Here is a 57540-nt window from a genome sequence, read left to right on the forward strand (position 1 = left end):
GGGCGCCCCTGGTGGCGGAGTTCGCGGTCACCGAGTTCGCCCTCGCGGTGGGGATGTCTACCGACGCCGGGCGTCGGTACGTCGGTCAGGCTCTGGAGTTGCGCCACCGGTTGCCGAAGGTCTGGGCGCGGGTGGTGACCGGGGATCTCGTGTCGTGGAAGGCACGACGGATCACGGACGCGACGATGAGCCTGGTCCCGGCCGGTGCGGGGTTCGTGGACACCCGCGTCGCTGCGGTGGCGCACAAGATCGGTCTCGCCGCCCTGGACCGGCTCATCGAAGAGGCACGGATCCGGTTCCAGCCCGAGGAGGCCGAGCAACGGCGCCGCGCCGCTGCGGACGGGCGGTGCTTCGACATCGACACCGACCAGGTCTCCTACGACGGCACCATGACCGTGCGCGGGGAGCTGGACCTCGCCGACGCGTTGGACCTCGACGCTGCGGTGGCTGCGGGTGCGGCCCAGCAGCAGGCGCTCGGATCGGTCGACTCGCTCGGGGTGCGGCGGGCGAAGGCCGCCGGGGAGCTCGCCCGACGCCAGCTCGCCCTCGACCTGGGCGCCGGCACGTCAGCCGGACGGACGGAGCTGACCGCCGGCGCGGACACCGATCAGTGCGGTGGATCCAACGCGCCAGGTGCTCCCGATCAACCGCACAACCCGCATAACGCGGGTTCTCCCGCCCACCGGTCGAGTGCAGCGGCCCGGCGACCGCGGCAGGTGGTGCTCTACGTCCACCTCTCCCACGACGCGCTACGCGCCCGGGGCCTCGACGACACCGGCGTACACGTGGCTCGCGTGGAGAACACCGCCTCCTTCGTCTCGCTCGACCAGGTCCGCGACTGGTGTTCCACCCCCGATGCCCAGGTGATCGTGAAGCCGGTCATCGATCTGGAGGACCACGTCCACGTCAACGCCTACGAGACCCCCGACCGCCTCGTGGAACGCCTGGCCCTCATCGAGCACACCTGCGTCTTCCCCTGGTGCACCCGCCCCGCCCGAAGACTCACCCCCGACGGCCATCGCGCCGACTGCGACCACATCCAAGACCACGCCACCGGCGGCACCACCTGCTCGTGCAACCTCGCCCCGCTGTGCCGACGACATCACCGCCACAAGACCCACAGTCCATGGAGCTACACCGCCCTCGACGCGGGCAGCTACCTCTGGACCAGCCCCCAGGGCTACCAGTACCTGCGCGACCACACCGGCACCCTCGACGTCTCCCACGACCGCCGTCCGGCGCGCGCCGACCCGCCCGGCGCCGCGCACGCCGTACCTCGGCCCGACGAGTAGTGCGACCACCCACTCCGGCGCGCCCGGCGGGTGAGAGCATGAGCGCCAGATGATCTATCGAGCGCTCCACACCGTCGTCCCTCCCGTCGCCAAGGCGATCTGGCGTCCGAGCGTGCGCGGGCTGGAGAACGTGCCGGCCACCGGCGGCGTGATCCTCGCCAGCAACCACCTCAGCTTCGCCGACAGCGTGGTGATCCCGATCGTGGTGCCGCGCAAGGTGGTGTTCCTGGCCAAGTCCGACTACTTCACGGGCACCGGCGTCTCCGGGGCGCTCTCACGTGCCTGGTTCGAGGGGCTGGGAATGCTGCCCGTCGACCGCGACGACGCCAAGGCCGCGATGAGCAGCCTGGGCACCGCGCTCGAGGTGCTCGCCCGGGGGGAGGCGTTCGGCCTCTACCCCGAAGGCACCCGCTCGCGCGACGGGCTCCTCTACCGCGGGCGGACCGGCGTCGCGCACCTCGCGCTGACCGCCGGCGTACCCGTCGTCCCGGTCGGACTGCGGGGCACCGAGCAGCTGCAGCCGGTCGGCGCGCGACTGCCCAGGCTGGCGAAGGTGGAGATCGAGTTCGGGACTCCGCTCGACTTCACCGGGCGGTTCGCGGGGGTGGCGCCCGGGCGGGCCCGCCGCGAGGCCACCGACGAGATCATGGCCGCCATCCAGGCCCTCAGCGGCCAGAAGCTCGCCGGCGTCTACAACGAGCGCCCCGTCGACGCCTGAGGGCGCTGAAGCCTGTCGGTTTCCCCGGTCGACCGGGGAACGCTGAACTTGGCGGCCGAAACCTCGCCCGACAACATCAGGGATCGCCTCCCTCAGGCCCCTCCGAGACCTCCCTCGGGCCATCCCAGACCCCAGTACGCCGCCCACCAGGAGTCGACATTCAGCATCTGCCAACGAATCGGGCTTTCGTTGGCAGATCCTGCCGTCGCCGCGGGGGTCGTGCGGGCGCTTGAATCGTGCCATGGCTGACACTGCTGCACAGGGCGCTTCGCGCATCCCGAGCCGGGTCCGGGTCGGGATCGACACGGGCGGCACCTTCACTGACGTGGTGGCCTTCGACGAGGACAGCGGCGAGCTGGTCACGACGAAGACCCCCTCCACCCCGAGCAACCCCGCGGACGGCTTCATGGCCGGGATCGACAAGGTCCTGGGCCTGCTGGGTCTGCCACCGGGCCACGGCGACGCGCTGAGCGCGGTCAGCCACGGCACCACGGTGGCGACCAACCAGCTCCTCGAGGGCAAGGTCGACGCGCTGGGCTTCATCACCACCGAGGGCTACGACGCGATGCTCGAGATCGCGCGCCAGTCGGTCCCCGACGGCTACGGCAACTCCTACTTCTGGGTCAAGCCCCCGCGGATCGTGCCCCGGCACCTGGTCAAGGGCGTCGGCGGACGGCTCGACCACACCGGCGCCGAGGTCCGGCCCTTCGACGAGGCCGGCGCCCGCGAGGTCGCCCGCTGGTTCAAGGCCCAGGGCATCGACACCCTCGGCGTCTGCTTCCTGCACGCCTACGCCAACCCCGAGCACGAGGAGCGGATGCGTCAGGTCCTCCGCGAGGAGCACCCCGAGGCCGTCGTCTCGATCTCCAGCGAGGTGCTGCGCGAGTACCGCGAGTACGAGCGCGCGATGACCACGCTCGTCGACGCCGCGGTGAAGCCCAAGCTGAGCCGCTATGTCACCAACATCAAGAACCGCCTCGAGGAGTACGTCGTCGGCGAGGGCGTCGCGGCCACCGGGGCCCGCAAGACCGTCCCCTTCTACGTGATGAAGTCCAACGGCGGCGTGCTCAGCGCCGACGAGGTCGTCCACCAGCCGATCACCACCGTGCTCTCCGGGCCCGCCGCCGGCGCGCTCGGCGCGGCCATGATCGCCAAGGTCGCCGGCTTCGACAAGGTGCTCACCAGCGACGGCGGCGGCACCTCGACCGACGTCAGCGTCGTCATCGACGGCGAGCCCACCCTCACCACCGAGGGCAGCGTCGGCGCGTTCCCCTCCAAGATCCCGATGATCGACGTCGTCACCGTCGGTGCCGGCGGCGGCTCCATCGCCTGGCTCTCGCCCGAGGGCACCCTGAAGGTCGGCCCGCACTCGGCCGGCGCCGACCCGGGCCCGCTGTGCTACGCCAAGGGCGGCAAGGACGTCACGATCACCGACGCCCACGTCTACCTCGGCCGGATCCCTCCCCACCTGCTCGGTGGCGAGATCCCGCTGGACGTCGAGGCCGCCAAGGTCGGGCTCGAGCAGCTGGCCGCCGACCTCAAGATCACCCCCGAGGCCTGCGCCACCGGCATCCTCGAGATCTCGGCGTGGAACCAGGCCAACGCGCTGCGCCAGGTGACCGTCAAGCGCGGGCTCGACGTCCGCGACTTCACCCTGACCACCTTCGGCGGCTCCGGCTCGCTGCTGCTGTGCCGCCTGGTCGACGTGCTCGGCCTGCAGGCCGTGCTGGTCCCGCCGAACCCGGGCAACGTCTCGGCGTTCGGGCTGCTCACCGTGGACGTCAAGAACGACTACGTCCGCACCCACGTGTCGCTGGCCGACCAGCTCGCCGCGTCCGACGTCCGCGAGATCATGGACGGCCTCGCCGAGCAGGCACGCGTCGCGCTGGACAAGGAGGGCTTCGCCGCCTCCGAGCACCGCTTCCAGCGCACCGCTGACCTGCGCTACTTCGGCCAGGCCTTCGAGGTGCGGGTGCCCGTACCGGAGGGGGAGATCGACGACGCCGCGCTGACGCAGGTCGCCGACCGCTTCCACGCCGAGCACAAGGCGCTCTACGGCTACGACTTCTCCGCCGACCCGACCCAGCAGGTCGAGTGGGTCAACCTGCGCGTCTCGGGCATCGGGCCCATCCAGCGCCCCGACATCGCGCGCCACGAGATTGTCGCCGACGCCGGCGCCCCCGAGCCCCGCTCGCGGCGCGAGGTCTGCTTCGAGGCAGCCGACGGGTACGTCGACACGCCGGTCTTCTGGCGTGCCGACCTGCTCCCGGGCCAGGAGATCGCCGGCCCGGCGATCATCGAGGAGTTCGGCTCCACCGTGCCGCTGCACCCGGGCTTCCACGCCCGCATCGACGCCTACCTGAACATCATCGTCACCCGCGAGGGGGAGAAGTGAGCGCCACGCACACGCACGCCCAGGGCTACGTCGACGGTGAGAGCCGTCGCGCGCCCACCGACTTCCCGTTCGGGACGCTGACCGACGACGCCGGGCGCAGTGCCGACCCGGTCGTCGTGGAGATCGTCCAGGGGAGCCTGGCCGCGGTCGAGATGGAGGTCGAGACCGCGATCGGGCGCACCTCGCGCAGCCCGATGATCCGCGACGCCCACGACTTCCGCGCGGGCATCCACGACCGGCTGCTGCGCAAGCTCACCGGCCGCTCGTACTCGGCGCTGGTGCACCCGGTGGCACGCGACTTCCCGCTGGAGGAGATGAAGCCCGGCGACGTCTTCTTCCACAACGACGTCTACCGCTCCGAGGGCGGCATCGGCCACCTGCCCGACCTGTGCGTCACGGTCCCGGTCTTCCACGACGCCGGCAACGGTCCCGAGGTCGTCGCGTTCGTGCAGGCCTTCGGCCACCACGACGACATCGGCGGCTGCGTGCCCGGCTCGATGCCCAGCGGCGCGACCACGGTCTACGAGGAGGGCCTGATGGTCCCCCCGATCAAGCTGTGGGACGCCGGGGTGCCCAACCGCTCGGCGCTGGCGATCATGACCCGCAACTCGCGGATGCCCGACAGCCTGGCCGCCGACCTCGACGCCGAGTGCTCGGCCTGCCTGATGGGCGCCCAGCGCCTCGGGGAGCTCTTCGACCGCTACGGCCGCGAGACCGTCGAGTCCTGCTTCGACGCGATCATCGACCGCACCACCGAGACCTACCGTCGCGAGATCCTCTCCAAGATCCCGGTCGGCGAGTGGGTCTGGGAGGACTACGCCGAGCACGACGGCGTCGACGACCCGCAGCTGTTCACGCAGCGGATCACGCTCACCCGCACCGGGCCCGAGGACCCGGACGGTGAGCGCCTGGTCATCGACTTCGGCGGCACGTCCCCGCAGGCCAAGGGCCCGATCAACCACTGCGGCGACTACTCCGACGGCAACTTCCTCAAGAAGTGGCTCGCGCCGATCCTGCGCAACCTCGCCGACACCCCCGAGCGGATGGCCGAGCTCGACGTCAACGAGGGCATCGTGCCGCTCATCGAGATGAAGTTCCCGCCGCCCGGGACGCTGCTGACGCCGGTCTTCCCGGCGCCGACCAACGCCCGCACGTTCGTGATCCTGCGCCTGCTCGGCGTGCTCGCCGGAGTGGTGGCCAAGGCCGTCGACGGCAAGATGCCGGCCGACCAGGAGACGATCCGCTACACCGGCGTGTACGGCGAGGACACCGAGGGCCGCTCCTACCTGATGCGCGAGGTGCTGGGCGGCGGGTCCGGCGGGCGCTACTACGCCGACGGCGAGGACACGATCCACGTCGTGCCCGACTCGCGCAACCTGCCCTCGGAGTTCACCGAGTCGCGCTTCCCGTTCCTGGTGGAGCAGCTCGGCCTGGCCATGGACTCCGGCGGCGCCGGCAAGTTCCGCGGCGGCCTGGGCTACGAGAAGCACATCCGGATGCTCAAGGACGGCCACTTCATGTCCATCGCGGACCGGTCGATCCTGGCCTGCTGGGGCGTCAAGGGCGGTCTGGCGGGCAAGCCGTTCGAGGTCGTCATCGACCCGGGCGGCCCGAACGAGCGCACCGTCGACGCCCTCGCCGACGACGAGCCGGTCAAGGCCGGAGAGGTGATCCGGATCCGCACCACCGGTGGCGGCGGCTGGGGCAACCCGCTCGAGCGCGACCCCGAGCTCGTGGTGCGCGACGTGGTGTGGCGCAAGGTCTCGCCGCAGGCCGCGTTCGCGGACTACGGCGTGGTGCTCACCGGGTCGGTCGAGGACGACACCCTCGGCTACGACGCCGAGCAGACCGTCACCGAGCGGGCCGGGCGCCCGGCCGCGTCGGAGGCCTTCTTCGACCGCGGCCCCGGCTACGCCCAGCTGGCCACCGACGGCGCCGCCTCGGCAGCGGTCGACTGGTTGTGACCGCCCGCATCGCCGTGGTCGGCGCGTCCGGGAAGACCGGGCGCGCCGTCACGGCGGCGCTGGCCGCACGAGGCGCGGAGGTCGTCCGGATCGGTCGCGCCGAGTGGCCGCGCCTGGCCGACCGGCTCGCCGGCTGCGCGGCGGTGCACCTGATCGCGCCGAACCTGCACCCCGACGAGCCGGGCTTCGTGGGCGAGGTCCTCGCCGCGGCCCGGCTCGCCGGGGTGGCCCGCGTGGTCTACCACTCGGTGGCCTCGCCGTACGCCCCGGACATGCCGCACCACCTGGCCAAGGCCTGGGGCGAGGACACGGTCCGGCGCTCGGGGCTGGCCTGGACGATCCTGCAGCCGTGCGCCTACGTGCAGAACTTCGTGCCGGCGCTCGCCGCCGGTGGCGACCTGGTGGTGCCCTACGCGCTGGAGCGTCCCTTCGGGCTGGTGGACCTGGCCGACGTCGGGGAGGCCACCGCGACGGTGCTGCTCGACGACGCGCACGTGGGGGCGACCTACGAGCTGGGCGGACCGAGCCTGGTCACGGTGGCGGACGTCGCCGCGGCCGCCGGCAGGGTGCTCGGGCGACCGGTGCATGCCCGCCGCACGTCCTCGCAGGAGTGGGTGGCCACCACGGGGGGCCACCTCGACCCTCGCGAGCGGGAGCTGCTGGTGGCGATGTTCGGCTACTACGACCGCCGCGGCCTGCCGGCGGGTGGCCTGGTCCTGGGCGCGCTGCTCGGCCGGTCGCCGCGTCGACTCGTCGACGTGCTCGCCCGCGAGCTGCCGCGCGCCGGCTAGCGCTGGCCGTCCGGCGCTACCCACCCCCCGAACCCCGTCTCGGCCCGAGCCGTCGGCCTTTCCGACGCTCACTGGCACAAGTTGCCAGGGCCAGCGGGGTTCGTTGGGTTTAGTTGCCGATGCCCGCGGTGCGTTCGGTCACTAGGTTTTGGCTCATGAGGGTCCTGCTAGCGCTCGGCGGAAACGCCATGACATCCCCCGACGGACGTGCGCGTCCCGAGGACCAGATCTCCGCGGTACAGACGGCGATGGCCGCCGTCGCGGAGCTGGTGACGCGTCCCGACCCGGTGGACGTCGTGCTCACGCACGGCAACGGTCCCCAGGTCGGGAACCTGCTGGTCAAGAACGAGGTGGCCGCCAGCGTCGTCCCCCCGGTGCCGCTCGACTGGTGCGGCGCCCAGACCCAGGCCACCATCGGCTACGTGCTGATGAACGCGCTCGACCACGAGCTGGCCGTGCGCGGCTCGCAGCGGCGCAGCGCCACCGTCGTCACCCGCAGCCGGGTGGACGCCGACGACCCGCTGCTCGCCAACCCGACCAAGCCGATCGGCCGCTACCTCACGCGTGAGGAGGCCGCCGTGCTGATCGAGCACGGCGAGACCTGGGAGGACCGCGGCGAGCGCGGCTGGCGCCGGATGGTCGCCTCCCCGGAGCCCGTCGAGATCCTCGACGCGGCGGCCGTGCACGCCCTGGTCGAGGCCGGCTTCATCGTGGTCAGCAACGGCGGCGGCGGCATCCCGGTGGTCCGCACCGACGAGGGGCTGGCCGGCGTCGAGGCCGTCATCGACAAGGACCTCGGGGCCGCGCTGCTGGCCGCCAGCGTCGAGGCCGACGTGCTGGTCGTCGCCACCGACGTCCCGAACGCCATCCTGCGCTTCGGCACCCCCCAGGCCGAGGCGCTCGGCAAGGTCACCGTCTCGCGGATGCGCGAGCTGGCCGCCGAGGGTCACTTCGCGGGCGGGTCGATGGGCCCCAAGGTCGACGCGGCCTGCCGCTTCGTCGAGAACGGCGGCCTGCGCTCGGTGATCACCAGCCTCGAGAACATCGTGGACGGGATCGCCGGCGCCGCCGGTACCGTCATCGTCCCCGACTGACCTCCTCTCTCTCCACCCTGCGGCCCACCCGGCCGCTGCCCCAACGAAAGGAACCGGATGCCCTCCGCCATCGAAGTACGCAAGGTCCCGATCCACTCCGTCGCCGACGCCAGCGAGCTCGCGAAGCTCATCGACGACGGCGTCATGGCCGCCGACCGGGTCATCGCGATCATCGGCAAGACCGAGGGCAACGGCGGCGTGAACGACTACACGCGCATCATCGCCGACCGTGCCTTCCGTGAGGTGCTGATCGAGAAGGGCGCCCCGGCCGACCAGGTCAAGCAGGTCCCGATCGTCTGGTCGGGCGGCACGGACGGCGTGATCAGCCCCCACGCCACGATCTTCGCCACCACCGACGCCGAGCCCTCCGACGAGCCGCGGCTGACGGTCGGCTTCGCGATGAGCGAGCAGCTGCTGCCCGAGGAGATCGGCCGCACGCCGATGATCTCCAAGGTCGCCGACGCGGTGAAGGTGGCGATGGAGAAGGCCGGGATCACCGACCCCGCCGACGTCCACTACGTGCAGACCAAGACCCCGCTGCTCACGATCGACACGATCCGCGACGCCAAGAGCCGGGGCAAGGAGGTCTGGACCGAGCACACCCACGAGTCCATGGACCTGTCCAACGGCGTCACCGCGCTCGGCATCGCCGTCGCCCTCGGCGAGATCGAGATGCCCTCCGACGAGGACGTCATGCACAACCGCGAGCTGTACTCGGCCGTGGCCTCCTGCTCCTCGGGCGTCGAGCTGGACCGCGCCCAGGTGGTCGTGGTCGGCAACGCCAAGGGCGTCGGCGGCCGCTACCGCGTCGGCCACTCGGTGATGACCGACGCGCTGGACGCCGACGGCATCTGGTCGGCCATCAAGAACGCCGGCCTGGACCTGCCCGAGCGCCCGCACCACACCGACCTCGACGGCAAGCTCGTCAACGTCTTCCTCAAGTGCGAGGCCTCGCAGGACGGCACCGTGCGCGGTCGTCGCAACGCGATGCTCGACGACTCCGACGTGCACTGGCACCGCCAGATCAAGTCGTGCGTCGGCGGCGTGACCGCTGCCGTGACCGGCGACCCGGCCGTGTTCGTCTCGGTCTCCGCGGCCCACCAGGGCCCCGAGGGTGGCGGCCCCGTCGCCGCCATCGTCGACCTGGGCTGAGTCACACGTCGTACGACGAGGGCCCCGGCCCCCACCTGCGGGTGGGGACCGGGGCCCTCGGTCGTGGTGGCCTCGTCCGGCCGGCGCCGACCGGCTAGCGCCGCACGACGCGCACCGGGGAGACGCTGCGCTGGATCAGCGGCGTCGCCCGGAACGTCGCGCGCAGCACGTGACGGCCGCGGCCCAGGCGCAGCACCACCTGCTTGCTGCCCTGCGCCGCCTGGGTGAGCGTGATCCTGCGGATCACCCGGCCCTTGTCGGTGAGGACCAGTACGCCGCGCGGGGCGGCGATGCCCGCAGCCCGCACGGACAGGATCGCCCTCACCTTGCCGCCGGGCCGCTCGACGACCCGGAGCCCGGTGCGCGAGGTGGCCTTGCGGACCCGCACGGTGACGTCCGCGCTGGAGGCGTCGAACCCGGCGGCGTCCGGGGTGTACTCCACCTCGTACGACGCGGCGCCGGGCTTGAGGCCCGAGACCCTCAGGGTCGCGGCACCCTGCACGAGCTCGGCGCTGGCCAGTGCCTTGCCCCGCCGGCCGAGGAGCGTGACCGTTCCGGTGGGCTCAGCGCCCTGGGAGGTGACGCGCACCCGGACGGTCGCGTCGCCCGGGTAGCGCACCGCGGGCCCGGGCACGACCCGGACCGAGGTGTTGCTCGGCGCCGCGACGCCGTCGCCCTCGGGGGCCGCCCAGAACAGCGCGCGCGCCGCCTGGCTCATGCCCCCCTTGGTGTGGGTCCGGAAGAACACCGAGGTCCCGAAGACCAGTGCCTTGGCACCGGAGGCCGCCTCGCCGGAGATCACCGCGGCGTCGCCGGCAGCGTGCTCGGGCCCGTCCGCCGGGGCCGGGATCTGCGTGCTCGGCTGCGAGACGCGCCAGTGCCCGGCCAGCAGCGGGTCGGCCCCGTAGGTCTGCTCGACGCGCGTGCCCGGGCCCAGGTCGGTAAACCAGGTGGCGGGGTAGATGAACGCCGCGTCCTGCGCGTACGGCGCGAGCACCGAGTCCGCCGGGGTGTCGACGTCGACGATGCCGTTGCCGCTCCGGTTGCCGCCGACGGCCACCGAGCTGAGCAGCTTGAAGGTGTTGGCGGCGGCGTTGGCCGCGGTGCCACGCCCCACGATGGAGTGCCCGGCGTCGACGTAGGACTGCACGGCGGCCAGGCCCGCCTGCTGGGCGGGAGTGAAGGTCAGGTTCGACCCGATCCACAGCAGGTCGGTGCCCTCGAGCACCGCCGGGTTGTCGTTGATGGCGCTGGCGGTGACCGGCACCAGGTCGTCGAAGCCGAGCTGGGTCAGCGCCAGCTTGTCCTCCTGGGTGCCGGTGTAGGCGATCGTGAGGTCGTCCAGGCCGCGGGTCTCCTCGTCGTCGAGCAGCGCCTTGTCCGCGGCGCTGGCGGGGGTGAACGCGACCCCGTGCTCCTTGGCGACCGCGCGCGCCTCGTCGTAGCCCTCCGGACCGAGCACGGCGGAGCCGTCCTCGAGCATCGAGACCGCGACGTCCTGCTCGAGCAGGTCGTTGAGCGCCTGGTAGTCCGAGACCCCGGCGACGTCGAAGCTCAGGTAGCCCCGGCGGGCCGGGACCGAGCCGTTCGCGCGTGCCGCGCGCACCGGCGTGGTGGCGCCGAGCGGTGCGTCGGTGGTGGCGCCCACCTTGGCGACGTCGGCACCCCACAGGTAGGAGTAGCTCCACGCGGAGACGTCGTACATCGACGGCACCTTGGCGGAGATGTCGCTGCCGAGGTCCAGCAGGCTGTTGGCCAGGCCGCGCAGCGGCTGGTGCATGTCGACCACGTAGGACCCGGCCGGGTACGTCGTGCCGGCCACGGTCTTCGCCGCGTCGAGGGTGCCGACCTCGATGCCGTTGAAGAGCAGCTGGTCGACCAGGTCGGCGGCGTCGCTCATCGAGCGCTGGTCCTCGCCGACGGGGATGACGTAGGCGCGGGGGAGCGTGACCGGGTCCTGGTTGTCGGCGACGTCCCAGAACGGCTTCCAGGAGTCGGGGCCCGGCACGGCGGCGACGTCGGCCTCGGTGAGGGCGGCCTTGGCGGCGCCGGCCTCGCCGCGGCGGAAGATCTCGATCTGGTTGGCGAGCATGTCGTCGCTGTTCTCCGCGACGTAGTCGACCATGCTGCTGATCGTCTGCTTGGCGACCGCGCTGTTGACGACCGCGTTGGCCGGCGTCTGCGAGGAGCCGTTGGGACGCGACTTCGGCAGCTCGACGGTGGCGGTCACCGCGCCGTGGTACGCGGCGTACTGGGCGGTGAACACCGGCGGGTAGTCGTCCCAGCCCGAGGGGGTGTCGCGGTAGGGGATCAGGATGTGGCTGGTGTCGGGGGAGGTGTTCTCCTCCACGACGTCGCCGGTGGTGATGTCGTAGTAGGTGTTGCCGGGGATCTTGGCGGCGACGACGTCCTTCTCGACGCGCTCCGCGGCGGCGTAGGCGTGGCCGATGAACAGGTCGTACTCGTAGTTCTCGCCGTGCGGGGGGCCGCAGGGCTCGACCTGGAGCACGCCGGTGTAGCCGTGCAGGTCCGCGGCGTAGAGCGGCTGGATGCTCTGGGCGGTCCGCACGAACGACACCGACTCCGGCGTCGTGCTGGTGATCATGTCCCGGTTGGCGTCCAGGCTCAGCGCGGTGGCACGGGTGCCCAGCGTGCGGCCGTCGGGGTTGAGCGACACCGAGAAGTAGAGGCGGTGACGCTTCAGCAGCTCGGTGACCTTGGCGGTGTCGCCGTGCACCAGCTCGTCGATGTAGGTCATCGCCGCGTCGGTGCCCTCCCACTCGTTGCCGTGGATGTTCGCGCTCATCCACACGGGGGTCTTGTAGCCCGCCGCCAGCGCCGCGTCCTTGGCCGCGCCGGTCGGGTCGTCCTTGATCTTCTTGCGCCACGCGGTCTGCTGCGCGGTCTGCGCGGCAGTCTCGGGGGCGGTGAGCGTGACCAGGTAGAGGTCGCGCCCTGCCGTCGACTGGCCGACGACCTGCGCCGAGATGCGGTCGCTCTCCTTCATCCAGCCGTTCAGCAGCGGCGCGATCTCGTCGTGCCCGATCAGCTGAGCGGTGTCGGAGGCGTCGGGCTGGTTGTCGGGGAAGACCTTCAGCTCCGGCTGGTGCGGGTAGGAGGCCGGCATCGCGATCGGGTCCTGCTGGCTGGCCGCCTCGGCCGCCTGCTGGGCCAGGGGTGCGGTGGAACGCTTGGCGGCGTCGTACTCGACCACGGGGCCGCGGCCCTTGGGACTGACGGGGTCGGCGGGGGCTGCCGAGGCGGGCGGGGTGAACGCCGCGAGCGCGGTGGCGGTGACGGCCAGGCTGCCCAAGCCGGCCACTGAGCGGGTGAGGAACACGGGGGTCTCATTCCTGCGCGTCGGCCCCGGGTGGGCCGTGTCACACGCATCCTGCACCCGGCCACCCCCGGCGGTCGATCAAATCCCATGCACGTAACAAATGTTCACAACCGGAGTCGGGCCCCGCCCCGCCCCCGCCCCGGGGCGGGCTCACCCCTCGTCGGCCTCCAGCCACTGCCGCACGGAGTCGTTGTGCTGGCCCAGCGTCGGGGGCGCCACGTGGGTGGGGCGTCCGCCCGAGTAGGGGTTGTCGTCGAAGCGGATCGGCGAGCCGGGCAGCTCCAGGTGACCCTGGGTGGCGTGCTCCACCTCGAGCACCAGGCCCTGGGAGCGGGTCTGCTCCCACGAGTAGACGTCGTCGAGCGAGCGCACCTTGCCCGCCGGGATGCCGGCCTGCGCCAGCTGCTCCAGCCACTCCTCGGCGGGGGCGGAGGCGAAGAGCTCCTCGATCAGCGCGGTGAGCGCGTCGCGGTTGGCCACCCGGTCGGGGTTCGTGGCGAACCTCGGGTCGTCGGCGTCGAGGCCGAACGCGTCGGCGAACGAGCGCCAGAGCCCCTCGGAGCCGCAGGCGATCTGGACGGGCGCGGTCGCTGTGGCGAACATGCCGTACGGCGAGATCGAGGGGTGGTGGCCGCCGGCCAGGCCGGGCACCTCCTTGGCCACCGTCCAGCGCGTGCCCTGGAACGCGTGCACCCCGACCATGCCGGCCAGCAGCGAGGTGCGCACGACCCGGCCGCGGCCGGTGCGGGTGCGCTCGTGGATCGCGGCCAGCACGCCGTACGCGCCGTTCATCCCGGCCAGCAGGTCGGCGATCGGCACGCCCACCTTGGTCGGCTGCTCGGTGCCGGTCAGCGACATCAGGCCGCCCTCGCCCTGGGCGATCTGGTCGTAGCCGGCGCGCTTGGCCTCGGGGCCGTCGTGGCCGAAGCCGGTGATGGAGAGGACCACCAGGCCGGGGTTGAGCTCGTGGAGCCGCTCCACGGAGAAGCCGAGGCGGTCCAGCACGCCGGTGCGGAAGTTCTCCATCAGCACGTCGGCACGCGCGACCAGGCGGGCCAGCACGTCCTTGTCGGCCTCGCTCTTCAGGTTGAGGGTGATCGACTCCTTGTTGCGGTTGGCCGAGAGGAAGTACGTCGACTCCCGCTCGCCCTCCTCGCCGATGAACGGCGGCCCCCAGGAGCGGGTGTCGTCACCAGTGGGGGACTCGATCTTGATCACCCGGGCACCCATGTCGCCGAGCATCATCGCGGCGTGCGGTCCCGCGAGGGCGCGGGTGAGGTCGAGCACGACCAGGTCGGACAGGGGGCCCACGGGCGAGACGTCAGTCATGTCTGCACCGTAGAGGGGCCCGGAGGTCGCGACTATGGCAGGGATTGCCAACGAAACGCCGCCCCGAAGATCAACCTGTTCCGCCACTGTCGGCGCCGGATGATGGACTGTCGCCATGAGCCCGAGCCAGCCCCCGCGGTCCTCCGCGACGCGCGTTTCCGCCGACGGCGCCGCCCGCGCGTCGTACCGGCTGGTCAGCGGCGCGCACGGCCCCGTGCGCCCGCCGACGCTCGACGAGCACCAGCAGCGGGTGGTCGACCACGAGGGCGGTCCGCTGCTCGTGCTCGCCGGTCCGGGCACCGGGAAGACAACGACGCTGGTGGAGGCGATCGTGGACCGCGTCGAGGCGCGGGGCGCGTCCCCGGACTCGGTGCTGGCGCTCACCTTCTCCCGCAAGGCCGCCGAGCAGCTGCGCGACCGGGTCACCGCCCGGCTGGGGCGCACCACCGCGACCACGATGAGCTCGACGTTCCACTCCTTCGCCTACGGGCTGATCCGGGCCTACGCGCCCGCCGAGCTCTACGAGGCGCCGCTGCGGCTGCTCTCGGCCCCCGAGCAGGACGTGGTGCTGCAGAAGCTGCTCACCGACGCCCCCGACTCGGTGCGCTGGCCCGAGTCGCTGCGCCGCGCCGTGGGCACCCGCGGGTTCGCCAAGGAGGTCCAGGGCGTGCTGGCCCGGGCCCGCGAGAAGGGCCTCGACGGCACCGCGCTCACCAAGCTGGGCCACGAGGCGGACCTGCCCGAGTACGTCGCCGCCGGGCTCTTCCTCGACCAGTACCTCGAGGTCCTGGACTGGCAGGGCGCGATCGACTACGCCGACCTGATCCGGCGCGCGGTGATCGAGGCCGAGGACCACCGCGAGGAGCTGCGCGCCCGCTTCCGCCACGTGTTCGTCGACGAGTACCAGGACACCGACCCCGGCCAGGTCGCGCTGCTGCGGGCGCTGGCCGGAGACGGGCGGGACCTGACCGTGGTCGGCGACCCCCACCAGTCGATCTACGGCTTCCGGGGAGCCGAGGTGCGCGGGATCCTGGAGTTCCCGACCGCGTTCGCCCGCCGCGACGGCAGGCCCGCCGACGTGGTCGCGCTGCGCACCACCCGCCGCTTCGGCCCCCGGCTGCTGCTCGCCTCGCAGCGCGTCGCGCGCAGGCTGAGCCTGAACGGCACCATCGACGAGGAGGCCCGGCGCGCCTTCCTCGAGCCGCGCGCCGTCGCCGGCCCGCTCGGAGAGGGCCGCGTCGAGGTGCTCACGTTCGACACCGAGCGGGCCGAGGCCGAGCACCTCGCCGACCTGCTGCGCCGCGCCCACCTCGAGGACGGCGTCGCCTGGTCCGACATGGCCGTGCTGGTCCGCTCCGGGCGGGCCAGCATCGCGCCGCTGCGCCGCTCCCTGGTCGCCGCCGGGGTGCCGGTCGAGGTCGCCGCCGATGACACGCCGCTGGTGCGCGAGCCCGCGGTCCAGCCGCTGCTCGACGCCCTCAACGCCGTGGTCAACCTGGACAACGACGACCCCGAGCACCCCGGCTACGTCGACGCGGTCCGGGCGGAGTCGCTGCTCGTCTCGCCGCTGGCCGGCCTGGACGCCACCGAGGTGCGCGCCCTGGCCCGTCTGCTGCGGGGGGTGGAGCGCGAGCGCGCCCGGGCCGAGGGGCGCTCGCCCCGCCCGTCCCCGGCGCTGGTGCGCGAGGCGGTGCTCGACCCCACCGCCCTGGAGCAGGCCCTGCTCGCGCAGCCGACGGCCAGGCCGGCCGGACGTCCTGGCCCCGCACAGCGCGCGCTGGCCCTGACCCGGCTGCTGCACGAGGCCCGCGCCTCCCTGGACGGCGGCTCGACGGCCGAGGAGGTGCTCTGGCAGCTCTGGGCCGGCACCTCCTGGCCCGCTCGGCTGCGCTCCTCGGCGGAGTCCGGGGGAGCGGCCGCCCGGATGGCGCACCGCGACCTCGACTCGGTCTGCGCCCTCTTCGAGACCGCGGCCCGCGCCGAGGAGCAGCGCGGGCACACCTCGGTCACCAACTTCCTCACCACGCTGGTGGCCCAGGAGATCCCCGCCGACACCCTGGCCGAGGAGGGGGTGCGCGGGGACGCCGTCCGGCTGCTCACCGCCCACCGCTCCAAGGGCCTGGAGTGGCGCCTGGTGGTCCTCGCGCACGTGCAGGAGGGCGCCTGGCCCGACCTGCGCCGGCGCGGCTCCCTGCTGCAGCCCGACCGGATCGGCGTCGACGGCATCGAGCCGCCGGTCTCCTCGCGCGAGGTGCTGATGGAGGAGCGCCGGCTGTTCTACGTCGCCAGCACCCGCGCCCGCCAGCGCCTGGTGGTCACCGCCGTCGCCTCCGCCGACGACGAGGGCGAGCAGCCCTCGCGCTTCCTCGAGGAGCTGGGGCTGCACACCCGCCACGTGCAGGGGCGCCCGGCGCGCCCGCTCTCCCTGGCCGGGCTCGTCGCCGAGCTGCGCCGTACCGTCGCCGACCCCGCGGAGCCCGAGGAGCTGCGGCAGGCGGCCGCGCGCCGGCTCGCCCGGCTCGCCGGCGAGACCGTCACCGGGCGCCCCGGGGATCGGCAGCTGGTGCCCCAGGCGGACCCGGCCTCCTGGTGGGGCACCCGGGCGGCCACCCTCGCCGACACCCCGATCCGCCCCGAGGACAAGCCGGTCACCCTCTCGGCGAGCGCGCTCACCTCGCTGCTGGCCTGCCCGGCACGCTGGTTCCTGGAGCGGGAGGCCGGCGGCACCGTCGCCTCGACCGCCTCCCAGGGCTTCGGCCTGGTCGTGCACGCCCTCGCCGAGCGGATCGCCAACGGCGAGCTCTCCGACGACCCGGCCGAGGTGGATGCGCTGATGGACCACGTCGACGCGGTCTGGGGACGGATCACCTTCCGCACGCCGTGGTCGCGCAGCCGCGAGCGCGAGGAGATCCGGGCGGCGCTGGCCCGCTTCTGCGCCTGGCACTCCCGCCCGGGCGCACGGACCCTGATCGGCACCGAGCAGAAGATCCAGGTCGAGGTGACCCTGCCCGGTGGCCAGAAGGTCGGCCTCTACGGCTTCGCCGACCGCATCGAGATCGATGACGACGGCCGCGTCGTGGTCGTCGACCTGAAGACCGGCAAGTACCCGCCCACCGGTGAGGAGGTCAAGGAGCACCCGCAGCTGGGGCTCTACCAGTACGCCGTGGCGCACGGCGCCGTCGACGAGCTGCTGCAGCGACCCGCCGAGCCCGGCGGCGCCGAGCTCGTCCACCTGCGCAAGGAGACCCGCGGGGCGGTCAAGACGCAGGCCCAGCCGCCCCAGGAGCCCGGGCCCGACGGGATGCTGCCCATCGAGGGGCAGCTGCTCTCCGCGGTCGAGGCGATCCGCGCCGAACGCTTCCCGGCCCAGGCCGGCAAGCACTGCGACACCTGCCACTTCACAGCGATCTGCCCGATCAAGGGCGCCGGGACGGTGCTGTCATGAGCCATCTGTTCGAGATGCCCGCGACCTCGGGGGCCGCGCCCGACCCGGTCGAGCCGGTCACCATCGCCGGGCCCGCCGACCTGCGGCGGGTGATGAAGACGCCCTTCACGGTCAGCCCCCAGCAGTGGGCCGCGATCTCCGCGCCGCTGGAGCCCGCGGTGGTGATCGCCGGTGCCGGGTCGGGCAAGACCGCGCTGATGGCCGCGCGCGTGGTCTACCTGGTCGCCACCGGCCAGGTGAGCGCCGACCAGGTGCTCGGCCTGACGTTCACCACCAAGGCCGCCTCCGAGCTCCGCACCCGGGTCGGCGCCGCGCTCCAGGCCGCCGGCCACGGGCGAGGCCGCGGCGACGGCGACGAGGAGCTGCTCGAGCCGACGGTGGCCACCTACAACGCCTACGCCTCCGCGCTGCTCACCGAGCACGGCCTGCGGATCGGCCACGAGCCCGACACCCGGGTGATGGCCGACGCCTCGCGCTACCAGCTGGCCGCCCGGGCCATCGCCCGCCACACCGGGCGCGTCGAGCTGCTCAGCGACCACCCGCAGACGGTGGTCAACTACCTGCTGGCCCTCGAGGGCGCGATGAGCGAGCACCTCGTCGACGAGGCCGTGGTGCGCGACTTCGACCGGGTCCAGCAGGCCGCGTTCAGCGCGGCGCTGGAGGGCGCCCGCGCCAAGGCCGACATCCAGAAGGCGCTGCTGGCGCTGGGGCGGCGCGAGGAGCTGCTCGACCTGGTGCGCACCTACCGGCGCCTCAAGGGCCAGCTCGGGCTGATGGACTTCTCCGACCAGATCGCGCTGGCCGCCCGCCTCGCCGACGAGCATCCCGACGTCGGGCGCAGCGAGCGGGCGCGGTTCCGGGTGGTGCTGCTCGACGAGTACCAGGACACCTCGGTGGCCCAGGCGCTGATGCTCAGCCGGCTCTTCTCGGGCCCGAGCGCCACCGACGGGCGCGGCCACGCCGTGACCGCGGTCGGCGACCCCAACCAGGCGATCTACGGGTGGCGCGGCGCGTCGGTGTCCAACATCCTCGGCTTCGGGGAGGACTTCCCTAAGGCGGACGGCTCGGTGGAGGTCCCGACCTACCCGTTGACCGTCAACCGGCGCTCCGACCGGCGCATCCTCGAGGTGGCCAACCGGCTCGCCGGGCCCCTGTACCGGGAGTTCACGCAGGTGCGCCCGCTGGAGCCGGCCGAGGACGCCGACGCGGGGGCCGTGCGCGCGGTCGTGCACGAGACGTACGCCGAGGAGCTGGCCTGGCTGGCCGAGGAGGTGATCGCCACGCGCGGCGCGATGGCCGAGCCGTCGTGGCGCGAGATCGGGGTGCTGACCCGCGACAACGCGCACGCCGCCGACGTCTTCGACGCGCTGAGCGCCCGCGAGATCCCCGTCGAGATCGTCGGCCTGCAGGGGCTGCTGCGGCTGCCGGAGGTCGCCGAGATCGTCGCGGTGCTGACGTTGCTGCAGGACCTCACCGCCAACGCCGAGCTGCTCACCCTGCTGACCGGCCCGCGCTGGGCGATCGGACCGCGCGACCTGGCCCTGCTCGGCACCCGGGCCCGCCAGCTGGTGGTCGCCGCGGACTCCCCGCAGCGCCGGGCGCTGGCCGAGGAGCTCGCCGCCGCGGTCGAGGGGGCGGACCCCACCGAGGTCAGCTCGCTGTGCGACGCCCTGGACGACCCGGGCGACCTGCCCTACTCGCCCTCGGCCCGTGAGCGCTTCGCGCTGCTCTCCGCGGAGCTGCGCCAGCTGCGCGCGCACGCCGGGGAGCCTCTGCTCGACCTGGTGCGCCGCATCGTCGACACCACCGGCATCGACGTCGAGCTGGCCTCCTCGGTGAGCCCGGCGGCTCGGGCGCGCCGCGACAACCTGGACCTGTTCGTCAAGGCGGTGGCCGACTTCCAGGGTGTCGACGGCGACGTCAGCCTGGCGGCGCTGCTGGCCTACCTCACCGCCGAGGACGAGATGGGCACCGGGCTCGACATCGCCACCCCCACCGAGGCGGACTCGGTCAAGCTGCTCACCGTGCACCGGGCCAAGGGCCTGGAGTGGGACGCCGTCTTCTGCGTCGGGGTCTGCGAGGGGAAGTTCCCCAGCGAGCGCGCACGGACCCAGTGGCCCACCGGCCCGGCCGTGCTGCCGTCCCCGCTGCGCGGCGACGCCCGCGACCTGCCGCAGCTGCGCGGCCACGAGAAGGCCGACCTGGACCAGCTCAAGGTCGACGCCCGCGCCCACGAGGCGCAGGAGGAGCTGAGGCTGGGCTACGTGGCGTTCACCCGGGCCCGCCACGTCCTGGTGGTCTCCTCCTACCTGTGGAACGAGTCGCGCAAGACGCCGCTGGGTCCCTCGCCCTACCAGCAGGTGGTCGTCGAGACGCTCGCCGACTGGGGTGAGCAGTCCGAGCGGTGGGCCGATCGCCCGGAGAAGGGGACCCCCAACCCGCTGCAGTCGGGGGTCGTCTCGGCGCCCTGGCCGGTGACCGAGCAGACGGCCGAGGCGCTGCGGCGCATCGACGCCGCCGAGGTCGTCCGCGCCGCGATGCGGGCAGAGGCCGACCCGGAGCCGGCCCAGGACCCCGAGCTCGACATGGTCCAGCAGGCGCGGGTGGGGGACTGGGACGCCGAGCTGGACCGGCTGGTCGCCGAGGCCCGGCGCGACCGCTCGCTGGCGATCGAGGTGCCGCTGCCCTCCAGCCTCTCCGCGACGGCGCTCACCAAGCTGCGCGAGGACCCCGAGAGCTTCGCCCGCGAGCTGGCCCGGCCGATGCCGCGCCAGCCCTCCCCGGCCGCTCGCTTCGGCACCCGGTTCCACGCCTGGGTGGAGGCCCGGTTCGGTCAGCAGGACCTCTTCGACCCCGAGGAGCTGCCCGGCCAGGGCGACAAGGGCATCGACAGCGAGAGCGACCTGGCCGAGCTGATCGCGACGTTCGAGGCCGGTCCGTTCGCCGAGCGGCGCCCGGTCGCCGTCGAGGCGCCGTTCGCGCTGGTGCTGGCCGGGCAGGTGGTGCGCGGCCGGATCGACGCGGTCTACGCCGAGCCCGGTGACGGCGGCGCCGACGGGGACGAGGCGGCCGCCGGGGGCTTCCTGGTCGTCGACTGGAAGACCAACCACACCGCCTCGGCCGACCCGCTGCAGCTGGCGATCTACCGCCAGGCGTGGGCGGAGCTCCAGGGTGTGCCGGTCGAGCGGGTGCGCGCGGCGTTCTACTACGTGCGCACCGGGCAGCTGGTCGAGCCGACGCCCGACGAGCTTCCCGACCGCGCGGCGCTGGAGGCGCTGGTCAGCCCCGGCAGTGGCTAGTCCTCGGCGAACGCCGCGGTCAGCGCCACCTCGACCATCGCGCCGAAGGTCTGCTCGCGCTCCAGCGACGTCGTCTCCTCGCCGGTGACGATGTGGTCGGAGACCGTGCAGATCGCCAGCGCCCGCCGGCCGAACTTCGCGGCCAGCGTGTAGAGCGCGCTGGCCTCCATCTCCACGGCGAGCACGCCGTACTCCGCCATCCGCGCGGTGAGCTCGGGGCGGGGACTGTAGAAGGTGTCGCTGGAGAAGATCAGCCCGACGTGCACGCCGGTGCCGTCGGTGAGCGCGGTCGAGGCGTCGTACGCGGCGCGGGTCAGGCCGAAGTCCGCCACCGGGGCGTAGTCCAGGCCCTCGAAGCGGACCCGGTTCATCGAGGAGTCCGTGCAGGCGCCGGAGGCGATCACGAGGTCGCGGATGGCCACCTTCTCGGTGAGCGCGCCGCACGAGCCGACCCGGATCGCGGTCTGCACGTCGTACTCGGCGAAGAGCTCCTGGGCGTAGATCGCCATCGACGGCTGGCCCATCCCCGAGCCCTGGACCGAGACCGGGCGGCCGCGCCAGGTGCCGGTGTAGCCGGACATCCCGCGCACCGTGTTGTAGAGCCGAGCGTCGTCGAGGAAGGTCTCGGCGATCCAGGTGGCGCGCAGCGGGTCCCCGGGCATCAGCACGGTGGGGGCGATGGCGCCGGGAGCAGCGCCGATGTGGGTACTCATGGCGCTCACCCTAGGGCTGCGGCCGGCGAGCGAGCCCACGGGTGTGACCAGCGCCGCTAGCCTCGCTGATGTGACCCGCTCCGAGATCCCGGACCAGCCCCGCCCCACCGGCCGCCAGCTTCCGCACGTGGCGCTCTCGCAGTACGCCCACGACCGCCAGGGCGTGCTCCGCACCGACGACGAGTGGCTCGAGCAGGCCTGGCGCGCCGAGGACACTCGGGTGCTGGTGCTGTCCGGCGCGAGGCTCCGCCCGGTCGGCGGCCACATCGACTGGCAGCCCTCCGCGCAGGTGCCGGACGGCGTCCGACTGCTGCTCGGCGAGCGCGACGGCTCGGCGCGCTTCGCGGTCATCGTCGAGCGCGACGCCGCGCCCGGCGAGGACAGCGACTGGCTGCCGCTGCGCCTGGTGCTGCAGGCGCTGGCCGACGCGGGCGGCACCGACGCGCCCCTGGTCTTCCACGCCATCGGCCTCGCGGAGTGGCACCTGGCCACCCGGTACTGCTCGCGCTGCGGGGGCCGTCTGGTCTCCCAGCAGGCCGGGCACGTCCTGGTCTGCGCCGACTGCGCGCGCCAGCACTTCCCGCGCACCGACCCGGCGGTGATCATGCTGGTGCGCGCGGGGGAGCCGGGCAGCCCCGAGGAGCGCTGCCTGCTGGGGCGCGGTGCCGGCTGGCCGGAGGGGCGCTTCTCGACGCTGGCCGGGTTCGTCGAGCCGGGCGAGACCCTCGAGGACGCCGTACGGCGCGAGGTGCTCGAGGAGACCGGCGTGCGGGTCGGCGAGGTGAGCTACTTCGGCAGTCAGCCGTGGCCGCTGCCGGCCAGCCTGATGCTGGGCTTCGTGGCGACCGCCCTGACCACCGAGGTCGACGTGGACGGCTCGGAGGTCCTCGAGGCGCACTGGTTCACCCGGGAGGAGATGCGCGCCCGGGCGGAGGCCGGGACGCTGGTGCTGCCCGGCGGGGTCTCGATCTCGCGCTCGCTGATCGACGACTGGTACGGCGGGCGGCTCCCGGGCCACTGGTGACCCGGGAGCGGCGGCCGCACCCGAGGGGTCAGGCCAGCGAGGCCAGCTTCTCCTTGACCTGGATGAGCGACGGGTTGGTCTGCGCGGTGCCGTCGGAGTAGACCAGCGTCGGCACGGTCTGGTTGCCGTTGTTGACCCGCTCGACGAGCTCGACGGCCTCCGGGTGCTGCTCGATGTCGACCATCTCGAAGGCGATGCCCTCGCGGTCGAGCTGGCTCTTGAGGCGGTGGCAGTAGCCGCACCAGGGCGTGCTGTACATCGTGAACGAACCGCTCATCTGGGGTGTCCCCTCCGGCGTCTAGGGTTGCTGGCATCCCCTCCAACGTCGACCCCGCAGGAGATGTTCCCCGATGCCGAGCCCCGACGAGCTGCTCGCGGCGCTCGACCCCGAGCAGCGCCGTGTCGCCGAGGCGCTGCGCGGCCCGGTCCGGGTGCTGGCCGGCGCCGGCACCGGCAAGACCCGGGCCATCACGCACCGCATCGCCTACGGTGTGGCCAGCGGCGTCTACGTGCCCACCGAGGTGCTGGCGGTCACGTTCACGACCCGCGCGGCCGGCGAGATGCGGGTGCGCCTGCGCGCCCTCGGCGCCGGCGGCGTCCAGGCCCGGACCTTCCACTCCGCCGCACTGCGCCAGCTGCGCTACTTCTGGCCGCGCGCCTACGGCTCCGAGCTGCCCGCGCTGGTGGAGTCCAAGCTGCCGCTGATGGCCAACGCCGCGCGCCGGCTGCGGCTGCCTGCCGACCAGGCGACGCTGCGCGACCTCGCCTCCGAGATCGAGTGGGCCAAGGTCAGCAACGTGCGCCCCGAGGAGTACCACCGCATCGCCGCCGCCCGCGGCCGCTCGGTCTCCGGGCACGACCACGAGACGGTCGGGCGGATCTTCGCCGGCTACGAGGACGTCAAGCGCAACCAGGGCCGGATGGACATGGAGGACGTGCTGCTGCTCAACGCGGCCATGCTCGCCGAGGACGAGCGGGTCGCCGCCCAGGTGCGGCGTCAGTACAAGTGGTTCGTGGTCGACGAGTTCCAGGACGTCTCGCCGATCCAGTCCGCGCTGCTGGACCTGTGGCTGGGTGGACGCGACGAGCTCTGCGTCGTCGGCGACCCGGCCCAGACCATCTACTCCTTCGCCGGCGCCAACGCCGACTACCTGCGCGAGTTCCCCACCAAGCACCCCGGGACCACCTCGATCGAGCTGGTCCGCAACTACCGCTCGACGCCGGAGGTGGTGAGCGCGGCGAACACGCTGCTGGCCGGTACCCCCAGCAAGGGCGTCGACCTGCGCGCGCAGCGCCCCTCGGGGGCGGCGGTGAGCTACACCGGCTACAGCGACGAGGTCGCCGAGGCCGAGGCCACCGCCGCCCAGATCCTCACCCTGCGCCAGCGAGGCACGCCGCTGAGCGAGGTCGCCATCCTGTTCCGGATCAACGCCCAGTCGGAGTCGTTCGAGGAGGCCCTGGCCGCCCGCGGCATCCCGTACGTCGTGCGCGGCGCCGCGCGCTTCTTCGACCGTCCCGAGGTGCGCCAGGGGATCACCCTGCTGCGCGGCACCGCGCGCTCGGGCCAGGCCGGCGACGACGTCGTGGAGACGGTCCGGGCGACGTTCGCGGGGATGGGCTGGACCGCCGAGGCGCCCACCGCGCGCGGGCAGGCCCGGGACCGCTGGGAGTCGCTGCAGGCGCTGGTCGACCAGGCGGCGGAGTTCGTCCGCACCAGCGCCGGGAACGGGACTCCCGGCACCCTGGGCGAGTTCGTCGACGAGCTCGACCGGCGTGCCTCCGAGCAGCACGCCCCGGTCGCCGAGGGCGTCACCCTGGCCACGCTGCACGCCGCCAAGGGCCTGGAGTGGGACGCGGTCTTCCTGTGCGGGATGCAGGAGGGCACCTTGCCCATCACCTACGCGGACACGCCCGCGGCGGTGGAGGAGGAGCGCCGGCTGCTCTACGTCGGGGTGACCCGAGCCCGGGTGGCCCTCTCCATCTCCTGGGCGCTGGCCCGCAACCCGGGCGGGCGGGGGAGCCGCAAGGCCTCGCGCTTCCTCGACCGGGTGCTGCCCGCGGACGCCGCCGCCGGTGCGGACCCCACGAGGCGCCCGAGCCGTCCTCGTCGCGCGCCGCACTGCCGCGAGTGCAACCGGCCGCTGGACACCCCGGCCGAGAAGAAGATCGGCCGTTGCGAGGACTGCCCGGCCTCCTACGACGAGGAGCTCTTCGAGCGGCTGCGGACCTGGCGCGCGGACCGGGCCGCGGAGGAGAAGGTGCCCGCCTACGTCGTGTTCACCGACGCCACCTTGCAGCTCATCGCCGAGCACCGGCCGGGCGACGTGCGCCAGCTGCTCTCGATCAACGGCATCGGCCGCTCCAAGCTGGACAAGTACGGCGACGAGGTCCTCGAGGTGGTCCAGACCAGCTGAGGGGTCCGACGCGACTTCTGCGCGAAATACCCAATAAATCGATTGCCCGTTACCGGCCCCGGCCGATAGTTTCAACCAACGCAATCACGCGCCCCCACGGTCTCGCCACGGCCGGCGCCCGATCACCCGAAGGAGGTGGCCCACGATGAGCAGCTTCGTCCACACTTCGGCGGTTCGGATCCCGAACACGTTCGGCATGCCCGCGTCCGGCCACGCCCTCATCGGTGGCCCGGCCTGCGCTTCTGCCATGCGCGCAGCCGACGCGATTGCCCGCATGCGTCGCATCGACGGCGGCGTCATTGCCGCCGGCGCCGCCACCAAGGCCAATTTCCCGGGGACACCTGCCTGGAGACCACCGAGCTGCTGAGAGCAGCACGGCACCTCCAGGCCGCGGATCCCGATGACGGGATCCGCGGCCTTTTTGATTCCCGCACACCAGCGACCAGGTCAGCAGAGGAGGTGACACATGACCATCAGCGTTCTCAACCGACCCCCGGCCAGCACGGGGCTCGGGCTCGGGCAGCTCCACGAGGCAGCCGAGCAGGTCGAGGAGGCGGGGCTTCCGTGCCGGATCAACGACCCGGAGCTCTGGTTCGCCGAGACACCCACGGACGTAGAGAGCGCCAAGGCCCTGTGCCAGGACTGTCCCGTCCGGACGCTCTGTCTCGACGGCGCCCTCGAGCGACGTGAGCCCTGGGGCGTCTGGGGCGGCGAGCTCTTCCTGCAGGGAGCAGTGATCCCGCGCAAACGGCCTCGCGGCCGCCCGCGCAAGGACGAGGCGGCCGCCTAGCGGGGACCCCCCCAGACCACCCACCCGAGCAGACACGGAGAGGCCGGAGCACACCCATCATGAACACCACCCAGAACCGGAGCACTGACATGAACCACGTACTGCACGAAGAGCTGGCACGACGGCAATGGGCCGAGCGCCTGGGAGAGGCGCAGGAAGGACGGCGCGGACGGCAGGTCGCCCGCGCACACCGCCTGACCCGCAAGGCGGAGAAGGCGGCCCAGCAGGCTCGCCTCACGCTCGCCCGCGCGCTCTGAGCGGAGCCTCGGACCCACTGCACCACCTCAGCTCGACACCACCCGGAGCCGGGCGCGACACCGTTCGCGCCCGGCTTCGGGGCGTCACGGGCCACTGCGCGGGTTGTCCACCGAGGCGCGGTAGCGTGTCGAGATGCTGACCTGCGACTTCTGTGGCCGTCGCACCGAGGAGGGGGCCGCCGCGCTGACCTGGACCACGGCCATCGAGCAGGGCCGGCGCCGCACCTTCTGCGACCGCTGCTCACGCGAGCACCTGCGCGCGATCGAGGGCAAGCTCGACAGCGAGCACTGGTAGCCGCGGCTCGGGCCGGCTCAGCCGACCTCCAGCTCCTCACCCCAGCTGCAGCCGCACTGCGGGTGGCGCAGCCAGGGCTGCGGCTCGAGCCGGAGGGCCGGGGTGACGTGCACGGTCGCCGACCAGGTGAGCGGACGCCCGCCGTCGACCCAGGTCACCAGGTCGCGCACCGCCCAGGCCGTGGCGAGCGCGACCAGGCTGGGGTCGACGGGCTCGGGCACCGCGGCCTCGCGCGCCGCGACGTACTGCTCGAGCACCAGGGGATGGGCCGGGTCGCCGTCGCGCCGGTGGGCGTCGAGGCAGCGCAGGCAGGCCGTCCGGCCCGGCACGACGAACGGGCCGAGGCGGACGTGGCCCTGGACCAGGGAGACCAACAGGTGCGCCCGGCCGCCGTGGTGCCAGGTGTCGAGCCGCTCGCGGGCCGGCTCCCCGAGCGTCAGCAGCAGCTCGGCGACCGGTGCCGCGGGAGACGGGTGCGGGCCGGGCGTCGTCCTCAGCCCGGCGAGCTCGAGCTGGCGGCGTACCTCGTCGCGCCAGGGTTGCGCCGCCTCGACGTGCACCCAGGCCGAGGCCCGCTCGCGCAGCAGCCTGGCGGCGCCGAGCCCGTGCTCGGCGAACGTCGCGGCCACCGCGCGGCGCCGTTCGGGCGCGGCGGGCAGCATGGAGAGCAGCGCGTCGGCGTCGACCACCAGGCCGGCCTCGAGCAGCATCCGGCAGCACGCGCGGGCGGCCGGGGTGCTCGGGTCCCGCGCCCGAGCCTCGCGCAGCGCCTCCAGCCAGGAGCGCACCTCGGGGACGTCGGCCACCACGACCCGCCGGCCGGGCTCGATCCCCAGCTGGAGGTGGCGCCGGTCGCGTCGGGTCAGCCGCACCCCGGGGGCCAGCATCGGCCGGCCCGGCAGCGTCCACCCCAAGCGGTCCGGCACAGAGCCATCAGAAGACATGCCAGCACCCTGCCACTCCCCGCCGCCCTCCCAGCCCCCTCCTCCACACCCCCGCCGACCCGTCACTCCCTCGACCGACACGCCGCAGGAACGCCGAGGCAGTGACGGGTCGGCATGCAAACGGCGGCGCCACCCGTGATCGGGTGACGCCGCCGTGCAAGCGTGTGGGCGGTGCTCAGGCCTTGCCGAGGATCCGGTTCAGGTTGGTCGAGCACACGGGGCAGACGGCCTTCGCCATCCGGGTCCCCTTGTCGTTGACCTTGACCTCGCCTTCAGCCTCGCGCTTCTCCTTGCACTTCACGCAGTAGAACTCGCCGCTCCAGGTCTCCGCCATGACGGCCTCCTTGCCTTCGTTAACTCGGGTCGTCGCGACGGGGATGAGGGGAAGCCCGCCGGGGTCCGGAGCCGTGCGACTCGGCGAACCGTTGGGAAGCGTACGCCACGCGGGCACGCAGGCGTGGGAGGCGGGCGCGACTGCGCGGGCGCTGGCTACGCTGCGGCGCATGTCCGACTACCTGCACCTGCGCCTCGAACGCCCCTCCGAGGGAGTCGCCCTACTCGTCCTCGACCACCCCGAACGACGCAACGCGATGTCGGGGGAGATGACCTCCTCGTGGGTCCGCGCCGTCGACGAGCTCGCCGCCGACGCATCGGTGCGGGTGGTGGTGGTCACCGGCGAGGGCTCCGCATTCAGCTCCGGCGGCGACACCGGCTGGCTGGCCGGTGAGCCCGACGCCGACGTCGCGCAGCTGCGCACCCGGATGCTCGCGTTCTACCGCGCCTGGCTGTCCATCCGCCGGCTCGAGGTGCCCACGATCGCGGCGATCAACGGCCCCGCCATCGGCGCCGGGCTGTGCCTGGCCCTGGCCTGCGACCTGAGGTACGCCGCGGCGGGGGCGCGCCTGGGAGCGCCGTTCGTGCGCCTCGGCCTGCACCCGGGGATGGCCGGCACCCACCTGCTCCCCGACGTGGTCGGCCCGGCGATCGCCCGGGACCTGCTGCTCACCGGTCGCCTCGTGCAGGCCGACGAGGCGTTGCGCCTGGGCCTGGTCTCACGGGTGATCGAGGCGGAGACCTTCCGCGAGGACGTGCTGGCGAGCGCCGCCGACATCGCGGCGACCGCGCCGCTGGCCAGCCGGCTGACGAAGATCGCTCTGGCCGGCGGCGGGCACGCCGACCTCGAGAGCGCCCTGCAGTGGGAGGCGCTGGCGCAACCGGTCACGATGGCCACCGCCGACCTCCAGGAGGGCATCCGGGCGGTGCAGGAGAAGCGGCCTCCGGTCTTCCGCGGCCGCTAGCCGGCACCTCGCCGGCCCGGCGGACGGAAGAGACCCCCGGGCCGGTGAGTCCGACACTTGCCTTCCCCTTGCGAGTGTCGGACGCCGGCCCGGGGGCCTCGTCGCCACCACGCTAGAGAGGCCCGGGCACGAGGTCAACGCGGGCTTGTCCACCTCTGTGGACGAACCTGTGGAAAACATGTGCACTCGGCCGGAAAACCAGTGGAGGACGGACCCGTCGGCTGGGGACGAGTGTGGAGGAGCGAGCCGATTTCGTCGGGTGGCAACCGGCTGACCAGTCACAATGCAGGGCAGGGCCTGTGGAGGAAAACAAATGAGAGGACATCGGCGTGTCGCGTGAGGTGGTCGAGACCGCAGACGAGTACGGCGCGGGGCCGGTGGCCGCGCTGCGCCGCATCGCGTTCCTCCTCGAGCGCGGCCGCGAGGACACCTACAAGGTGAAGGCGTTCCGCTCCGCAGCCACCGCGCTCCTCCCGCTGACGGCCGAGGAGGTCGAGCAGCGCGTCGAGCAGGGCACCCTCACCGAGCTCACCGGCGTGGGCGCCAGCACCGCGAAGGTGATCGAGGCCGCGGTGCGCGGTGTGGTGCCGGAGCGGCTGGCGCGGCTCGAGGCCGAGCACGCCGGCCCGCTGACCAGCGGTGGCGCCGACCTGCGCGCGGCCCTGCGCGGGGACCTGCACTCGCACTCGGACTGGTCCGACGGGGGATCGCCGCTGGAGGAGATGGCGTTCACCGCGATGGAGCTCGGGCACGAGTACCTGGTGCTGACCGACCACTCGCCCCGGCTCACCATCGCGCACGGACTGAGCGCGGAGCGGCTGCGCCGCCAGCTCGACGTGGTCGACGCCGTGAACGACCACCTCGGTGACGGCGGCTTCACCCTGCTCAAGGGGATCGAGGTCGACATCCTCGACAACGGCGACCTCGACCAGCGCGACGAGCTGCTCGAGCGCCTCGACGTGCGGGTGGCCAGCGTGCACTCCAAGCTGGGGATGGACCCCGACGCGATGACGCGGCGGATGGTCAACGCGGTGCGCAACCCGTTCACCAACGTGCTGGGGCACTGCACCGGCCGGCTGGTGACCGGCGGACGGGGGACGCGCAAGGAGTCCCAGTTCGATGCCCGGGCCGTCTTCGAGGCCTGCGCCGAGCACGACGTCGCGGTCGAGATCAACGCCCGACCCGAGCGCCGTGACCCTCCGAGCCGGCTGATCGAGCTGGCCCGCGATCTGGGCTGCCTGTTCTCGATCGACAGCGACGCGCACGCGCCCGGACAGCTCGACTTCCAGGTCTACGGGTGCGAGCGAGCCGAGGAGCTGGGCATCGATGCGGACCGGATCGTCAACACCTGGCCAAAGAAACGCCTGCTGACCTGGGCGAACGGCTAGCGTGCACCCATGCCCGAGATCGAGATCCGTCGCTCCAAGCGGCGTCGACGCACGGTCTCGGCCTATCGCGAGGGCGACCGGATCGTCGTGCTGCTCCCCGAGAGCCTGAGCGTGGCCCAGGAACAGCAGTGGATCGACAAGATGGTCGCCCGCCTGGAGCGCTCCGAGGCGCGCCGGCGCCCCTCCGACGACTCGCTGCTGCTGCGGGCCCGTCAGCTCAGCGACCTCTACCTGGGGGGTCTGGCCCAGCCCGACTCGGTGCGCTGGGTGGCCAACCAGCGCACCCGCTGGGGCTCGTGCACGCCCGGGGACCGCTCGATCCGGCTCTCCACCCGGCTGCGCGGGATGCCGTCGTGGGTCGTCGACTACGTGCTGGTCCACGAGCTGGCTCACCTGATCGAGGCCCAGCACGACCCGGCGTTCTGGGCCTGGGTCGACCGCTACCCCAAGGCGGAGCGAGCCAAGGGCTACCTGCTGGGCTACTCCGCGGCCAACCACCTCGGGGCGGTGCCCGACGACGACGCGACGGCCACCGAGTTCGACGCCGACACGGCGTCGCTGGACTGAGCGGCGCGGCGTGCGCGGGCCAGGGCGACCAGCTCGACCAGGTCGGGCTCGGGATCGGGCAGCGCCTCGGCCGGCCACCAGCGCAGCGCCAGCGACTCCTCGCTGATCACGTGCTCGGCCTCGGCACGGGCCACCGCGAGGTAGCGCACGTCGAGGTGGTGCACCCCGCCGCGAGCCCCGCAGAACGGCACCGCGTGCTCGCTGAGCTGGACCGGCACCGGGTCGAGGTCGAGGTCGGCGATGCCGGACTCCTCGCTCGCCTCGCGCAGCGCCGCGGCCGCCAGGCTCAGGTCGCCGTCCTCGCAGTGCCCGCCGAGCTGGAACCACCGGCGCGCCTTCGCGTGCAGGGTGAGCAGCACGTGGGCGCCGTCCGCGGAGAGCACCAGCGTGCTGGCCGTCAGATGGTCCGGGTACGACGAGCGCATCAGGCCGTCGGGACGCGCCTGCAGGTGCGCGAGGTAGCGCTCGCGCAGGCGGGACTGCTCGTCGGTCGGCGGCCGCCAGCCCCGGAGCACCGCGAGGGCGTCGGCGTGCAGTCCCCGCGGGGACGTGGTCATTCCGGCTTGTCGCCCTCGAGCAGCTTCTTCAGCTCCGCGTCGAAGTCCTCCTCGGTGAGCTCCTTCGGAGCGGCGGCGTCCTCACGGAAGCCGAGCGGGTCGTCGAGGTCGGCCGCGGTCGGCAGCAGGTCGGGGTGCATCCACACGCCGTCGCGGGCCTCGGCACCCTGCCGGGTGCGCAGCGAGCCCCACAGCGTGGAGGCGTCGCGCAGCCGGCGCGGGCGCAGCTCGAGGCCGACCAGCGAGGCGAAGGTCTGCTCCGCGGGCCCGCCGGCCGCCCGCCGGCGGCGTACCGCCTCCTGCATCTTGGCGGCGGTGGGCATCCGCTCGGCCGTGGCCTGGCCGACGACCTCGTCGACCCAGCCCTCGACCAGCGCGAGGGTGACCTCGAGGCGCTGCAGCGCGGCCTCCTGGGCGGGGGAGCGGGGGATCTCGAAGAGCCCGCCCTCCATCGCCTCCATCATCGCCTGGGGGTTGCTCGGGTCGAACCCGCGCATCTGCTCCTCCAGGCGCGCCTGCATGCCCTCGACGTCGATCTCGCTGCCGCGGGCGAAGTCGGTGACCGCGCCGATCAGGTGCTCGCGCAGCCACGGCACGTGGGCGAAGAGACGCTGGTGGGCGGCCTCGCGCAGCGCCAGGTAGAGCAGCACGTCGTCGTAGCCGACGTCGAGGCCCTCGGCGAACTCCGCGATGTTGGCGGGGATCAGGGCGGCGCGACCGGTCGGGCCGAGCGGCAGGCCGATGTCGGAGGCGGTGAGGACCTCCCCGGCCAGGGCGCCGAGGCCGGAGCCCAGCTGGGTGGCGACCATCGCGCCGGTGGCCTTGCCCAGCATCCCGATCAGCGGTCCGGCCAGGGCGCGGGCCTCCTCGGGCAGCGCCTTGCCGAGCCCTTCGACGGCCGCGACCGCGATCGGCTCGACCAGGCCCTTCCAGACGTCGGTGGTGCCGACGATCCACTCGGCGCGGCTCCAGGCCGCCGTCGAGGTGACCCCGGAGGGGAAGCCGGTGGCGGCGTCGAGCCAGTGGTCGGCCAGCTGTACGGCGTCGGCGACGGCGTCGCTCTGCTTCGACGTGGGGGTGGGGTCCGGCGAGCTCGCCACGGCCTTGCGGGCCATGTCGATGGCGTGGTCCCAGTTGATCGGGCCGTCGTGGGGCTGCATCAGCGACTGGACCTGCGACATCAGCTGGTTGAGGTCGGGCATCCCGGGGATGTTCGGCATGGAGCCGCCGGCGGCGTTGGGGTTGAACCCGAAGCCGAAGCCCGGGCCGCCGGAGCCGGCCGCGCCGGAGCCGAGCGCGCCGAAGAGCTGCTCGAAGGGGGTGCCCTTGAAGGGGTTCTGACCCGCGTTCGAACCCTCGCCGGGGTCCTCGCCGGGGACCTGGTCGGGACCGTCACCGGTGTTGTCACTCATGGGGTCCACGTTACGCGCTGCGGCAAGACGGCGAGAGGGCCCGGGCCGCACCTGGTGGGGCCCGGCCGCACTAGGGTGGCTCGGGTGAGTGCACCTGCCCCCTCCGAGACCGTCCGCCTGGTCGACCTGCGCGAGGTACCCCTCGACGTCGCCGAGGTGGTCGCCGCCCTCGACGACGACGCTGCCGGCGGCCTGACCCTGTTCGTGGGCCGGGTCCGCGACCACGACGGCGGACGCGACGTGGACGGCCTGGACTACAGCGCGCACCCGACCGCGCTCGCGCAGCTGCGCGCGGTGTGCGAGCGCGTCGCCGCCGAGTACGACGTGCACGGCGTCGTCGCGCTGCACCGGGTCGGCACGCTGGCGATCGGGGACGTGGCCGTGATCGTGGCGACCACCTCCGCGCACCGCGACGTGGCCTTCCGGGCCTCCCGGACGCTGATCGACACCCTCAAGGCCGAGGTGCCGATCTGGAAGCACCAGCGCTTCGGCGACGGCGACGACGAGTGGGTCGGCACCCCCTGACCGGGTCTCTCGGCGAGCCGGCCCGGGCGTTTCTGCCGGCCACGCCGCCGTGGGCTGCCTAGGCTGGGCGCGTGGAGATCCTCTTCTGGCTGCTGCCCCCTGTCGTGATGACGGTGCTGGCGATGGCCTGGGTGTCCTGGTTCGGGCGCGAGGGCCGCGGCGAGGTGGATCGCGACGTGGCGATGGCCCGGATGGCGACGGCCATGCGCAAGCCGCTGCCGGGCCGGGCGAGCACCACCCCCACCCCGGCCCGGGACCGCAGCACCGGCATCGCCGTACGGCCGTCGCGAGCCGGCGCCGAGGACCGCTGAGACTCCTGACAGCGGCCTCCTTGCCGCACAATGAGAGGCTTGGGGCCATGAGTCAGCGCACGCTAGCCGTGATCATCGCGGCGCCGTTGGTGATCGGCCTGTGGGTGTGCGCGTTCGTGATGCCTCTGCCCTACGTCACCTACCAGCCCGGCCCCACCGTCGACGTGCTCGCCGAGACCGACGGCGACGAGATCATCGAGGTCAGCGGCCACGAGAGCTACCAGAGCGACGACGGCTCCGACGGCGAGCTCAGGATGACCACGGTCGCCGTCACCCGGGTGGGTGATCGCGTTAGCCTGGTCGACGCGATGCTGGCGTGGTTCGACAAGGACGAGGCGGTCTACCCCTACGACGCCGTCTACGCCCCCGACGAGACCCCGGAGTCCTCGCGCGAGGACTCCGCGGTGCAGATGGTGACCTCGCAGGACACCGCGATCGCCGTCGCGCTGAGCGAGCTGGGCTACGACCTGCAGCCGGCGCTGCGGGTCAGCTCGGTGAGCGAGGGGATGCCCGCCGACGGGGTGCTGCGCCCGCGCGACCTGCTGCTCGAGGTGAACGGGAAGCCGATCCGCAGCGGAGACGACGTGGTCGCTGCCGTCGAGGACGCCGGCACGAAGCCCATCGAGCTCACCATCCGCCGCGACGGGAAGGACCGCACGGTCGAGATCACCCCCCGCAAGGTCGACGGCAAGCCCCTGATCGGCATCGGGATGGGGGTCGGCTACCGCTTCCCCTTCGACGTCGAGGTGCACATCCCCGACCAGATCGGCGGCCCGAGCGCCGGGCTGATGTTCTCGCTCGCCGTCTACGACAGCCTCACCCCCGGCTCGCTGACCGGCGGGAAGAGCGTGGCGGGCACCGGGACCGTCGACGAGAAGGGGGCCGTCGGGCCGATCGGGGGCATCCAGCAGAAGATCGTCGGCGCCCGCGAGTCGGGGGCCGAGCTCTTCCTGGTCCCGCCCGAGAACTGCGAGGCCGCACTGGGCGCTCCCGCCGGGGACATGCGCCTGGTCCGAGCCGACACCATGCACGACGCACGCGTGGCCATCGAGGCCTGGGCGAAGGACCCCGACGCGGACCTGCCCACCTGTACCGAGGAGAGCTGAGTGAACGACGACCACCATCTGGGCGACGAGCGGTCCCCCCACCCGGGCGAGGCGCAGGTGGAGCACCCTCCGCCGGTCGCGGAGCCGCAGATCATCGGCCCCGACGCCGGTGGGCTCGACGTGGACCCGGCGCTGGCCTCGGCCGTCCTGGAGATCGAGAGCCACATCGCCGCCGAGGGCTGGGACCAGCCGGGGCGGCTCTACGCCCTGGTCGACACCGCCGCCCTGGTGGTGGCGGAGCCGGCGCTGGCGGCCGCGATGGGGCTCGACGACTCCAGCGCGGAGGGCTCGCTGACCGCGATCGAGCAGGACCAGCTCACGCCCGGGCAGCTGCTGGAGCAGGTGCTGGAGACCATCACCTGGCCCGAGCAGGTGGCCGGCTGCGCCGCGGTGGTTGAGCGGCTCGTGCTGCCCCCGGAGATCGACGACGAGGTACCCGAGGACGTCGTCGCCGCCCAGGAGTTCGCCCGCCAGCACCCGCTGCGCCAGGAGGTGCGGATGGTGGCCGGCGTGACCCGCGCCGGGGCGACGTACTGCGCGCTGCGGCTGCGCTCCCACGATGACGACCAGTCTGTGGTGGGCGGGGCCGATCTGGTCCCGGCACTGCTGGAGATGCTGCGCTCCACACTCGAGGAAGAGGATCGATGAGCAACATGTTCGGCGAGGGCAGGGCGCGAGCCAAGCGCCCCGCATCGACCAACCAGCCGTCCGGGCGCTCCCGGGCGCTGCTGATCACCGCGGTGGTGCTGGTCCTGGCCTTCCTGGCACTCACCGGCATCTCGTCGTTCTGGACCGAGCGGCTGTGGTTCAACTCGCTGGACTACGGCAGCGTCTTCAGCACGCTGCTGTGGACCCGGATCGGGCTCTTCCTGGTCTTCGGCGCGGTGATGGTGCTGGCGGTGGGGGCGAACCTCTACCTCGCCTACCGGTTCCGCCCGCTGTTCCGCCCGGCCTCCTCGGAGCAGTCGAGCCTGGAGCGCTACCGCGAGGCGGTGCACCCGGTCCGGATGTGGTTGCTGGTCGGCATCTCCCTGCTGATGGGCGTCTTCGCCGGCACCTCGGCGGCGGGGCAGTGGCGGGAGTTCCAGCTGTGGCGCAACGGGGGCTCGTTCGGCTCCAAGGACGCCCAGTTCGGCCGTGACATCGGCTTCTACGTCTTCGACCTGCCCTGGCTGCACTTCCTGGTCGACTTCTCGATGGCGGTACTGATCGTCTCGCTGATGGCGGCGGCGGTCGTGCACTACGTCTACGGCGGCATCCGGCTGCAGGGGCGCGGCGACCGGCTCTCCCCGGCGGCCCAGGTCCAGCTCTCGGCGCTGCTGGGGCTGTTCGTGCTGGTGAAGGCCGTCGACTACTGGCTGGACCGCTTCGACCTGACCAGCGACAGCGGCGGGCTGTTCACCGGCCCCACCTACACCGACGTGCACGCCGTGCTGCCGGCCAAGAACATCCTGGCCGGGATCGCGCTGATCTGCGCGGTGCTGTTCTTCCTCAACGTGTGGCGCCGGACCTGGTTGCTGCCGTCGATGGGGCTGGCCATGCTCGTCCTGTCCGCGGTGCTGCTGGGCATGATCTGGCCGGCCATCGTCCAGCAGTTCCAGGTGGAGCCGTCGGAGGCCGACAAGGAGGAGAAGTACCTCGCCCGCAACATCGAGGCGACGCGCACGGCGTACGACATCGCCGACGCGGAGATCGAGGCGTTCTCCGGTGAGACCGACGTGACCTCTCAGACCCCGCAGGAGAAGGCCGCGCTGGCGCGCAGCGCGATCAACAGCCCCGGCATCCGGCTGGTGGACCCCCAGGTCGTGCAGCAGACCTTCGAGCAGCGCCAGCAGGTGCGTGGCTACTACTCGGTGGCCGACGTGCTCGATGTGGACCGCTACCAGATCGGCGGCCAGGAGCGCGACGTCGTGCTCGGCGTGCGCGAGCTGGACCAGGCCGGCATCACCGCCAGCAGCCAGAACTGGGCCAACCTGCACACCGTCTACACCCACGGGTACGGCGTGATCGCGGCGTTCGGCAACCAGCGTCCCGCCGACAACCAGGCCACCGTCCAGGGTGACGAGCCGGCCTGGGCCGAGGAGAACCTGCCGCCCACCGGCGAGCTGACGAACCTCACCGAGGACGGCTACGAGGGCCGGATCTACTTCGGCGAGAAGTCCCCGGAGTACTCCGTGGTCGGCAAGACCTCCGAGAACGCGAACGACATCGAGCTCGACCTGCCCGGCTCGTCGGGTGACGACATCGACCGCGCCACGACGTACGACGGGGAGGCCGGGGTCAAGATCGGCGGGTTCGCGCGCAAGCTGCTCTACGCGGTGAAGTTCGGCGAGCCCAACCTGGTGCTCTCCGGGCGGGTGCACGAGAACTCCAAGATCCTCTACGACCGCGACCCCGGGCTGATGGTCGAGAAGGTCGCGCCCTGGCTGACCGTGGACAGCGACCCGTTCCCCGCGGTCGTCGACGGCCGGGTGGTCTGGATGCTGGACGGCTACACCACCACCGACCAGTACCCGATGTCGGAGAAGGAGTCGTTCGAGGAGATGACCGACGACTCGCTGGCCGCCGAGACCGCGTTCCAGACGCTGCCGACCGACCAGATCAACTACATGCGCAACGCGGTCAAGGCGACCGTCGACGCCTACGACGGAACGGTGACGCTCTACGAGTGGGACGAGGAGGACCCGATCCTCGAGGCCTGGACCAAGGCCTTCCCCGACACCGTCCAGCCCAAGTCCGAGATCCCCGAGGCGCTGCTGGAGCACATGCGCTACCCCGAGGACCTGTTCAAGGTGCAGCGCTACCAGCTCGGGGCCTACCACGTGGACGACGCCAGCGACTTCTACGAGGCCAACGACCGCTGGGAGGTCCCCGCGGACCCGAACAACACCGCCAGCCTGCAGCCGCCCTACCGTCTCTCGGTGCCGACCGGGGCAGGGCAGGACCGGTTCTCGCTGACGTCGGTCTACACGCCGGCCAACCGCGAGAACCTCGCGGCCTTCGTCTCGGTGGACGCCGACGCGGCCGAGGAGGGCTACGGCACGATCCGGGTCAAGCGGCTCGGCGACACCAGCCAGATCTTCGGTCCCGGTCAGATCGCGAACCAGATCCAGTCCGACGACGTGGTCCGTGACGCCCTGTTCAAGTTCAACCAGGGCGACACGCGGGTGGTCAACGGCAACCTGCTGACGCTGCCGGTCGGCGAGGGCCTGCTCTACGTGCAGCCGCTCTACACGCTGCGCACCACCGGCGACGGCAACTTCCCGGTGCTGCGCTTCGTGGCGGTCTCGTTCGGCGACAACAACGTCGGCATCGGCTCCACGCTCGGTGAGGCGATCTTCGACGTCCTGCAGCTGACCGGCGACCCCGGTGACACGCCGGCGGGCGGCGGGGAGCCGGAGGCCGAGCCCCAGACCGGTGGCGGCGGTGGCGAGCCGCTCAGCGGCACGGTGGCCGAGCGGGTGCGCCAGCTGCTGACCCAGGCCGACGAGCTGTACGCCGAGGCCGACGCCGCGCTCGCGGACGGTGACCCGTCGCTGTGGGCGGAGAAGTCGCGCGCCGCTCAGAAGCTGGTGGAGCAGGCGCTCGAGGAGGCCGGCGGCGAGGCCGGTCCGGCCGACGCCGAGCAGGGTGGGGGAGGCGCCGACGACGCCGGGTGACCGGGGTCACGGGGAAGCGATTTGGCTCCGCCCTGCCACTCACGTACTGTTCTACTCAGCGGCGCGGGGTGGAGCAGTTCGGTAGCTCGCTGGGCTCATAACCCAGAGGTCGCAGGTTCAAATCCTGCCCCCGCTACTAAGACTTCAGCCCTCCAGGCTCAGCCTGGGGGGCTGAAGTCATTTCGTCGTGGCTTGCCCTACAGTCACCTCCCATGAAGGTCCGGGACTCCCACGGCAGGGTGTGGCGCGTCTCGCGGCGGTGGCTGCCCTGGCGTCGGCGCGGTGAGTTCTCCGACCAGGTGGAGGGCCTGGGGTTCCTCGAGGCGGAGCCGGACGACCCGATCGGCTGCGTCCTGTGGCTGGTCGGGCTCGCGCTCGCGATCCCGACCCTGATCCTCGCCGCGATCGGCGTCACCTTCGCCCTCGTCGAGCTCCTCGCGCTGGTGGTGCTGCTCCCGTTCGCGGTGCTCGCCCGGGTGGTGTTCGGCCGGCACTGGCACGTCGAGGTGCGGCACGGGTTCGAGCGCATCTGGGAGACCGACGCCGGCGACTGGGCCGCCAGCCGGGAGGTCATCGCCGCCAACGCCGAGCTGCTGCGCCGCGACGAGCATCCCGCCCAGCGCCAGGTCCCGGTGCAGCCGCCGCAGGCGCCGCGGCCGCGGCCGGCCGGTCCAGGCGGTCGGCACGCCCGTCGCGACGAGGGCACGTGAACGACGAGGCCGCGAGGTCGACCGGGCGCAGGGTGATGGTCGACACCGAGTTAACTGGAGTCCGACTCCAGATGTCTTCTCCCGAAAGCGATGCCGCCATGACGCAGACCCCGCCACGGCCGACGCCCAGCCCCGAGGCGGCCGACCACTCGGCCGCGGAGCCGGACCCGGCGACCTGGGACGTCGTGGTGGTGGGGGCGGGCCCCGGTGGCCTCACCTGCGCCGCGTACCTGGCCGCCGCCGGCAAGCGGGTCCTGGTGCTGGAGGCCAACCAGGTGGTCGGCGGCAGCACCCAGGTCTTCCGCCGGGCGGGCAACAAGTTCGAGTTCGACGTCGGCACCCACTACGTCGGCGAGTGCGGCCCCGGCGGCCGGATGCAGACCGCGCTCTCCGGGCTGGCGCTGACCGAGCGGATCAAGTGGCTGCGCCAGCGCCCGGAGGGTCACTGCCAGATCATGATCCCGGACACCACGTTCCAGACGCCGACCGGCTGGGACACCTACCTGGAGCGCCTGGTCGCGGCGTTCCCCGAGGAGGAGGCGGGTCTGCGCCGGTGCGTGCGGATCATGCGCACCATCGCCACCCACGAGCACCCGCGCCGGCGTCCGCTCGCCCTGCTGCGCTGGGGCGTGCGGCCGATCACGACGCTGATGGCGGCGTGCGGGCTCAGCGCCGACGCCCAGGCGGTGATCCTGGCGGAGAACGGCGACTACACCTGGCCGCCGCACCGCACGCCCACCGCCATGCACGCCGGCTTCCTGCACCACTACCTCCAGGCCGGCGCCTACTACCCGCGGGGCGGGGGACAGGTGATCGGCGCGCACCTGACCGACGTCGTGCAGACCCACGGCGGGAAGGTCCGCACCAAGGCCCGGGTCGAGCGGATCCTGATCGAGGACGGGCGCGCGGTCGGCGTACGCCTGCGCGGCGGTGAGGAGATCCGCGCCGAGGCGGTGGTCTCCGCGGCGGACTTCAAGAAGACCTGGGCCGAGCTCGTCGGCGCGGAGCACCTGACCCGCCGGCTGCGGCGCAGGCTGGAGCGCCTGGAGATGACGCTGCCGATGTTCGCGGTCTACGTCGCGCTCGACGTCGACCTGCGTGAGCGCGACACCCCGCCGCTGGCCTGGGTGTGGCCCACCAACGACGTCGACGGCTACTACCGCGAGGTGGCCGCGGGGCGCTGCCCCGAGCGGATGCCGGTGGGCATCAGCTGCCCCACCGCCAAGGACCCCGAGGGGACCCATTCGGCGCCGCCGGGGTACTCGACGCTCGAGCTGGTGAGCTGGGCGCCCAAGGACCACGCGTTCTGGAACGTCGAGACCAGCCCCGCCGACGGCGGCTACGGCCGTGACGAGCGCTACCTGCAGCTCAAGGAGGAGCTCACCCAGCGGGTGCTCGACACCGCCGAGCTGATGATCCCCGACCTGCGCGAGCGGATGGTCTTCTGCGAGGCGTCCACGCCGATCACCCAGGAGCGCTTCACGCTCACCAGCGACGGCTCCTGCTACGGCATCGCCCCGCTGCTGAGGAACCTCGGCCCGTTCCGGCCGCGCGTCACCACCCACATCCCGGGCCTGTTCCTGGCCGGCGGCAGCACCGAGCACATGTTCGGCATCAACGCCACCATCTGGGGCGGGATGGGCACCGCCGGAGCCGTGCTCGGGCGCGACCTCGTCCAGGAGGTGCGCGAGGGCGCCGTGCTCGTGGACGAGGCCCGCCTGACCCCGCTCACCGACGACTTCGACCCGCTGCTCGCCTCCAAGCCCGGCTCGGTCATCCGCCGGCCGGCACGGCGCCGACCCCGGGCGACCGCCTGAGCGACGTCGTCCGCCCGCCGCGGTGGGGCTGTGTGACCTCTGGGGGCGGGGGAGGGTAACCTCGTCCTCAGCGACGCGGGGTGGAGCAGTTCGGTAGCTCGCTGGGCTCATAACCCAGAGGTCGCAGGTTCAAATCCTGCCCCCGCTACCAAGAGATTCGAATAGATTCGCACCTTGGCCCCTACGTCTTGTGGGGGCCAACGTGCATTTCTGGGCCTATCTAGTACCGGCCGAGCTTTTCCCACGGCCTCGAGGCGGGTCCACTACGGTCCGACCATGAGAGCGATCGTCCAGAGCGGCTACGGATCCGTCGACCGTCTCAGCCTGAGCGATGTCCCCCGTCCTGTGCCGGTCGAGGACGAGGTGATGGTCCGGGTGCGGGCAGCCTCCGTGCATCCGGATGTGTGGCACGTCGTGGCTGGCCGGCCGGCGGTGCTCCGGCTCATGGGATCCGGGATCAGGCGCCCCCGGGTGCGAGTGCCCGGGACCGACGTCGCCGGGGTGGTGGAGTCGGTCGGCAACGCGGTGACCAGGTTCGCGCCGGGTGACGAGGTGTTCGGGGAGACCCTTCGCGGTATGCAGTGGAGCAACGGCGGTGCATTCGCCGAGTACGCCACTGCCCCCGAGGAAGGGGTGGCGCTCAAGCCTTCCGGCGTCAGCTTCGAGGAGGCGGCCGCGGTGCCGACCGCCGGGCTCATCGCTCTGAACAACCTGCCGCAACGCCGGGTGCCCTCCGGGTCGCGAGTCTTGGTCAACGGTGCCGCGGGAGGCGTCGGCGCGATCGCCGTACAGCTCGCCAAGGCGTACGGCGCGCAGGTCACCGGTGTCGATCAGACGAGCAAGCTCGCACTCGTGCGATCCCTGGGCGCGGACCGAGTCATCGACTACACCTCAGAGGACTTCACGCGCAGCGGTGAGCAGTGGGACCTCATCTTCGACGTGCCCGGCAACCACTCCTTCGGGGCGATACGCCGTGCACTGGACCCGCGAGGGCAATACGTCCTGATCGGGCACGACGCATTCGGCGCGACCGGGCACCGCTGGCTCGGCAGCATCCCGCGCCTCCTGGGACTCATGGCGCGCTCGGCTGTGTCCCCCCAGCTACGCGGCGGGTCCTTCGCGTCACCGGACAAGCGGCAGTTGCTGGGCACCCTTGCAAGCCTCATGGAGACGGGACACGTGCGCGTCGTGGTCGACTCGACCTTTCCCCTGGACCAGGTGCCAGAGGCGATGCGCCACCTCATGTCCGGCCAGCCGATAGGACGGGTCGTCGTCCGCATCGACTGAAGCACTGCCGGTCCAACTGGGTCATCGGGGACGGTCCAGCCTCACGCGGACGGTGGACGTGGCTGACCTGTGCCACCGGGCCGATGGCTGGCTCCCACGGTGCGCTCCGCTCACCACCGCTCCGGCGCCCGCCCCGCCTACCCGCAGGTAACTGGTGGATCGCACGCACCAGGTGAAGGGGAATCTCCAGTTACCCGTCGGTCACTGGGCGGGGTTACCGGCGCCGGCCAGGCGCGCGGATCTGCACCTCGCGCAGCCGTAGCGTCCTCAGCGACCTGCGTCGTCTTCAAGTCGCTGCGGGGCAGCACGGGAGGACTGGTACTGGTATTGGCACTGGCTGCTGCAGCACTTCCTCATCGACGGCCACCACAAGGTCCAGGCGGCGGCCAGGTCCGGACAAGCGGTCCGGCTCCTGACGTTCGTCGACGAGGCCATCAGCATGGCCGACCCCGCAGAGCTGGCCCGGATGGTCGAGGTGCGAGGCGCCGCTCGCCTATCGCCGTCCGCGACCTGGACGCGACGATCGCCTTCTTCACCGACCTCGGGCTGAGCCTCCTGGGCCGGGACACGGTGAGCGGTGAGTGGGCCGACACCGCCGTCGGCCTGGACGGCAACCACGTCAAGATCGCCATGCTCCAGACGCCGGATGGCCACGGCCGCCTCGAGCTCTTCGAGTACCTCCACCCCGAAGCGATCGAGACGGAGCCGACCCGGCCCCACGAGATCGGCATGCATCGGGTCGCCTTCTCGGTCGACGACCTCGACGAGGCGCTCGCGATCGCCGCCAGGCACGGCTGTCACCCGCTGCGCGGCGTGGCGACGTGCGGCGACGTCTACCGGCTCACTTACGTCCGTGGCCCCAGCGGCATCATCGTGATGCTCGCCGAGGAGCTGAACAAAGGCTGACCGCTGACCCGTTATTCGCGGTGAGGCGATCTGCTGAGAGGAATTGGAATTCTCTCTATTTGAATTCGCACAACGCCGCAGCGGCCGCATTTCGCGCCGCCGGGCGCACGAACTCAGGAATCCGACCCCGAGGTGCCGCTCTCCAGGATGCTGACGATGGAGTAGAGCGTGAAGCAGACGGCGCCGAGCCCTACGAGCACCCGGGCGGCGATGAAGACGTTGGTGTCGGTGACCGCGGCCTGGAACACGAACGCGGCCAGGAACAGGCACGAGAGCGCGGTGGCGATCGGGATCAGCGGCACCCGGTTGGCGAGGGCGAACGTGCGGCGCCAGACCAGAGCGAGGAGGCCGACCTTGCTGAGGATGCTGAAGCAGATCAGCCCCAGTCCGATCAGCACGAAGCCGGGGGTGCGGTAGTAGGGCTCGCTGTCCAGCACCCGCACCACCACCCCCCAGACCAGCGCGGTCGTCCCCATCGCGATCACCAGTCCCGGCCACAGGAGCCGCTCGCGTGGGCCGTAGGTGTCGTTGATCTGGCGCAGGATGCTCAGCACCAGCCCGATCAGGCTGGTACAGATCATCGCGAGCCCGGAGACGACGTGGCCCACCGTGAAGCGCGCAGGCGAGACCGGCAGCGCCAGGTTGGTGATCGCGACGCCCCAGGTCACCAGCGCGAGGACGACGGGGATGGCCGCCAGCACCAGCATCCCCGAGCGTGGGAAGGCTCCCGCCGGCGGCGTCCGGTCGCCCACGGGCCGGCTCGAGTTCGCGGGGATCAGCGAGAACCTCGTGGAGACCGTCGCGACGGTCGAGACGCAGCCGCTGATCAGGGCGATCCCGAGGATCACGTGCCCGGCCACGTAGTGGTCGTTCACACCCGCCCCGGACTCGCCCGCGAACAGTGACACGCCGTAGGCCGTGGTGAGGACGGCGGTGAGGTAGCCGAGCGCCGGGTACAAGACGCGGTCGACCGCGTTGAAGCGCCCGATCAGCTGGCGGATGATCGTCGCGGCGGTGCAGAACAGGCACAGGCAGATCGCGCCGAGCGCCGTCAGTACCCGCCCGGCGACGAAGTTCCCCGGCGCGTCGCCCGCGCTCGCGACGTACAGGCCGAGGCCGACGCAGACGGCCATCATCGCCAGCGGGATGGCCCGGAAGATGACGCTCACGACATAGTTCACGACGTTCCTTCCCGAGACGAAGGGTCCTGGGGAGAGTGTAGGCCAGTGTGACGTGGATCTCGTTCGGGTGCGCGTCTCGGCTCGTGCGACAGGTCGTCTTCGTTACCCAAGCGAGATCGGATCGTCGACGCCGGATTGCTGACGTCGCGCGTTGTGAATTCTTGACGAATCGCCACCGGCGAAATGCCCAAGTAAGGCAGACCTGCGAGAGCCCCGTCACGGTTCGCTTGGTCCTTTAGTCCCTGCCGCAACCCTTGCAAGAATTCGTACGGTGAGGCGACTTCGGAATTCGGAGTCCCCCCCGAACCCTGCCAGGAGTGGCTATGCCGTCATTTCCCCCCATCGTCGCCGAGACATTGGAGACGTCCGTACGACGGCGGAACTTCGTCAAGTGGAGTGCCGCGGCCGGGGGAGCGGCGGCCGTCACCGGTGGAGCCGGGTACGGCCTGCTGCCGATGAGCGCCGCGGGTGAGAGCGACACGGCGGGTAGCGAGCAGAAGATCGTGTGGAGCGCGTGCATGGTCAACTGCGGCAGCCGGTGCCCGCTGCGCCTGGTCGTCGAGGACGGCCGGATCGTCCGGGTGCTGTCCGACGACACCGGCGACGACGAGATGGGCAGCCAGCAGATCCGGGCCTGCGTGCGCGGCCGCTCCATCCGGCACCGCATCTACAACCCCGACCGCCTCAAGTACCCGATGCGTCGGGTCGGGAAGCGCGGCGAGGGCAAGTTCGAGCGGATCTCCTGGGAGGAGGCCTTCGACGAGATCGCCTCGCGGCTCAAGGGCACCATCGACAAGCACGGCAACGAGTCGGTGTACATCAACTACGGCACCGGCACCCTCGGGGCGACCATCGCGAAGAGCTGGCCGCCCGGCAGCACCCCCATCGCGCGGCTGATGAACTGCCTGGGTGGCTACCTCAACCACTACGGCGACTACAGCACCGCACAGATCTCGGCCGCCTACCCGTACTTCTACGGCGAGTGGACCGCCTCGAACAGCTTCGACGACGCGGTGAACTCCAAGCTCGTCGTGATGTGGGGCAACAACCCGCACGAGACCCGGATGAGCGGCGGCGGCGAGCTGTTCGTGACCCAGCGCGCCAAGCAGCTCAGCGGCGTGAAGGTCATCGTCATCGACCCGCGCTACACCGACACCGCCGTCACCATCGCCGACGAGTGGGTGCCGATGCGGCCCGGCACCGACCCGGCCCTGGTCGCCGGCATGGCGCACGTGATCCTCAGCGAGAACCTCCAGGACCAGAAGTTCATGGACACCTACTGCGTCGGGTTCGACGAGAAGACGCTGCCGAAGTCGGCCAAGCCGGGCAGCTCCTACCGCTCGTACGTGATGGGCCAGGGCCCCGACCAGATCGCGAAGACGCCCGAGTGGGCGGCGACGATCACCGGCGTCCCGGCCGACACCATCACCCGCCTGGCCCGCGAGATCGCGCTGGCGAAGCCGTGCAGCATCACCCAGGGCTGGGGCCCGCAGCGCCACGCCAACGGGGAGAACACCGCGCGGGCGATCTTCACCCTTGCCTGCCTCACCGGCAACATCGGCATCCCCGGCGGCGGCACCGGTGGCCGCGAGGGCGCCTACAAGCTCGCGATGTCGTCGTTCCCCACCCTGACCAACCCGGTGGAGACCGCGATCCCGTTCTACCTGTGGACCGACGCCATCACCCGCGGCACCGAGATGACCGCCCTGGCCGACGGCGTGACGGGCAAGGACAAGCTCGACGCGCCGATCAAGTTCATCTGGCAGTACGCCGGCAACGCGCTGGTCAACCAGCACGGTGACATCAACCGGACCGCGGAGATCCTGGCCGACGACTCCCAGTGCGAGACGATCGTGGTGATCGAGCACCAGATGACGGTCTCAGCCAGGTACGCCGACATCCTGCTGCCCGACACCTCCACCGCCGAGCAGGCCGACCTGGCCAGCCAGGGCAGCTCGGGCAACCTCGGCTACGCGATCTTCGCCGACCAGGCGATCGAGCCGATGTGGGAGTGCCGCCCGGTCTACGACATGTGCACCGAGCTGGCACGCCGCCTCGGCGTGGAGGAGCAGTTCACCGAGGGCAAGACCCAGGAGCAGTGGCTGCGCCAGATCGTCAAGGAGAGCCAGGCGACGGTCCCGGGGCTGCCCGGCTTCGACGAGCTGCGGGAGAAGGGCATCTGGAAGCAGGCCAGCCCGGACGGGGCGGTGATCCCGCTCGCGGAGTTCCGCGCGGACCCGAAGAAGAACCCGCTGCCGACCCCCTCGGGCCTCATCGAGGTGTACTCCGAGGGGCTCCAGGAGCTCTCCGAGACCTGGGAGCTGCGTGAGGGCGACCAGATCACCGCGATCCCGGCGTACGTCCCCACCTGGGAGGGCGCCGAGGCCGCGGCCGAGGACGCCAAGCACCCGCTGCAGCTGATCGGTCACCACTACAAGCAGCGCACCCACTCCACCTACGGCAACGTCGACTGGATGCAGGAGGCCCACCCGCAGATGGCGTGGATCAACACTCGCGACGCCCAGGAGCGTGGCATCGAGCAGAACGACAAGGTGCAGGTCTTCAACGAGCGCGGGCGCATCGAGATCGTCGCGCACGTGACCCCGCGGATCGCACCCGGCGTGGTCTCCGTCCCGCAGGGCGCGTGGTACGCGCCGCGCGCCGACGGCGTCGACGCCGGCGGGTGCACCAACACCCTGACCAGCCACCGTCCGTCCCCGCTCGCCAAGGGCAACGCCCAGCACACCACCCTGGTCCAGATCGAGAAGGCGTCATCATGACAAAGCAGCTTGGGTTCTACGTCGACCAGCAGTACTGCACCGGGTGCAAGGCCTGCCAGGTCGCGTGCAAGGACAAGAACGACCTGCCGCTGGGCATCAGCTGGCGCCGAGTCGTGGAGTACACCGGCGGCTCCTGGAGCGGTGACGACCAGGCCCGGACGTTCGAGTCGAACGTCTTCACCTACTACACCTCGATCTCGTGCAACCACTGCGAGGACCCGATCTGCGTGAAGGTGTGCCCGACCACCGCCATGCACAAGGGCGACGACGGGCTGGTGACCGTGGACGCGGACAAGTGCGTGGGCTGCCGCTACTGCGAGTGGGCCTGCCCCTACTCGGCCCCCCAGTTCGACGCCGAGGCCGGGGTGATGACCAAGTGCGACTTCTGCGCCGACTACCTGGCCGAGGGCAAAGAGCCCGCCTGCGTGGCCTCCTGCCCCTCGCGGGTGCTGAAGTTCGGTGACATCGACGAGCTGCGCGCCGAGTACGGCGACGTGGCCGACGTCGAGCCGCTGCCGGACTCCGGCATCACCAAGCCCAACCTGGTCGTCCGCCCGCACCGCAACGCCCAGCGCACCGGCGAGGGCAACGGCGCGATCGCCAACCCCGAGGAGATCTGACATGCACACCGACGAGCTCCCGCTGGTCACCTTCACGATCCTGGCGCAGCTGGCCGTGGGCTCCTTCGTGATCCTCGGGGTGGTCCACCTGATCGCCCGCCTACGCGGGGTCTCCGAGGAGCGGGTCGACAAGCTCTCCGATCCCGCGCTCTACGTCATCGGCCCGGTGATGGTGCTCGGGCTGGCGGCGAGCATGCTGCACCTGGGCAACCCGATGAACGCGCTCAACGCCGTGCGCCACGTCGACTCGAGCTGGCTGTCTCGCGAGATCCTGATGGGCTCGGCCTTCGCGGGGCTCGGCGCGGCCTTCGCCGCCACCCAGTGGTTCCGGTGGCTGACCCCGCGGCTGCGCCAGCTGCTCGCCGCGCTCACCGCGCTGGTCGGGCTGGGGCTGGTGTACGCGATGTCGATGGTCTACATGCTGCCGACCGTGCCCGCGTGGGACAGCTGGACCACCCCGGTCTCGTTCTTCACCACCACCTTCCTGCTGGGCGCGCTCAACATCGGCGCCGCGTTCGTCGGCGTGCTCGCCTGGCACCACCGGCGCGGCACCGAGACGGACGCCGTCGAGGCCACGCTCGTGTCGGCGACCCTGCGCGGCGTCGCCGCTGCCGCCATCGTGCTGGTCGGCGTCGAGTTCGTGGTGCTGCCCCTGCACGCCATGGACCTGGCGACCGCGGGCGGGGCCTCGGCCACCTCCGCGGAGGCGATGATGGCCGGCGGCGGAGCGCCCTTCGCGCTCCGGTTGGCCCTGGTCTTCCTCGGCGCCGGCCTGCTCGGGCTGCTGCTGCAGAAGGCCGCGCAGGCCGGGCGGGAGCGGATGATGCTGTGGACCGCGACCACCGCGTTCGCGCTGGTGATCGCCTCGGAGACGATCGGCCGGGTGCTGTTCTACGACGGCATGGTCCGGATCGGGATGTGAGTCGACGATGACGAAAACCGCTGACGCGGCCCGGCTCGACGACCTCGCCGGTGCCTACACCTTCCTCGCCAGGCTGCTGCTCGAACCGCCCGACGCCGGGCTGCTGGACCGCGTGGGCGGCTCGACGCTGATGCAGGAGTGGCCGGTGCGCGACGACGCGTCGCTGGCCGGGGCGCAGCGGCTGCGCGCCGCCGCGGCGCAGGGGCTCGAGCCGCTCGTAGCGGACTTCCACCAGCTGTTCGTCGGGCCCGGCCCGCTGGCCGCGCCGCCGTACGAGTCGGCCTATCGCAGTCGCGACGGGCTGGTCTTCGACGAGGCGACGATGCAGGTACGCCGCGCCTACGAGGAGTCCGGTCTGGTCGCCCCCGCCCTGAACCGCGAGCCCGACGACCACGTGGGCCTGGAGCTGCAGCTGCTCGGGTTCCTGTGCCTGCAGGCGCTCGATGCGCTCGCCGACTCCGACGACGAGCTGCTCGCGGTGGCGCTGCGCAGGCACGACGAGTTCGTGCAGGCGCACCTGGCGGTGTGGGCCGACGAGCTCTTCGCCCGGGTCCGCGACGGAGCCCAGACCGCGTTCTACCGTGCGGTGGCCGAGCTCGGGTCGGGCCTGGTCGCCCAGGCCAGGCTTCCGCTGGCAGCGTGACCCGGTGACTGCGCAGGCTGCCTCGGACCTGCTGGCGCCGCTGCTGCGCTGGCTGTGGCTGCACCCCGACCCGGTCGACCTGCACCTGGTCTGCCCGGGTTGGGAGCGGCCGCTGCCGGTGCCGCGCCATGCGGTGGTGGTGCGCACCGAGACGTGCGCCGGGCGGCTCCCGCTGTCGGCGTACCTGGAGATCGTGCTGGCCGGCGCCGGGACGGTGACCCTCCACGGGGCCACCTGTGCCTGTGCCGACCCGGCCTCCGGAGGCTCGCAGCCGGCCTCGGCCTCTGCCTTGGCCGACGCCGCGCGTCTGCTGCGTGCCGCCCGCCGGCCGGAGACGCTCGTCGAGGACCGCGCCGCACCCGTCGAGCCGTCCGGACCGCGTCGGCTCCGTCGCGCCCTTGGGTCGCCGCCCCTGGGGGCGGCCGAGCTGCCGACCCCGCGACGGGCGCTGCTGACCACGGCCGGGGTCCGCAGCAAGGTCGCCGCGGCCGGGCGGCCCGCAGCGGAGCGGGACCGGCTCCGGGAGGCGCTCGCCGAGCTGGCCCTCCCCACCTGGGGGCTGGAGGCCGACTTCGTCTCCGAGCCGCCGGCCAGCGCGGTGCTCGACGTCGAGGGCTGCACCGCCTGCGGCGTCTGCGTGCGGGGTTGCCCGACCGGGGCGCTGACCCTGTCGCACCTGATCGGGGAGGGCGCCGCCTCCACCCGGGTGCTGCGCCAGGACGTCTTCGGCTGCGACGCCTGCGGACGCTGCGTCGAGCTGTGTCCCGCGAGCGCGATGACCGATGCCGGGCGCCACGGCTGGGACGCGCTGATGAACGGTGCCGCCCCCCAGCTGGCGCGCTGCACGACCACGCGCTGCCAGCGGTGCCGGGTGGCGTTCGTCCCCTCCGGCGAGGAGGGTCTGTGTCCGGTGTGCACCTACCGACGTGAGAGCCCCTTCGGGACCGTGAGCGCCCCCCAGCGGGCCGAAGCCACCAGGAGCCTGTGAGATGACCCTGCTAGCCGAGCCGCCGGCCCTCTTCGAGAGCCCGGGGACCACGGTGGGTGACGTGGTCGTCCACCGTCCCCAGACGTTGCCCGCGCACGTCCGGATGGGCGCCGTCCGGGCCGCGTTCGCCGACGACCACGTGCACATGCTGCTGCTCACCGAGCAGGACACCCTCGTGGGCACGCTGCTGCGCGAGGACTGCGACGCGTCGGTGAGCGACGAGACCCCGGCCCTGGCCCTGGCCACCCTCGTGGACCGGACCATCACGCCCGACGTGCCCGCCGAGTGGGCCCGTCAGTGGCTGGTGGCGCACGGGCGGCGCCGGCTCGCCGTCGTCGACGACGAGGGGACCCTCCTGGGGCTGCTGTGCCTCAAGCGCCGCCTCACCGGCTTCTGCTCCGACGCGAACGTCGCGGCCCGGGCCGCCGATCGCTGAAGGGCTGCGTGCTAGGTTCCCGGCATGCAACCGTCCGATTCAGACCATTCGCTTCGGCCGGTCTCCTACGTCGTTCTCGGGCTGCTGGCGACCGCCGGGCCGCAGACCTCCTACGAGCTGGACCGCAACGTCGAGGCGTCGGTGTCGTTCTTCTGGCAGGTGCCCAGATCCCAGCTGTACGCCGAGCCGCAGCGACTGACCGACCTGGGCCTGGTCTCGGCCAGCCAGGAGGAGACCGGCCGCCGGCGCCGTACCTTCACCCTCACCGAGGGCGGCCGTGACGTGCTCCTCGCCTGGCTGGGGCAGATGCCGGAGCCCGCTCAGTACCGTGACCCCGCGATGCTGCGGCTGTTCTTCATGGACGCCGCCCCCGGGCTCGTCGAGCCCCTCGCGCGTCGGCGCGTGGACGAGCTGGCCGAGACGCTGCGGTTCCTCGAGCAACCGGGCCTGGGCGGCGACCAGCCGAGCCACCTGCGCGTCCTGTCCTGGGGGCGGATGACCGCGCGCGCCGACCTGGCCTTCTGGCAGTCGGTGCTCGAGGACGTGGAGGGCCGGTGACCGCGCTGATCCGACGCCACCCCCTGGCGGCGTTCGTCATCCTCGCCTACCTCGGGTCCTGGGTGGCGTGGAGTCCCTGGTGGCTCTCGCGCAGCGGGATCGGCCTGCTGCCGTTCGAGCCGCCGTTCTCGGCGATCGCCGGGATCAACCAGCTGGGCCTCTTCGCCGGCCCGTTCGCCGCCGCCCTGCTGGTCAGCCGCATCAGCGAGGGCCCGGCGGGGCCCCGACGGCTCCTGGACCGGATGCTGCAGTGGCGGGCGCACCCGGTCTGGTACCTGCTCGCCCTGGTCGTCGTTCCCCTGGCCGCCGGCCTCGGCTACCTGCTGGTCCCGGGAGTCGCGCTGGCGCCGGAGGACGGCGTGGTCGTCACGCTGGCTCTGTTGACCACCACCTACCTGACCTACCTGCTCGGGGGGCCGCTCCAGGAGGAGCCGGGCTGGCGTGGCTTCGCGCTCCCTCGGCTGCAGCAGCGCCTGCACCCGATGACGGCCGCGCTGGTGCTCGGGGTGATCCACTGCTTCTGGCATGCGCCCCTGTTCCTCACCGAGGAGTGGGACACCGCCCGGCAGGACCCGAGCCAGCTCCTGGCCTACCTGGTCCTCGTGATCGCCATGTCCTTCGTGATGTCCTGGCTGGTCAACGGCACGGGCGGCTCGCTGCTGTTCGTCGTCCTGGGGCACAACGCCATCAACTGGGCGCTGTTCGGCGCCGGCGCCCTCACCGGTCGGCCCGTCGCGAGCAACTGGCCCGCAGCGCTGGGCGTCGCGCTGCTCGCCGTCGTCGTGGTGCTCGCGACCCGCGGACGACTCGGCCTCGAGCACCCCGCGCAGCCCGAGCACCCCGCGCAGCCCGGGGGATGGGGGAGACTGGCCGCTCGGACCTCGGAGGTGTCGTGACGGCGGATGCTGCGGTGGTGCTCGGCGAGGTACGCCGCCTGGTCGCGGCGTCCCCGCGCGCCGTACTGCTCGGGATCACCGGCCCGCCCGGGGTCGGCAAGACCTACGTCGCGGCACGCGTCCGCGCCTACCTGGAGGCGGCCGGGCTGCGCTGCGAGACGGTGGCGATGGACGGCTTCCACCTCTCGAACCTGCAGCTGGAGCAGCGCGGGCTGCGCCAGCGCAAGGGCGCGCCCGAGACCTTCGACGTACCTGGTCTGCTGGCGCTGCTGGCGCGGGTCCGCGCCGGGGGACCCGAGCCGGTCTTCGCCCCCGACTACGACCGCGGGCTGCACGAGCCGGTGGCGGCGCGGTGCTGCATCGAGCCCGGGACCCGGGTGGTGGTCCTCGAGGGCAGCTACCTGCTGCTCGACACCCCGGGCTGGTCGTCGGTGCGCGGACTGCTCGACGTGGCGTGGTACCTCCAGGCGCCGGCGGCGCTGCGGGCCGAGCGGCTCGTCGAGCGTCACGTCGCCGGCGGCCGGACCCGGGAGCAGGCGCGGGCCTGGATGGAGCAGGTCGACCACGCCAACGCCGCCCTGGTCGAGGCGTGCCGGGACCGGGCCGACTTCGTCAGCGACGCGGGCCTGGTCGGCTCAGAGCTCGCCCAGCCTGGCTAGCCAGGACCTGCTGCCGAAGGACTGCACCGACAGCGCCGCCACCTGCGCGGCTCGGCGCAGCGAGTCGGGGTACGTCGCGGGGTCGAGCCCGTCGCGCGCCACGAAGTAGGCCAGCGCCCCGTGGAAGAAGTCGCCGGCCCCGAGCGTGTCGACCGCGTCCACCGCCGGCACCGCGAGGGTCTCCGGGGCCGCGTCGCCGGTCCAGTGGGTGACGGCGCCGGCCCCGGCGGTGATCGCGCCGTAGGGCACGCCGTGCGCACGCAGGTCGCCCGCGATCGCCTCCGTCCCGCCGGGCAGGTAGCGCTCGGAGACCACCGCCGCCGTCACCTCGGCCAGCTGCCGGTCGGTGTAGGGCTTCTTGGCGCCGCAGTCGAGGATCACCGGCACCGAGAGCTCCCGGGCCTGCCGGGTCAGCGGGATCGAGAGATCCGCCTCGTAGGAGTCGACCAGCACCACGTCGGGCCGGACCCGCGCCAGCAGGTCGCCGTGCGCGCCCCCGCCGGCCTGTTCACGCGAGCGCCCGCGGTCGGTGGCCGAGACCACGGCGCGCTCCCCGGTGGCGCGCGTGACGAGGATGCTGGCGACCGTGGTGGCGGCGTCGGTGCCGGCCTCCGCGTCGACGACCTCCACCTGGTGCGCGGCGAGGTCGGCGAGGACCAGCGCGCTCGCCGGGTCGCGCCCGAGGCGGGTCAGCAGGGTGGCCCGGCCGCCGAGCGCCGCGAACGCCACCGCCGCGTTCGTGGCCGGGCCGCCCGCGGCCACGCCGACGTCCAGGGCGACGACCTTCTCGTCGGGGTCCGGCAGCCGCTCGACGAGCTGGATCACGTCGAGGACGCTGAGCCCGACGAAGAGGCCGGAGACCGGGTTCACCTGGATGGGGGGCACGGGCGTCCTCTCGACGGTGGAGCGCGACGCTACCGGACCACTGCCGCGGAGCCCGGCGAGGTGGGAGGCTGGGGAGCACCCCGATCGTGCCCGGCCGACAGGAGGAGCCCCGTGAGTGGACCAGTGACCGAGGCCGACGCGCCCTCCCAGGTGGCCGAGGCGAGCCACCCCGAGCACGCCTGCATGGAGATCAGCGAGAGCCACGAGGCCCAGGTGGGCAAGACCCGGGTACGGCGAGCGCTGCCGCGCCGCGGGCGTCGTACGGTCGGGGCGTGGTGCTTCGCCGACCACATGGGCCCGGCCGACGTGACCGAGAACAGCGGCCTCGACGTCGGTCCCCATCCGCACATCGGGCTGCAGACCGTCACCTGGCTCACCGACGGCGAGGTCCTGCACAAGGACAGCCTCGGCTCCGAGCAGGTGATCCAGCCCGGTCAGCTCAACCTGATGACCGCCGGCGACGGCATCACGCACTCCGAGGAGGCGACCGGCCACTACCGGGGCACCCTGGAGGGCATCCAGCTGTGGGTGGCGCTGCCGGAGGGGACCCGGGCCGGTGGCGGCGGGTTCGAGCACCACACCGAGCTGCCGGTGGGCGACGTCGACGGCGGCCTCGCCACGGTGCTGCTGGGCGACTTCGCCGGACTGCGCAGCCCGGCCCGACACGACACGCCGCTGCTCGGTGTCGACCTCAGCCTGCACGGCCCCACGACCCTGCCGCTGCGACCCGACTGGGAGCACGCCCTGGTGGTGCTGGACGGAGCGGTCGCGGTCAACGGTCAGCCGCTGGGCCCGGGCAAGTTGGGCTATCTGGGGGAGGACCGCGACGAGCTCCTCCTCGAGGTCCGCGAGCCGACCCGGGTGATGCTGCTGGGCGGCGAGCCGTTCCCCGACCCGATCCTGATGTGGTGGAACTTCGTGGCCCGCTCGCGCGACGAGATCGAGCGTGCCTACCGCTCCTGGGCCGAGCAGGACGACCGGTTCGGCCGGGTCTCGTCCGCCCTGCCCCGGATCCCCGCCGCGCCACCGTGGTGGCTCAAGGACGCCTGAGCCCCTCAACCGAGTAGGCCTCCGCCCGTCGCCGCCCGTCGCCGCCCGTCGCCGCCCGTCGCCGCCCGTCGCCGGTCCGTCCGCTGGCGGGTCGTGTGTCCGAGCGCGCGCTATGACGCGGCCTCAGGCACACAACCCGTACGAGCGGGGCGCGCCAGGGGGGGGGGGCGTACGGCGTCGTCCAGCGAGGGAGTGGGTCGTGTGTTCGAGCGCGCGCTATGACGCGGCTTCAGGCACACGACCCGGGCGGGCGGAGGCGGAGCCTGGCGGGGGAGTGGGTCGTGTGTCCGAGCACGCGCCATGACGCGGCCTCAGACACACAACCCGTACGGGGCGGGCGGAGGGCGGGGCGGTGCTGGGCGGAGCTGGGCGTCGTACGGCGTCGTGGGCGGGCCGGTCTGACTAGACCGCCGGGGGGTTCGGTCAGGCATTTCTCGGCTCTGGATGAGTGAGCGCTCACATCCGCCACGTGGCGCGCGTGTGAGCCTCGAACTCGGGTCGCAAAGACCCTTGACGGACCCAATGTTAACGCTCACACTCGAAGCAGGGTGACATCGGTCACAACGGGTCTCGAGCCCGGGACACGAAGGAGACAGTGGTGAAGAAGACCTTGGTCGCGACCCTCGCGATCGCCATGGGCGCGCTCACTGCGTGCGGAGGCGACGACGACTCCGCAAGCGCTGGCGACGACGACAAGATCACGTTGGGCTTCGCACAGGTGGGCGCCGAGAGCGGCTGGCGCACCGCCAACACGAAGTCGATCCAGGAAGCGGCCAAGGCCGAGGGCATCGACCTGAAGTTCTCCGACGCCCAGCAGAAGCAGGAGAACCAGATCAAGGCGATCCGCTCCTACATCCAGCAGAAGGTCGATGTGATCGCCTTCAGCCCGGTCGTCGAGACCGGGTGGGACACGGTGCTCCTCGAGGCGAAGCGGGCCAAGATCCCGGTGATCCTCACCGACCGCGCCGTCGACTCCGACGACACCTCACTCTACGAGACGTTCCTCGGCTCCGACTTCGTCGAGGAGGGGGAGAAGGCCGGGCAGTGGCTCGTCGACAACGCCGGCGACGCCGACGGGGACGGCGACGGCGACATCGACGTCGTCGAGCTGCAGGGCACCACCGGTGCGGCCCCGGCCATCGACCGCAAGGAGGGCTTCGAGGACACCATCGGCTCGGACGACTCGATCAGCATCGTGGCCTCCCAGACCGGCGACTTCACCCGGGACGGCGGCAAGAAGGTGATGGAGTCCTTCCTCCAGTCCGAGAAGGGCATCGACGTCGTCTACGCCCACAACGACGACATGGGCCTGGGCGCCATCGAGGCCATCGAGGCGGCCGGCATGGTGCCCGGCAAGGACATCAAGATCATCACCGTCGACGCGGTCAAGGACGGGATGACGGCGCTGTCCCAGGGCAAGATCAACTTCATCGTCGAGTGCAACCCGTTGCTCGGGCCGCAGCTGATGGAGCTGGCCAAGCAGGTCATCGACGGCGAGGACGTGCCCGAGCGCGTCGTCACCGAGGAGACCACCTTCACCCAGGAGCAGGCCACCGACGCCCTGCCGGAGCGCCAGTACTGAGCCGTGCCGCCGGTGATCCGGCGATGGCGGGGCCACTCGCGGCCCCGCCATCCCGGGCCGCCTCCGGACACCCCGACGAGGAAGCAGATGACCGAGATGGCCACACAGCCGCGGGCGGTGACCGCGCAGCCAGCCCCGCCCGTCGGGGCCACCGGGAACCCCCTGATCGAGATGCAGGGCATCTCGGTCTCCTTCGCGGGCGTGCGCGCCCTCGACGACGTCAGCGTGCGGCTCCTCCCCGGCGAGGTGCACGCCTTCATGGGCGAGAACGGGGCCGGGAAGTCGACGCTGATCAAGGCCCTCACCGGGGTCTACGACATCGACGAGGGCACGGTGATCGTGAACGGCGCCCCGACCCGGTTCCGCAGCCCCGCAGAGGCACAGGCCGCGGGGATCAGCACGGTGTACCAGGAGGTCAACCTGTGCCCCAACCTCAGCGTCGCCGAGAACATGCTGCTCGGGCGCGAACCGCGGCGGCTCGGGGCGATCGACGGCCGGGCCATGAGCCGGCGAGCCCAGCAGACGCTGGACCGGCTGGGCCTGGACATCGATCCGCGCTCGCTGCTGGGCGACCACCCCATCGCGGTGCAGCAGCTGGTGGCGATCGCCCGCGCCGTGGACATCGACGCGCGGGTGCTGATCCTCGACGAGCCCACCTCCAGCCTCGACGCCGATGAGGTCGCCAAGCTGTTCGCGGTGATGCGCACGCTGCGTGAGCAGGGGGTGGCCATCGTCTTCGTCTCGCACTTCCTCGACCAGGTATTCGAGATCAGCGACCGGATGACCGTCCTGCGCAACGGCCGGCTGGTGGGGGAGCGGCTCACCGCCGAGATCACCCACCTGGAGCTGGTGCAGCTGATGATCGGACGCGATCTGGAGGTCCTCGAGCAGCTGGACCGCGAGGCCGGCCGTGCCGAGGACGCGGAGGCCCGCACCCCGGTGCTGAAGGCGCTCGGCCTGAGCCGCAAGGGCTCGCTGCACACCATGGACCTCACCGTCTTCGAGGGCGAGGTGGTCGGTGTCGCCGGCCTGCTCGGCTCCGGGCGCACCGAGCTGGCCCGCCTGCTCTTCGGCGCGGACACCGCCGACACCGGGACGATCGAGATCCGCTCCACGCGCCGGCGGCTGCGCAGCCCCCGGCAGGCGATCGACCGCAAGGTGGCCTACTCCAGCGAGAACCGCGGAGCCGAGGGCGTGATCGCGGACCTCTCGGTCGCCGACAACATGATGCTCGCGCTGCAGGCCTCCCGCGGTTGGCTGCGGCCGGTGCCGCGCCGTACCCGGGACAAGCTGGTGCGCCAGTACATCGAGGCCCTCGACATCCGACCCACCGACCCCGACGCGCGGATGGGCAACCTCAGCGGCGGCAACCAGCAGAAGGTGCTGCTGGCGCGCTGGCTGATCACCCAGCCCGACCTGCTGATCCTCGACGAGCCCACGCGCGGCATCGACATCGGCGCCAAGACCCAGATCCAGCAGCTCGTCGCCGAGCTCGCCGCCAAGGGCATGTCGGTGGTGTTCATCTCCGCCGAGCTCGAGGA

49 protein-coding genes and 2 tRNA genes (2 of these 51 cut by a window edge) are annotated in these 57540 nt (G+C 72.4%); 41 read left to right on the forward strand and 10 right to left on the reverse strand.

From position 1 onward, the window contains the following. From AC6EI4_RS08810 to bar, 7 genes are all read left to right on the forward strand, one after another. Positions 1-1292, forward strand: the 3' portion of a protein-coding gene (locus AC6EI4_RS08810) for an HNH endonuclease (protein WP_498451225.1). Its footprint begins 130 nt before the window's first position; 1292 of the gene's 1422 nt are visible here — the last part of the coding sequence; the start codon falls outside the window, past its left edge; it ends in the stop codon at positions 1290-1292. Between the two features lie 49 nt (positions 1293-1341). After that, the gene (locus AC6EI4_RS08815) at positions 1342-2010 is read left to right on the forward strand and encodes a lysophospholipid acyltransferase family protein (protein WP_498451226.1); all 669 of its coding nucleotides are present in this window, start codon (positions 1342-1344) and stop codon (positions 2008-2010) included. Between the two features lie 241 nt (positions 2011-2251). Next, positions 2252-4405 carry a hydantoinase/oxoprolinase family protein gene (locus AC6EI4_RS08820; protein ID WP_498423206.1) on the forward strand — a complete coding sequence of 718 codons (2154 nt, stop codon included), beginning with the start codon at positions 2252-2254 and terminating at the stop codon, positions 4403-4405. Beyond that, entirely contained in the window at positions 4402-6369 is a 1968-nt protein-coding gene (locus tag AC6EI4_RS08825) for a hydantoinase B/oxoprolinase family protein (RefSeq protein WP_498423204.1), read from the forward strand. The genes AC6EI4_RS08820 and AC6EI4_RS08825 overlap by 4 nt, the downstream gene beginning before the upstream one ends. Continuing rightward, a complete protein-coding gene (locus AC6EI4_RS08830) occupies positions 6366-7160 on the forward strand; it encodes an SDR family oxidoreductase (protein WP_498451227.1) in 795 nt (264 codons plus the stop codon). Before AC6EI4_RS08825 ends, AC6EI4_RS08830 begins: the two co-directional genes overlap by 4 nt. A 155-nt stretch (positions 7161-7315) precedes the next feature. Beyond that, a complete protein-coding gene (locus tag AC6EI4_RS08835) occupies positions 7316-8254 on the forward strand; it encodes a carbamate kinase (RefSeq protein WP_498451228.1) in 939 nt (312 codons plus the stop codon). 57 nt (positions 8255-8311) lie between these two features. Then, positions 8312-9406 (forward strand): barbiturase, encoded by a 1095-nt coding sequence (gene bar, locus AC6EI4_RS08840; RefSeq protein ID WP_498423199.1) that lies wholly within the window; start codon positions 8312-8314, stop codon positions 9404-9406. A gap of 94 nt (positions 9407-9500) precedes the next feature. On the opposite strand, the gene AC6EI4_RS08845 is transcribed toward bar, so the two are convergent. Beyond that, entirely contained in the window at positions 9501-12746 is a 3246-nt protein-coding gene (locus tag AC6EI4_RS08845) for a M14 family metallopeptidase (protein WP_498451229.1), read from the reverse strand. Positions 12747-12896: 150 nt separating this feature from the next. Then, positions 12897-14075, reverse strand: a complete 1179-nt coding sequence (locus tag AC6EI4_RS08850; protein WP_498451230.1) for a CaiB/BaiF CoA transferase family protein — start codon at positions 14073-14075, stop codon at positions 12897-12899. Between the two features lie 115 nt (positions 14076-14190). On the opposite strand from AC6EI4_RS08850, the gene AC6EI4_RS08855 reads away from it, so the two are divergent. Together AC6EI4_RS08855 and AC6EI4_RS08860 are read left to right on the forward strand one after the other, a co-directional pair. Next, positions 14191-17520 (forward strand): ATP-dependent helicase, encoded by a 3330-nt coding sequence (locus AC6EI4_RS08855; RefSeq protein WP_498451231.1) that lies wholly within the window; start codon positions 14191-14193, stop codon positions 17518-17520. Next, entirely contained in the window at positions 17517-20819 is a 3303-nt protein-coding gene (locus tag AC6EI4_RS08860) for an ATP-dependent helicase (RefSeq protein ID WP_498451232.1), read from the forward strand. Before AC6EI4_RS08855 ends, AC6EI4_RS08860 begins: the two co-directional genes overlap by 4 nt. On the opposite strand, the gene deoD is transcribed toward AC6EI4_RS08860, so the two are convergent. Further along, positions 20816-21532, reverse strand: a complete 717-nt coding sequence (gene deoD, locus AC6EI4_RS08865) for a purine-nucleoside phosphorylase (protein WP_498451233.1) — start codon at positions 21530-21532, stop codon at positions 20816-20818. The two genes, AC6EI4_RS08860 and deoD, sit on opposite strands and share 4 nt — an antisense overlap. Before the next feature lie 70 nt (positions 21533-21602). On the opposite strand from deoD, the gene nudC reads away from it, so the two are divergent. Continuing rightward, entirely contained in the window at positions 21603-22556 is a 954-nt protein-coding gene (gene nudC, locus AC6EI4_RS08870) for an NAD(+) diphosphatase (RefSeq protein WP_498451234.1), read from the forward strand. Between the two features lie 28 nt (positions 22557-22584). Here the strand turns inward: nudC and AC6EI4_RS08875 are convergent, their stop codons facing one another. Further along, the gene (locus AC6EI4_RS08875; RefSeq protein WP_498423188.1) at positions 22585-22833 is read right to left on the reverse strand and encodes a mycoredoxin; all 249 of its coding nucleotides are present in this window, start codon (positions 22831-22833) and stop codon (positions 22585-22587) included. 73 nt (positions 22834-22906) lie between these two features. Here AC6EI4_RS08875 and AC6EI4_RS08880 point away from each other — a divergent pair, with 73 nt between their 5' ends. The 5 genes from AC6EI4_RS08880 (at position 22907) to AC6EI4_RS08900 (ending at position 26312) form a co-directional block, all read left to right on the forward strand. Then, entirely contained in the window at positions 22907-24970 is a 2064-nt protein-coding gene (locus tag AC6EI4_RS08880) for a UvrD-helicase domain-containing protein (protein WP_498423187.1), read from the forward strand. A gap of 145 nt (positions 24971-25115) precedes the next feature. Next, positions 25116-25337, forward strand: a complete 222-nt coding sequence (locus AC6EI4_RS08885; protein WP_498451235.1) for a hypothetical protein — start codon at positions 25116-25118, stop codon at positions 25335-25337. Positions 25338-25436: 99 nt separating this feature from the next. After that, complete coding sequence (locus tag AC6EI4_RS08890) at positions 25437-25760, forward strand: WhiB family transcriptional regulator (RefSeq protein WP_498423183.1); 324 nt, start codon at positions 25437-25439, stop codon at positions 25758-25760. After that, positions 25673-26017 (forward strand): putative WhiB-interacting protein, encoded by a 345-nt coding sequence (locus AC6EI4_RS08895; RefSeq protein WP_498451385.1) that lies wholly within the window; start codon positions 25673-25675, stop codon positions 26015-26017. The genes AC6EI4_RS08890 and AC6EI4_RS08895 overlap by 88 nt, the downstream gene beginning before the upstream one ends. Before the next feature lie 133 nt (positions 26018-26150). Further along, complete coding sequence (locus AC6EI4_RS08900; RefSeq protein ID WP_498423181.1) at positions 26151-26312, forward strand: hypothetical protein; 162 nt, start codon at positions 26151-26153, stop codon at positions 26310-26312. 17 nt (positions 26313-26329) lie between these two features. On the opposite strand, the gene AC6EI4_RS08905 is transcribed toward AC6EI4_RS08900, so the two are convergent. Continuing rightward, a complete protein-coding gene (locus AC6EI4_RS08905; RefSeq protein WP_498423179.1) occupies positions 26330-27238 on the reverse strand; it encodes a hypothetical protein in 909 nt (302 codons plus the stop codon). A 193-nt stretch (positions 27239-27431) separates the two neighbouring features. Beyond that, positions 27432-27590: a DUF5679 domain-containing protein gene (locus AC6EI4_RS08910; RefSeq protein ID WP_091115022.1), complete on the reverse strand. Its 159-nt coding sequence runs from the start codon at positions 27588-27590 to the stop codon at positions 27432-27434. A 169-nt stretch (positions 27591-27759) separates the two neighbouring features. Between AC6EI4_RS08910 and AC6EI4_RS08915 the strand changes: the two genes are divergently transcribed. The 3 genes from AC6EI4_RS08915 (at position 27760) to AC6EI4_RS08925 (ending at position 30509) form a co-directional block, all read left to right on the forward strand. Continuing rightward, positions 27760-28554 carry an enoyl-CoA hydratase/isomerase family protein gene (locus tag AC6EI4_RS08915; protein ID WP_498423176.1) on the forward strand — a complete coding sequence of 265 codons (795 nt, stop codon included), beginning with the start codon at positions 27760-27762 and terminating at the stop codon, positions 28552-28554. A 329-nt stretch (positions 28555-28883) separates the two neighbouring features. Then, a complete protein-coding gene (locus AC6EI4_RS08920) occupies positions 28884-29942 on the forward strand; it encodes a PHP domain-containing protein (protein ID WP_498423174.1) in 1059 nt (352 codons plus the stop codon). 9 nt (positions 29943-29951) lie between these two features. Continuing rightward, a complete protein-coding gene (locus AC6EI4_RS08925; protein WP_498423171.1) occupies positions 29952-30509 on the forward strand; it encodes a M48 metallopeptidase family protein in 558 nt (185 codons plus the stop codon). Here AC6EI4_RS08925 and AC6EI4_RS08930 read toward each other — a convergent pair. Next, on the reverse strand, positions 30422-31066 hold the full coding sequence (locus AC6EI4_RS08930; RefSeq protein WP_498423169.1) for an NUDIX hydrolase: 645 nt from the start codon (positions 31064-31066) through the stop codon (positions 30422-30424). The genes AC6EI4_RS08925 and AC6EI4_RS08930 overlap by 88 nt on opposite strands. Continuing rightward, a complete protein-coding gene (locus AC6EI4_RS08935; protein WP_498451236.1) occupies positions 31063-32478 on the reverse strand; it encodes a zinc-dependent metalloprotease in 1416 nt (471 codons plus the stop codon). The genes AC6EI4_RS08930 and AC6EI4_RS08935 overlap by 4 nt, the downstream gene beginning before the upstream one ends. Before the next feature lie 84 nt (positions 32479-32562). Between AC6EI4_RS08935 and AC6EI4_RS08940 the strand changes: the two genes are divergently transcribed. From AC6EI4_RS08940 to AC6EI4_RS08990, 11 genes are all read left to right on the forward strand, one after another. Further along, entirely contained in the window at positions 32563-33003 is a 441-nt protein-coding gene (locus AC6EI4_RS08940; RefSeq protein WP_498423166.1) for a molybdenum cofactor biosynthesis protein MoaE, read from the forward strand. Between the two features lie 71 nt (positions 33004-33074). Beyond that, a complete protein-coding gene (locus AC6EI4_RS08945; protein WP_498451237.1) occupies positions 33075-33314 on the forward strand; it encodes a hypothetical protein in 240 nt (79 codons plus the stop codon). Positions 33315-33361: 47 nt separating this feature from the next. Further along, positions 33362-34420: a YlbL family protein gene (locus AC6EI4_RS08950; protein WP_498451238.1), complete on the forward strand. Its 1059-nt coding sequence runs from the start codon at positions 33362-33364 to the stop codon at positions 34418-34420. Then, positions 34421-35068: a PPA1309 family protein gene (locus AC6EI4_RS08955; RefSeq protein WP_498423160.1), complete on the forward strand. Its 648-nt coding sequence runs from the start codon at positions 34421-34423 to the stop codon at positions 35066-35068. Further along, complete coding sequence (locus AC6EI4_RS08960) at positions 35065-38079, forward strand: UPF0182 family membrane protein (protein ID WP_498451239.1); 3015 nt, start codon at positions 35065-35067, stop codon at positions 38077-38079. The genes AC6EI4_RS08955 and AC6EI4_RS08960 overlap by 4 nt, the downstream gene beginning before the upstream one ends. Before the next feature lie 62 nt (positions 38080-38141). After that, positions 38142-38215, forward strand: a tRNA-Met gene (locus AC6EI4_RS08965). Positions 38216-38291: 76 nt separating this feature from the next. Further along, the gene (locus tag AC6EI4_RS08970) at positions 38292-38789 is read left to right on the forward strand and encodes a hypothetical protein (RefSeq protein WP_498451240.1); all 498 of its coding nucleotides are present in this window, start codon (positions 38292-38294) and stop codon (positions 38787-38789) included. A 98-nt stretch (positions 38790-38887) separates the two neighbouring features. Beyond that, positions 38888-40606, forward strand: coding sequence for a phytoene desaturase family protein (locus tag AC6EI4_RS08975; RefSeq protein WP_498451241.1), 1719 nt, complete (start codon positions 38888-38890; stop codon positions 40604-40606). A 74-nt stretch (positions 40607-40680) separates the two neighbouring features. After that, positions 40681-40757 (forward strand) — tRNA-Met (locus tag AC6EI4_RS08980). Between the two features lie 125 nt (positions 40758-40882). Further along, a complete protein-coding gene (locus AC6EI4_RS08985) occupies positions 40883-41893 on the forward strand; it encodes an NAD(P)-dependent alcohol dehydrogenase (RefSeq protein ID WP_498451242.1) in 1011 nt (336 codons plus the stop codon). Positions 41894-41992: 99 nt separating this feature from the next. Then, a complete protein-coding gene (locus tag AC6EI4_RS08990; protein WP_498451243.1) occupies positions 41993-42799 on the forward strand; it encodes a VOC family protein in 807 nt (268 codons plus the stop codon). Between the two features lie 113 nt (positions 42800-42912). Here AC6EI4_RS08990 and AC6EI4_RS08995 read toward each other — a convergent pair whose 3' ends face one another. Further along, entirely contained in the window at positions 42913-43980 is a 1068-nt protein-coding gene (locus AC6EI4_RS08995) for a DUF2776 family protein (protein WP_498451244.1), read from the reverse strand. A 323-nt stretch (positions 43981-44303) separates the two neighbouring features. Between AC6EI4_RS08995 and AC6EI4_RS09000 the strand changes: the two genes are divergently transcribed. Genes AC6EI4_RS09000 through AC6EI4_RS09040 form a run of 9 tightly spaced genes read left to right on the forward strand, consistent with a single transcriptional unit; the run spans position 44304 to position 52482 of the window. After that, positions 44304-46760: a DMSO/selenate family reductase complex A subunit gene (locus AC6EI4_RS09000; RefSeq protein ID WP_498451245.1), complete on the forward strand. Its 2457-nt coding sequence runs from the start codon at positions 44304-44306 to the stop codon at positions 46758-46760. Then, entirely contained in the window at positions 46757-47380 is a 624-nt protein-coding gene (locus tag AC6EI4_RS09005; protein WP_498422287.1) for a DMSO/selenate family reductase complex B subunit, read from the forward strand. Before AC6EI4_RS09000 ends, AC6EI4_RS09005 begins: the two co-directional genes overlap by 4 nt. A gap of 1 nt (position 47381) precedes the next feature. After that, entirely contained in the window at positions 47382-48302 is a 921-nt protein-coding gene (locus AC6EI4_RS09010) for a dimethyl sulfoxide reductase anchor subunit family protein (protein WP_498451246.1), read from the forward strand. Between the two features lie 7 nt (positions 48303-48309). After that, on the forward strand, positions 48310-48945 hold the full coding sequence (locus AC6EI4_RS09015) for a TorD/DmsD family molecular chaperone (protein ID WP_498422291.1): 636 nt from the start codon (positions 48310-48312) through the stop codon (positions 48943-48945). A 4-nt stretch (positions 48946-48949) separates the two neighbouring features. Next, positions 48950-49933 carry an ATP-binding protein gene (locus tag AC6EI4_RS09020; RefSeq protein WP_498451247.1) on the forward strand — a complete coding sequence of 328 codons (984 nt, stop codon included), beginning with the start codon at positions 48950-48952 and terminating at the stop codon, positions 49931-49933. A gap of 1 nt (position 49934) precedes the next feature. Continuing rightward, positions 49935-50369: a CBS domain-containing protein gene (locus AC6EI4_RS09025; RefSeq protein ID WP_498422294.1), complete on the forward strand. Its 435-nt coding sequence runs from the start codon at positions 49935-49937 to the stop codon at positions 50367-50369. Positions 50370-50393: 24 nt separating this feature from the next. After that, positions 50394-50927 (forward strand): PadR family transcriptional regulator, encoded by a 534-nt coding sequence (locus AC6EI4_RS09030; RefSeq protein ID WP_498422295.1) that lies wholly within the window; start codon positions 50394-50396, stop codon positions 50925-50927. Beyond that, positions 50924-51823: a CPBP family intramembrane glutamic endopeptidase gene (locus tag AC6EI4_RS09035; protein WP_498451248.1), complete on the forward strand. Its 900-nt coding sequence runs from the start codon at positions 50924-50926 to the stop codon at positions 51821-51823. Before AC6EI4_RS09030 ends, AC6EI4_RS09035 begins: the two co-directional genes overlap by 4 nt. Next, on the forward strand, positions 51820-52482 hold the full coding sequence (locus tag AC6EI4_RS09040; RefSeq protein WP_498451249.1) for a nucleoside/nucleotide kinase family protein: 663 nt from the start codon (positions 51820-51822) through the stop codon (positions 52480-52482). Before AC6EI4_RS09035 ends, AC6EI4_RS09040 begins: the two co-directional genes overlap by 4 nt. Here AC6EI4_RS09040 and AC6EI4_RS09045 read toward each other — a convergent pair. After that, positions 52459-53367 carry a PfkB family carbohydrate kinase gene (locus AC6EI4_RS09045; RefSeq protein WP_498451250.1) on the reverse strand — a complete coding sequence of 303 codons (909 nt, stop codon included), beginning with the start codon at positions 53365-53367 and terminating at the stop codon, positions 52459-52461. The genes AC6EI4_RS09040 and AC6EI4_RS09045 overlap by 24 nt on opposite strands. Positions 53368-53478: 111 nt before the next feature. Between AC6EI4_RS09045 and AC6EI4_RS09050 the strand changes: the two genes are divergently transcribed. The 3 genes from AC6EI4_RS09050 to AC6EI4_RS09060 form a co-directional block, all read left to right on the forward strand. Then, on the forward strand, positions 53479-54417 hold the full coding sequence (locus AC6EI4_RS09050; RefSeq protein ID WP_498451251.1) for a pirin family protein: 939 nt from the start codon (positions 53479-53481) through the stop codon (positions 54415-54417). Between the two features lie 598 nt (positions 54418-55015). Continuing rightward, positions 55016-55999 carry an ABC transporter substrate-binding protein gene (locus AC6EI4_RS09055; RefSeq protein WP_498451252.1) on the forward strand — a complete coding sequence of 328 codons (984 nt, stop codon included), beginning with the start codon at positions 55016-55018 and terminating at the stop codon, positions 55997-55999. 87 nt (positions 56000-56086) lie between these two features. Beyond that, a protein-coding gene (locus AC6EI4_RS09060) for a sugar ABC transporter ATP-binding protein (RefSeq protein WP_498451253.1) crosses the window boundary here: on the forward strand, positions 56087-57540 show its 5' portion. Its footprint extends 187 nt past the window's final position; only the first 1454 of its 1641 coding nucleotides appear in the window; the start codon lies at positions 56087-56089; its stop codon lies beyond the right edge, outside the window.

It is taken from the genome of Nocardioides sp. Z43_10 (assembly GCF_059766615.1).

What these genes read in the sequence shown, in the direction of transcription:
- AC6EI4_RS09005 (WP_498422287.1), top strand. Translation starts at nt 46,757, where the DNA reads ATGACAAAGCAGCTTGGGTTCTACGTCGACCAGCAGTACTGCACCGGG.
- AC6EI4_RS08910 (WP_091115022.1), bottom strand. Translation starts at nt 27,590, where the DNA reads ATGGCGGAGACCTGGAGCGGCGAGTTCTACTGCGTGAAGTGCAAGGAG.
- deoD (WP_498451233.1), bottom strand. Translation starts at nt 21,532, where the DNA reads ATGAGTACCCACATCGGCGCTGCTCCCGGCGCCATCGCCCCCACCGTG.
- AC6EI4_RS08915 (WP_498423176.1), top strand. Translation starts at nt 27,760, where the DNA reads ATGTCCGACTACCTGCACCTGCGCCTCGAACGCCCCTCCGAGGGAGTC.
- AC6EI4_RS08860 (WP_498451232.1), top strand. Translation starts at nt 17,517, where the DNA reads ATGAGCCATCTGTTCGAGATGCCCGCGACCTCGGGGGCCGCGCCCGAC.
- AC6EI4_RS08850 (WP_498451230.1), bottom strand. Translation starts at nt 14,075, where the DNA reads ATGACTGACGTCTCGCCCGTGGGCCCCCTGTCCGACCTGGTCGTGCTC.
- AC6EI4_RS08820 (WP_498423206.1), top strand. Translation starts at nt 2,252, where the DNA reads ATGGCTGACACTGCTGCACAGGGCGCTTCGCGCATCCCGAGCCGGGTC.
- AC6EI4_RS08900 (WP_498423181.1), top strand. Translation starts at nt 26,151, where the DNA reads ATGCTGACCTGCGACTTCTGTGGCCGTCGCACCGAGGAGGGGGCCGCC.
- AC6EI4_RS09030 (WP_498422295.1), top strand. Translation starts at nt 50,394, where the DNA reads ATGCAACCGTCCGATTCAGACCATTCGCTTCGGCCGGTCTCCTACGTC.
- AC6EI4_RS08875 (WP_498423188.1), bottom strand. Translation starts at nt 22,833, where the DNA reads ATGAGCGGTTCGTTCACGATGTACAGCACGCCCTGGTGCGGCTACTGC.
- AC6EI4_RS08970 (WP_498451240.1), top strand. Translation starts at nt 38,292, where the DNA reads ATGAAGGTCCGGGACTCCCACGGCAGGGTGTGGCGCGTCTCGCGGCGG.
- AC6EI4_RS08890 (WP_498423183.1), top strand. Translation starts at nt 25,437, where the DNA reads ATGACCATCAGCGTTCTCAACCGACCCCCGGCCAGCACGGGGCTCGGG.
- AC6EI4_RS09010 (WP_498451246.1), top strand. Translation starts at nt 47,382, where the DNA reads ATGCACACCGACGAGCTCCCGCTGGTCACCTTCACGATCCTGGCGCAG.
- AC6EI4_RS09025 (WP_498422294.1), top strand. Translation starts at nt 49,935, where the DNA reads ATGACCCTGCTAGCCGAGCCGCCGGCCCTCTTCGAGAGCCCGGGGACC.
- AC6EI4_RS08925 (WP_498423171.1), top strand. Translation starts at nt 29,952, where the DNA reads ATGCCCGAGATCGAGATCCGTCGCTCCAAGCGGCGTCGACGCACGGTC.
- AC6EI4_RS09000 (WP_498451245.1), top strand. Translation starts at nt 44,304, where the DNA reads ATGCCGTCATTTCCCCCCATCGTCGCCGAGACATTGGAGACGTCCGTA.
- AC6EI4_RS08985 (WP_498451242.1), top strand. Translation starts at nt 40,883, where the DNA reads ATGAGAGCGATCGTCCAGAGCGGCTACGGATCCGTCGACCGTCTCAGC.
- AC6EI4_RS08930 (WP_498423169.1), bottom strand. Translation starts at nt 31,066, where the DNA reads ATGACCACGTCCCCGCGGGGACTGCACGCCGACGCCCTCGCGGTGCTC.
- AC6EI4_RS09015 (WP_498422291.1), top strand. Translation starts at nt 48,310, where the DNA reads ATGACGAAAACCGCTGACGCGGCCCGGCTCGACGACCTCGCCGGTGCC.
- AC6EI4_RS08885 (WP_498451235.1), top strand. Translation starts at nt 25,116, where the DNA reads ATGAGCAGCTTCGTCCACACTTCGGCGGTTCGGATCCCGAACACGTTC.
- AC6EI4_RS08975 (WP_498451241.1), top strand. Translation starts at nt 38,888, where the DNA reads ATGACGCAGACCCCGCCACGGCCGACGCCCAGCCCCGAGGCGGCCGAC.
- AC6EI4_RS08815 (WP_498451226.1), top strand. Translation starts at nt 1,342, where the DNA reads ATGATCTATCGAGCGCTCCACACCGTCGTCCCTCCCGTCGCCAAGGCG.
- AC6EI4_RS08880 (WP_498423187.1), top strand. Translation starts at nt 22,907, where the DNA reads ATGCCGAGCCCCGACGAGCTGCTCGCGGCGCTCGACCCCGAGCAGCGC.
- AC6EI4_RS08835 (WP_498451228.1), top strand. Translation starts at nt 7,316, where the DNA reads ATGAGGGTCCTGCTAGCGCTCGGCGGAAACGCCATGACATCCCCCGAC.
- AC6EI4_RS08950 (WP_498451238.1), top strand. Translation starts at nt 33,362, where the DNA reads ATGAGTCAGCGCACGCTAGCCGTGATCATCGCGGCGCCGTTGGTGATC.
- AC6EI4_RS08960 (WP_498451239.1), top strand. Translation starts at nt 35,065, where the DNA reads ATGAGCAACATGTTCGGCGAGGGCAGGGCGCGAGCCAAGCGCCCCGCA.
- AC6EI4_RS08935 (WP_498451236.1), bottom strand. Translation starts at nt 32,478, where the DNA reads ATGAGTGACAACACCGGTGACGGTCCCGACCAGGTCCCCGGCGAGGAC.
- AC6EI4_RS08855 (WP_498451231.1), top strand. Translation starts at nt 14,191, where the DNA reads ATGAGCCCGAGCCAGCCCCCGCGGTCCTCCGCGACGCGCGTTTCCGCC.
- bar (WP_498423199.1), top strand. Translation starts at nt 8,312, where the DNA reads ATGCCCTCCGCCATCGAAGTACGCAAGGTCCCGATCCACTCCGTCGCC.